The organism is Veillonella seminalis (assembly GCF_003992065.1).
Classification (GTDB): Bacteria; Bacillota; Negativicutes; order Veillonellales; family Veillonellaceae; genus Veillonella_A; species Veillonella_A seminalis.
Window position 1 is genome coordinate 1 of sequence record NZ_RQUZ01000010.1, and the last position, 57,671, is coordinate 57,671.

Here is a 57,671-nt window from a genome sequence, read left to right on the forward strand (position 1 = left end):
TGGTGTAATGCACTGCCACGCAAAATTCTAAATTACCGGACACCACAAGAAGTATTCATTGAAGAAGTTAATAAGGTACTGGGTTCTTAAAAGTGTTCAATTTCATATTGCAATTTACTATATATAATTTATTTAAATAAATTATTTTCTATAACAGCATCATGATTTCAGATATTTTAAAACATAGACTCAATTTTATTAAACATAAAGTGTAATTATATATATCGGCTTGTTGATTTTCATGAAAAATAAGGCTATAGCAAACATCGGTTAATTCCCGAAAATCTGCTATAGCCTTAAATCGTATTGCGGTGCCTCGTACTATTTATAACACTAAGCACCCTATATTAAATTTTAAAGAATCTGCCTAGTAAAAACACAGTGACTTCTATTTGTTAACCAACGCATTTACAAGCTTCGTCAACTCTTCGATACGATCTTTTTGTTCAGCCACTACAGATTTCAAATCAGTTAATTCGCCTTTTTGATCGGCTACTACGGATTCCAAATCATTAATCTTCTGTGCCATTTCACGTTTAGAACTGTATTTCAGAGTTTCGCCAGGACCAATACGTAAGGTTACACCGGCGTTAACCATGTTTTCACCGCCACCGTAAGAACTACCAACACTGAACATGGTATCGCTGTTCGGACAATAGAATGCACCTAACGCTAAAGCATTAGCACTCTTATAATTACCTACACCGGCGGAAATTTCCCATTTAGATTCAGGGTCATATTCCAACGGATGCAAAGCTGCCAACGCTGCCGCACCGGCACCTACACGATTAACTCGATTATCCAACTTGTTAATGCTATTACCGAGTTGGTTCATACCGTTACCAATAGCACTTACAGCACTGTCAAACTGGCCTTTATTAATAGCATCTGTTGCTTCTACACCAGCAGCAATATTTTGTACTCTATTACTGCCCATGCTGATTGCGTCATTGGTAAGAGTAATGTCTGATTTTGAAGAATCAGTAACTTTAATCGTTACGCCACTGTCATTAACAGTTGTGTTACCTGTTGTTACCGAACCGGTCGTAATAGATTCGTTGGAAAGAACCGTCTGACTGTCACCGGTACCGATGGTTACATTATCGTTACTGATGGAAACATTACCAATATTGGCTTTTTCAGATACGGTTAATTCGTTGGTAGTCACCGTATTCGACGTTATCGAATTGAGATCTTTCAGGTCTTTTGCCAATTTTACATCAAAACCGGTAGCATCTGTATTATTAACAACGCCGATATTGCCTTCAGACAAGTCGCCCTTAGCACCGCCCTTAATATCCAAAACGTCGTCCTTACCTCGTTCTACTTTAACACCTGTATCACTGTTAAAACCACGTTTAGCATTGTTGATAACATCAAATTGGCCAACAATATCTTTTAACTGACCTTCTGTTGCAGCACGATCAGGAACGTAGCCTTTTTCAGCAGGATTCCATGTTGTGTTGTCGAGGCCGGTAATATACTTACCGGAATCTTTTACAGCATTGCCGTTTTCATCAACCTTGTCCGTGCCGTCAGCATTTTTAACCGCCACATCTTGGTTACCAATTACAAGGCCTTTACCGGTTTCACCAATAGTTACTTGGCCTTTGGTGCCATCAACTGCTACTTGGTTAGCCCCTTCACCGGCTGTTATAGCTGCCTTTGTTCCATCAACCGTTACTTGGTTGGCGCCGGTACCGGCCGTTACCGTCGAATTAGCTCCATCAACAACAACTTTATTGGAGCCACCATCACCGGCACTGATTATAGCGTCATTACCACTAATCGCTATATTCTTACCGTTTTTATCGCCAAAAGCTAAATTATCACTTAAGGAAACTTTTGTACCTGAACCATCTTTGAGTCGTGTTACGGTAATATTATCACCGGCTACAACCTTATTGGCTGTAATAGTAGTTGAAAGCCCGTCATAAGCAGCTTTCAACTGATCTTCGGTTGCGGCACGACCGCTTACGATACCGTCAGTAGTTGGATTCCATGCGGTATTCGCTAAACCGGTAATGTATAAACCGTTTTCAGTCTTTTTGGCACTGCCATTATATGTTACCGATTGGTTAGCAATGTAAATACCACCGGTAGCTACACCATCTGCTACAGTACCACCGATACGAGCAGAGTCAATACCGGCCAAATCTTTAGCAAGCTTAATCTGTAAACCGTCGTCAGTTTTTACAACACCAACATTGTTGACATCAGATAACAAGCTATTGCCGTCAGCATCTGTTGCCGCTACACCACCATAGATAGTCAAAGTTTCGCCGTTCTTCTTAGTGATTGCTGCATCTTCCGATTTATCATCGCCGGTGAACTTCAAGTTAGCATTGCTTACGGCTGAATCCATATCAGTCTTAGACGCAATATCACCCACTTTGAAAGATGTATCGTCGTTACGCGTGATGGTCAATGTATTGTCTTTGAAAGTAGCACCGGTAACATATTTATCTTGCAAGCCGTTGATCTTAACCGCTTTACCATCCTGCATTGTCAAAGTTATAGTGCCTGCACCGGCATCGGTGTATTCTACTTTACTGGAACCAATAGTACTACCTTTTAATTGACCCAAGTTAACGATATCCGTATCTTCTGTACCGGCGGCTACGTTAGTAATCTTATTACCGCCATTATCGAGGCCTGTATTAGACAATTTAACTTCCGATACAGTCGGATTTTCTACCGCACTTACGGTATTTCCATCAGCTTTCGTGTAGACATTATTGGTTGCATCATAAGTAGCATCCGTTAAATCTGAATACCACTTACCGTCCTGACCTTGAACCAAGGTGTTGCCGATAGCGTCTTTAGCGTTTGCAAAGGTAACACTGCCGTTACCCATATTGATATCTTTCGCCAATTTCACTCTAAGAGCGTCACCATCTTTAACAACACCAATGTTGTTAGCTGTTGTAAATTCAGTAGTTCCGCCAAGAATGTTTAAAGTAGCACCATTTATCTTCGTGATTGTACCATCTTCAGTAGTATCATCACCGGTGAATTTCAAATTAACCTTGCTGTTTTCACCTACGATATCAGCAGTAGTCGCAATATTATCTACTTCAAATTTTTGATCATCGTTGCGAGTAATGGTCAACTTATTACCATCAAGACTAGCACCGGTAACATATTTATCTTGCAAGCCGTTGATCTTAACATCTTTACCATCCTGCATTGTCAAAGTTATAGTGCCTGCACCGGCATCGGTGTATTCTACTTTACTGGAACCAATGGTACTACCTTTTAATTGACCCAAGTTAACGATATCCGTGTCTACCGTACCGGCGGCTACATTAGTAATCTTATTACCACCATTGTCGAGCCCTGTATTAGACAATTTAACTTCCGATACAGTCGGATTTTCTACCGCACTTACGGTATTTCCATCAGCTTTCGTGTAGACATTATTGGTTGCATCATAAGTAGCATCCGTTAAATCTGAATACCACTTACCGTCCTGACCTTGAACCAAGGTGTTGCCGGTAGCGTCTTTAGCGTTTATGAAGGTAATGCTACCGTCACCCATAGTTAAATTTTTAGCCAATTTAACGTTAAGTGTACCTGTCGTAGTATCAGCTACTACACCGATATTATTATCCGTTAAAGAAGTGGCATCAGTATTACCGCCGACAACATTCAGCGTTGCACCTAAATCGCGATGAACAACGGTATCGCTATCACCCTTGAAATCAAGACCTGCTGAGCCCATATCTTTCAACTGAGCAACGTTAACAGCATCCATATCGGCACTGCCGGCAGCCACACCGGTAATTTGGCGATAAATACCTTTTTCTGTATTACCAACTGAAACAGCATCTGCAGTTGACATATATGCAGCAAACATATTTCTCAACTCTGTACGAGCCGCCTTTAATTTCACATAATCAGGGTTCTTTGTCGAAACGATACTGCTTAAAGAGTTTTCACCATCATTATTTTCCTTAATCTTCTGCTGATACTCTCTAATTTTAGCTAAACTTGTATTATAGGCAGCGCTACCTGCAGGGTTCTTATACAGATTTTCTATTTCAGCACTTAATAAATCTTGGTTATTCTGTCGTTCACTAATATAAGTGCGATATTGACGTTCCTGAGCCGCTAAGTCGGAATAGCCGTTAATCGTATCCACCAACTGATTATACTCGGCAGTTTTACCCAATTTTTCTGCTATAGCCGCTTGATCTGTCGAACCTAATGTAGTGAAGTAACCGATGGAACCGTAACTCCTATCTGCCAAACTATCATAACCTAATGCTAAACCACCGGTATTGGCTACTGCGCCTTGGCCGATAGCAATCGAACCGACTTGTTTAGCTTGAGTGTAACCGCCCACTGCAATAGCGTCAGTTTTAGGTGCTTTAGCACTAAATCCGACAGCAATAGAATCCACACCATTGGTCAAAGTATAATTGCCGAGGTTCACACTGCGTCCACCATAATTTTTATTGCTAAAACCAATAGCAATGTTACTGGATGAACTACTACCGGTAAGAATGTTACTGCTGCCGATAACAACCCCTTCACGTGCAATATTTTCATTACCATATACATAAGTATTATCAATCCTTTTCTCGGTTACACTATCAGTATTGGCATCGGTAAGTAATATCTTTTATCGTATTACCAAAGCCGGTAGCAACGAGATTCCAATTTCCCAGACTGGTAGAAATCGTATTCGAACCAATTACAGCCGAATCTTTACTGAAGGTTTTGTCGGCTACACCTGCTTGGTCATTATCTTTATTAGCATCTCTTTTGGTATTGATAGATACATAAGAAATTTTATTGGCGTCTACCTTATCATTCAAGGCCGTCAATTGTGCTACGTTAACCGCATCAGTAGCCTGTGTCCCTGCCCCCACGGCCACACCACTACCACTACCAGCCGTATTATCAGCCGCACCAACCACACCGGTAGCTCCGATAGAAAGCGCCATGACAGCGAGTGCCACACCGATTTTTTGTCCCACTTTACTACGTGTGGAACCACCCTTGCTATGTTGTTTTGCCAATTCAGACACCACCACATAACTGTTTTTCACTTTACTCCAAATGACTTTGTACTGCTTATTCATGAGTAAACCTCCCTCAAAATTCTTTTGAAAAACTCTTTTAAACAAACACACTCCGTATAGATTAAAATAAATTATTACTAATCTGTATCTATTACAAAAGAATCTTCATTCTTTCTTTAAATTTATTATATATATACCCCTATTTATTGTCAATTATCTTTCATTATATTTACTTAAAAATGTAAAACACATATGATATTGTCATAGTATAAACGTAAATGATTTTGTCACACATATTGTATACTCTATATTGGAGGTACAATATGAGAAAGGTAATTTTAACATTGAACGAACAAGACACATATGAAGTAATTAAGAATCTAGTAGACCACGCCGGTAATAAGAAACGAGCTGCTCTAAGACTGGGATGTAGTATGAGAACAATCTACCGTCACATCAAAGGATACAAAGAGCATGGTAAGGCTTATTTCAGACATGGCAACCATCAACATAAACCAAGTACTACGGTTTCACGCGCTATTAGACGGCAAATTGTTGATATTTACAACACTTTGTACTACGATGCCAATTTTGTCCATTTCCACGAATTATTAACACACTACCATCCGGAGGTCCCTACACCATCTATAGCCACATTGCGTAATATATTCAAAGAGTATGACATACTCTCTCCTAAGGCTCATGCTGCAACTAGACGCGCTCTCAGAAAAAAGGATGCCTTGGCCAACAAGCCTGTTAATACGTCGGAACCATTAATTAGGCCAGAAGAGGCTGTTGAGAGTAAACGACCACATCCTAGACGATACGCCGGCGAAAAAATCTATATAGACGCATCACCTCATCTTTGGTTCGGTACTACAAAAACATCACTACACGCAGCCATCGATGACAGTACGGGCATAGTTACGGGCCTGTATTTTGCTGAACAAGAGACGCTAAAAGGGTATTATGAACTAACGGCCCAAATGTTAAGAAATTACGGTATTCCGGCTAATATTCAAACGGATGGGCGCACTGTTTTTGAATACAAAAAAGCCGGTGTACGCGCTCCTGAAAGCGATACACCGACGCAATATGCATACGCCTGTCAACAACTTGGCATACACTTACACCCTGGCTTTTCTGCTGAAGCGCAAGGAAAGATTGAACGACTCTTCCAAACACTTCAATCTCGTCTTCCTGTTGAGTTTAGACGATTAGGGATAGATTCTATTGAGGCTGCCAATGAATATGTCACCACAACGTATTTAGCGCAGCTAAACCAAAAGAAACTACCTTACCTCAACAATACCATGTCTGTCTTCGAAAGGCAACTCTCTGAGGAAGATATTAACCTTACATTAGCAGTATTAAGCTCTAGAATTGTGGATAAAGGGCATTGCATTTCATACCATAACCAATATTACCAATTTATTAAACCGGATGGTACGCAGGCATATTTAAAGAAAGGTAACAAAGTCCTTGTTATTAAGGCTTTAGATGGAACGCTATTCGCCTCTTGCAAGGAATCCTTGTTTAAACTACAGCCTGTGCCGGCTAGAAAAGCATATTCCCTAGAATTTGATCAGCCTACACATGCTAAACCGGTTCACAAACCAAGGAAGGTTTATATTCCTTCTATGCGTCATCCTTGGAAGTCTAATAAATTTGATGACTTTGAGGACTACCGGGCAAAATTTGTGTACAACTTTGCTGATGTTTGCTACACACAACATGCTTACAAAAATGAAATTTAACGGCGTAAAAATTACGCTTATATTTTAAGTTTTGAGTGACAAATTCATTTGTGCTTGACATTATCTTTCATTCTATTTACTTAAAAAAATCAGCTATTTCATGCCTAATTTATAAGTGTTTATCAGCATAAATTATTTTTCTAAAAATTTTTAATCATCATATTTTCACACATCGCAAATTAAGCTCATTATTCCCTCATATTAAAAAAATAATTAGTAAACAAAAGATTCGATAAATCAGGTATTTTTGCACGCCAAAAAGCGGCAACAATGTTACTTGCTACCGCTTTCATCCCCATATTCACTTTTTAAACAATATATCGTTACACTACCGAGAAGTAAATGATAACTTTATATAGACCCTTATCTTACAATGCCTTCAATGCAAATCCATGTCAGACATCCGGACATAACGCCCTCACAACACTCGTAACCAAACGTTACACTACATTCCATAATACATTCCCATGCTACACAGCCCCGCACTATATCCCCTTACGATATATCACACGACAATTAAGTCTCCCTGCGCAATATGATGTATTATTTGCTGGCAACCATTTGGTTTACGAGCTGAGTCAACTGTTCAATACGTTCTTGCTGTTCGGATACAACAGATTTCAAACCGGATAATTCATTGATTTCGTTCTTCTGTTTTTCTACAGTCGATTTCAAATCAGTGATTTCACGAGCCATTTCCGCACGGTCAGACAAGTTAGTTGTCTGACCGGCACCAATACGCATCGTTACACCGGCGTTAACCATGTTTTCACCGCCGCCGTAAGAGCTGCCGATGCTGAACATAGTGTCACCGTTTGGACGTTAGAACGCACCAACCGCTACGGCGTTAGCACCTTTGTAGTTACCTACGCCGGCTGCTACTTCCCAATGGGAAGTCGGATCGAAGTCCAATGGATGCAAGGCTGCCAAAGCGGCTGCACCGGCACCTACATGGTCCACACGATTATCCAAATCGTTGATTCGGCCATTCAACACGTTCATGTTACCGCCAATGTTAGTCACAGCGCTGTTCAACTGGCTAACGTTTACCGCATCAGTATCGGCTGTACCAGCAGCCACGTTATGAACCTGGTTACCGCCCATGCTGATGGAATCGTTGGTAATTGTAATATTAGATTTAGAAGAATCAGTAGCTGCAATTGGTAAGCCACTGTTGTTTACAGTTGTGTTACCGGCTACCAAGGAAGAAGTAGTCACAGTATCACCGGTGACGGAAGTTACGGAAGAACCGGAACCTACGGTGATTTTTTCACTAGCTGTCAAAGTCTTAGTATCTACACTGTCAAGACCGGACAATTTGGAATACAATTTAATGTCAAAACCGTTACCGGCATCGTTATTTACAACGCCGATGTTGCCCTCAGTCAAGCTAGACGTATCGGCACCGCCTTTAAGGTTCAACACATCATCTTTGCCGAGTTCGATTTTTTCACCGGAGTCACTTACAAAACCGCGTTTTGCATTGTTGATAGTATCGATGCTTGTGTTGATATCGCTGATGTTACCGGCGATTTGAGCCAACTGACCTTCAGTTGCGGCACGATCGGCCACATAGTTAGTAGGATCCCAAGTTGTGTTCTCGAGACCGGTAATGAATTTACCGCTTTCAGTGGAACCGTTAGTTGTAGTCACGTCCTGGTTACCCATTACGATACCGTTAGCTGCATCACCAATGACTACCTGGCCTTTAGAACCGTCGATAGTTACTTGGTTTTCACCGGTACCGACTGTAATAGACGCATTACCACCGTTAATGGTTACTGCGTTGGCATCGGTACCTGCAGTAATTGTAGATGTAGTACCGTCAACAGTTACCTGATTGATTGCATCATTTTCATTATTCAAAGTAATTTTGTCGTTTAAGTTAATGTTATTACCGGAGTCGATATTAATATTTTTACCGGCATCCAAAGTAATCGCTTCAATGCTCTGTGCCACTTGCGTAGACAAAGCTTTAAGCTGTGCCACGTTAACGGCATCGGTATCCAAAGTACCGGCTGCCACATTAGTAATCTGACGAGTTAAACCGGTTTCGCTGTTACCTACGGATACAGCGGCACCTGTGGACTGCCATGTGGAAATAAGCACATTGGACTGAGCCTGAAGGCTTGCCAAGTTAGCACGAGCTGTAGAAAGTTCAGCTTCTTTAGCCGTAATTTGGCTGTTGATAGAAGTCAAATCATCGCCTGTAGCTGTGTTTTTAGCAGCCTGCAATGCCACTACTTCGCCGGACAAGCTGTCTACAGTGGACTGAGCTGTCGCAATATCGGACTGCAATTGAGTGTAAGTAGCCTGGTTGCTGCCTAAAATATCAGCTTGAGACGTAATCGTGCCGCTTGGATCGTAGCCGATTACACCGGATGCTACATTAGTTTTGGATTTGCTGCCAAGAGCAACACCGCCGGCAATGTTAGCCGTAGTCTGATCACCCAAAGCGCTGGCAGATTCGGCGGATGCATTAGACAAGAAACCTAAAGCCGTTGCATATTTACCGCTGGTAGAAGCCTGGCTACCGATAGCACTGGAGAAATAACCTTTTGCTTTAGCCGTAAAGCCTACAGCCAAGGTGTTAGTATCGTAAGCTTCAGCACCGCCACCAATCGCTGTATCTTGGTAACCGTATGCTTTCGCATCGGTACCCATAGCCATGGAGAAGCTGTATTTATCGGATTCTAACGGATTAATCATACGTTCTTCACTTACCGTATTTTTACGAGTATTAGGAACGGACACATCAGCACTGGTGCCATCGCCGGAAGATTCGGCACCTACATAGGCACGGTCACCAAAAGCTAAGGAGTAAATACCGTTTGTTTCGGCACGATTACCGATAGCCGTGGAGCTGACATTATTCGCTTTTGCCAAATAACCCATAGCAATTGCATTTCTAGCCGAAGCAGAAGCAAAATTACCAAGAGCCATAGAAAGATACTCAGTAGCAGACGAGTTCTGACCTAATGCCATGGAAGAAGAAGCGGTTGCTTTAGAAGAAATACCAAGTGCTACACCGTCGTTAGCTGCTGTAGACGTATAACCGATAGCAATAGAAGTGGCACCGGAAGAAGCAGAACGGTTACCGATTGCAATGGCAGAAGTACCGGAAGCAGACGCCTGGTTACCGATAGCTACCGCACGTTCAGCGCTGGCAGTTGTACTGTTACCGAGAGCCGTTGCAAAAAGGCCGGCCGCATTAGAGCTATTACCTAACGCAGTAGACTGATTGCCGGAAGCCGTAGAGGAACGACCAATTGCTACGGCAGACGTACCGGAGCCGGTCGCACCGTCATTGTCTTTGTTAGTGCTTGCCGCAGAATTTATAGAAACATAAGAAGTTTTATTAGCTTCAATTTGAGAAGTCAAAGAGCTGTTTAACTCAGTAATGCTGGTGTTTACATTTGTTTCCAACTTTTTGAGCTGGGCTACGTTTACAGCATCGTAATCGTCAGCACCGGCTGCTACGTTGGTGATACGACGACGATTTTCAGCTACTGTCTTACCGCTGGCATCAGTATAAGAAGCATTACCTACGGATACAACACCGTTACTTGCTGAAAAAGCTTCATTTGTCAAATAACCGGTAGTTGCCACACCGGTAGTATCCGCCAAGGAGTTCTGACCTAAAGCAACGGAATTACCGGAGGTTGCAGACGCACTTTTACCGATAGCGACGGAGTTAGCAGCCGTAGAAGCAACGTTAGCGGCATTACCGATAGCAACAGCGCTATTACCGGCCGCAGCAGAGTTATAGCCTAACGCCAAAGCGTAATAGTTGGAAGCGTTAGCACCGTTACCAAAAGCGGACGCACTGGATTTGGTTGCTTTGGAAAGGTAACCAACAGCTGTGATGTAGTAAGCCGTTGCCTGTGCTTGATAACCGCTGGCAAGGCCGTAACTACCGGATGCATTTGCCTGATAGCCGGAAGCATAGCTATAATCACCGGTTGCGGATGCAGAAGCACCAAGAGCTGTGCTGTAACGCACAGATGCTGCAGCACTCGGGCCAATAGCTACGCTACTGCTTCCGGATGCATTCGATCTGTTACCAATGGCGATGGCCGAAGTATTGGATGCCTCCGCCCTACTGCCGAGAGCTACTGTATTATTACCAGACGCTTTAGTGTTATAGCCAATTGCTGTCGAAGCCGAACCGGTTGCTTTAGCCGAATTGCCAATGGCTGCTGCCATATACGTAGTGCCTTCGGAAGATGTACCCACAGCCACGCCGGCGCCCGTACCTTACGTATTAGCAGCCGCATTTGCTACACCGGTCATACCTAAAGATAAAGCCATTACTGTCAAAGCAATCCCTAAATTACGACCTGTTTCACTCTTCGCGGAAGCAGATTTACTATTACTTTTAGCGAATTCAGACACAACTACATAACTGTCTTTTACTTTGCTCCCAATAACTTTATATTGTTTGTTCATATAATAATCTCCTCAAGTTAACAAAAATACACACATTTTTACATCAATTTTATTTCTAAGTTGTTAATTTTTACTTTATTGAAACTCTCATCCTCTAAATAATTCATGAAACAGTTATTAAAAATAACCGCCCCCAATTTCCTCTTTTCGTTTCTTTAATAGTTAGTTTATATAAACTTTTTCACGGTTTAATGTTCTTCCCGTGAGAACATTAACACTAATCACATTTTCATTATATATTGAATTGTTTCGATTTCAAACGGATTTTTCATCAACAATTCAGTTGGATTAAATCGAATGATTTGAATTTAATATTATTTATCAAGTTTTAAATATGTTCTAAAAAGCCCTTTAATCCAGTATTTACACCACTACATCGAAGTTTTTAGTTATTTCTTCATCTTTTAATTTCACCATACAATCATTGCACTATTCGCATAGCAATATTTCTTGGATTCATATAAATATATCGATATATTCCGTGAACTAAATATGAAATTCATTTTGTACACTTCACGAAGACATAAAATGAAATCTTCATGTTAAATATGCTTATAAATATTTTGTCATTTTTTATCAAGTAAAAATTTTAATCAAAAAATTAATTAACTGTACATTTAAAGACCTATATCAATCTGTTCCCCCTCCCCTTCCCCCGACCTGAGCAATTTTAAAAATAACAACAAACAATCAAAATGAGTTTAAAACTGAAAAATTTCAAATATAAATACAAAAAGAGTCGCAACGACTTTGTCGTCACGACTCTTCTATAATTTTATTCAGTTTTAGCTACTAACTCTCGACTTACTTAAACATCGATTTATAATCGATTATTTGTTGATCAAAGAATTTACAAGTTTTGTCAATTCTTCAATTTTGTTGTTCTGGTCAGCTACTACAGATTCCAAATCAGTAATCTTCTGAGCCATTACCTTCTTGGAAGGATAGTTCTGAGTTTCGCCGTCACCAATACGTAAGGTTACACCGGCGTTAACCATGTTTTCACCACCGCCGAAAGACGTACCTACGCTGAACATGGTGTCACCGTTTGGACGGTAGAACGCACCAAAGGCTACAGCATTCGCATCTTTGTAGTTACCTAAACCGGCGGATACTTCCCATTTAGCTTCAGGGCTGAATTCCAACGGATGTAACGCTGCGAGTGCGGCTGCACCGGCACCTACACGGTTTACACGGTTGTCCAATTTGTTAATACGGTTATTCATCTGACCCATACCGCTGTCAATGTTGCTGATAGCACGGTCGAACTGACCTTTGTTAATCGCATCACTTGCATTTACACCTTCGCCAACGTTCTGAATTACATTACCGCCCATGCTTACATTATTGTTTTGAATAGTAATTCCATTAGAACCATCATCGTTTTTAATGGTTAAACCGCTATTGTTGATAGTAGTGTTACCGGTAGTTACGGAACCTGTGTTTACAGAGCTGTCATTGATGATAGTCTGGTTGTCACCGGAACCGATGGTAATGTTGTTAGCCACTTCGATGCTGTTAAGACCTTTGATGTCTTTGGACAATTTGATGTTAAAACCGCTGCCGTCGCTGTTATTTACAACGCCGATGTTGTTATCGGACAAGTTGTTGGCATCAGCGCCGCCTTTAAGTTTCATGGCATCCGTATTCTTACGAGTTACTTGGTTATCTGCCCCACTATCGCTTTCGAATACACGGCTGGAAGATTTAACGGCTGTGTCGATGTCGCTGATTTGTTTGGAAATGCTATCAGCCACGTCTTTCAACTGACCTTCGGTAGCTGCACGGTTTTCAACGATCCCCTGGTTAGCAGGATCCCATTTCGTGTTGTCGAGACCGGTAATGTAGTTACCTTCTTCAGCCACACCATTAGAATTCTTAACAGACTGTTTAGCAATGTAGATGCCTTCGCCTTCAGCAGAACCACCAATACGAACACTGTTAAGAGCGTTTAAATCTTTAGACAATTTAACCTGTAAAGTGTCATCAGCAGATTTTACAACGCCGATGTTGTTGTCAGTTAAGTTGTCGCTTGCTGCACCACCGGTAATGTTAAGTTGCTGACCATTACCTCGGGTAATTGTTGCATTATTATCATCGCCGGCAAACTGCAAGGTGGTTTTACTTGCTTCTTCAGCTGCGCTGGCCACTTGTTTGAGCTGTGCTACGTTAACGGCATCAGTGTCATTCGTACCGGCTGCTACATTGGTAATCTGACGAGTTAAACCTGTAGAGCTGTCACCTACGGATACAGCGGCACCGGTTGCCTGCCAAGTAGAAACCAACTTATTCATTTCAGTTTGGTCAGCAGCTAAGGAATTTTGAGCCGCCGTCAATTCAGTTTGTTTTGCATCAATCTGATTTTGAAGGTCAGAATACTCATCAGACCATCTGCTATACTGGCTCTGTTGCTGTTTTAAATCAGCAATGTCAGAAGTTAAAGTGCTAACTGTACTGTTGCTCGACTCAATCGAAGATTTAAGTGCATCATACTGAGTCTTGTTAAGTGCACCAATACTGTCAGTATCTGTGATTTGCCCCAATGGATCATAACCGATAGCACCTTTATCTACAGTAGCAAGGGAGTTCGCACCAAGAGCTACACCGCCATCATAGGAAACATTTGTATTTCGACCGATAGCTACTGCATTATTAACAGTTGTCGTAGTTCCTGTATCAGCAGAGCCGATGATGACATTGTTATTAACACCTGTCAACGTACGGTTATCACCGATTACAACTGCTGTCTTAGTATCCGATACCGTATTGTTGATACCTGTAATAGTTACATTATCTACGTTAGTAGCCGTATTTTTGTAACCGGTAACCGAGTTATACTGAGCAATATCAGCACTTGTACCGGTAACTGTATTGTTTACACCGATAATGGCTGTGTTCTGGGTATAATCAGCTGTATTACCGCCACCAATAGCTAAGGTAGAACCGCCGCCACCGGAGCTTTGAATACCTTTACGTAACGCATCAGCCATTTCATCAACAGTCGATGTGCTGGTTAAAGTATTGATACCGCTGATACTTTGTACGGAGTTGGTAATTTTGTTACCTGCACCATAAATCAATGCACCGTTAGCATTTTCAGCAATATTGCCTACACCCACAATGCTGTTAGCAATACCGCTGGCACCGCTATAACCGGCAGAACGAATGCTGTTCAAGGAACCGACTACATTAGCGCCGAAGTTTTGAGAACCATAACGAAGGCTGTTAAAACCGCCGGCACCGGTGAAGTTACCGGTCATTACGGAATACGCACCGAGCATACTGCCTAAAGCACCTTTATTGTAAGAGTTGGAACCGATAGTCGTCATACCTACAAGGTTTGCCTGGGACTGGTCATTAATTTTAGAACCGCCCATAGTGTATCCCTTCATGGTGTGAGAACCGATCTGTACACTACCGGTACGAGCATACGCATTCGCACCGATAGCGATACCGCCAGGGGATTTATCCGGATCAATCGGAAGGGTGCTAGCAGATGTGTAGTTATCAGGGGTGAAGCTTAACGCTCTATCCTGTTTACCACTACCATTCAATACAGTGGCGCCTTTACCCATAGCAATACTTGTTAAGTTAAGACCATTAGTAGTAACGACTGCATCTTCACCGATAGCAATGGCGCCTGTCCCGGTGTCTCTATTACCGCCATTACCAAGCACACGAGCATTCGTACCGATAGCCACGGAATTCGTGGTCTGAGCACTAGTAGCTACACCGGCAGCCAATGCATTAGAGCCGGTTGCACCGTTATTGTTGTAGTTGCCTGCTGTTGTGTCAGTAGAATTAACACTGTAGAAATGTGTTTTATTAGAATTAATTGTATTTGTTAAATTGGTAATATCTGCCGAAGACGCAATACTCCCTTTCTGCATCACATAGTCATTAACATGCGCACCATCACCAATAACAATAGCTCCATTTTGGCCATTATTATTTTCAAATTTAGTTCCATTACCCATTTGAATATTTTTGTTCGCCGGATCAACAAAAGTAGTAACCCCATCTTGAGCCGCCACAACACCAGGTATAGACAATACTGCTACAGCTGCCAATACGGCTGCCGCAGAAACATACTGACGGGAGCTACCCGATTCAGACTTGCCATTACGCTTAGCCAACTCAGATACTACCACATAAGTGTTTTTAACTTTACTCCAAATAACTTTATACTGCTTATTCATTACAGAACCTCCCCGCGATAAAAAAACTCACAGCAAATTCATTTTAAAACCTTATTTATACCTAAAAAAAGCAAAAAATATCACTTTTATTTATTTTAATTATATAATTTGTATTTATAACTGTCAATTCAATTCGTATATTTTTAACGCTAATTTTTCATTTTAAACTCATTAATATCATTCTTATTTCAAGTTTGATATAAAGGGATTTATTATGTCCACCAACACGCAATATAAAATAATTTATTTCTAATCACACACTAATTAATAATAATCCAGCAACTCTAAAATCCACTAAACTTCAATCATTTACTGATTTAATCAATAAATACACATGAAAATTTCATGTTTTAAATATGGCTTTTTTTCAGAAAATATATTAATAAATGATTACAATATATATAAATATAAAGTTTTACTATAATTTCACTTTTTCATGTTTTATTCATATTATTCATACCTATTTTCTATGATTTTTTTCACAACAACAAAAAAGAGGTACCAACTAAAGGACATTTGCATGTCGCTTTCATTAGTACCTCTCATATATTCAGTGCTTTTTCAACTGCTAGTATTTAATTAGTAACTATGAGCAATGGCCTCCAAAATAATCCACTCACCATTACATTTTTCCATTTCAAAATTAAGTTCCAAATTCCACACATGACGCATACCATGAATGCGAGCATCCACTTTGTTGCACGACTGTAACGTTGCCTTATCACCAGTCACATGAACGATAACTCGTTCTTCCACATCGCTGAAGTAGCGCATTTGTCCGTCCGCTACCTGACTTAACCATTCAGCGCGTGGCTGGCTGTAACCGGTCATGTGAACCAAGCGGAAGTTCGGATCCAAAATCGAATCTAAACCTTGAATATTTTGATCAATCTTATAGGTGTAAAACTTACGGTATACATCATATACGGCACGCTCTTCGGCGGTATAATTCGCCGGATTTTGCATTGCATTTGTCATATCTATGTCCCCTCTCGTACTCGTTTCTGAATTAGTTGTTGCCTTATCACTGATGCTCGCCACCGTCCCCGGCGCAACCGTTCTCACAGTTACAACCTGTGCTTCATTCTTTGGTGATTGGCAAAAAGCCAACGCCCAAGTACCGGCAAACAACAATAATGCTATTATAAATAAAGTGTATTTTTTCATGGTCACCTCGTGTTCCTCTTAATTTCTAAAAACTACATCTTTATGATACAAGAAAAGACGTGTAGAAACAATTTGTCTTACGCGTCTTTTCAATAAGTTTTACTAATTCATATTTATTTTTAAAACAGCCTTACCGATTTAAACGGAATACCTCTTCCATTACATGCACAAAATCTTTAACCATAGCCGTCACACGGGCCTGAGGGGCGAACGCACAATATTGCCGCGTCAAGCGTTCACCGCCGAGATAAATCGGCAGGCGGGCAATGTGCGGCAAGAAGGTTGGCTCATATTCCTTGCCTTCCACAATCATATAACCGCGATTACTCAGCACCAAGAGACGTGCTTCCGTCATATTATCCACGAAGATAAAATCGCCCTGTACACCAAAATAAGTGCGATAATAATCCATTTCAATAGCTTGCTGTGCTTTAGGGGCAAAAAGGATGCATGGCATTTGTTTTAACGCACTCATGTCGAGTTGCTCCAATTCACTGAGTGGATTGGACGATGCCAATTCCACAAAACAGTGATTCCGTTGCAACGGCACGTTTAAGTATTCTGGTAAAAACGCTCAGCGTTGATCGTTAAACGCCACTTGAATCGTATTATCCCGCAGCATCTCGTATATTTCTTCATGCGTACCGGCGCTAACGTGAATCTCTATATCCCGATGCGTTTCATAGAACATGGCTACCGCCCGCTGTAATTCGTTCCCCGTATAATCTTGTAAATAACCGATATGGAGTGCATTTTCCGATTCGGTGCCGAGGCGTTTTACATCAAAACAAAGGCGTTCATAATCGGCAATGAGTTGCAACCCTCGTTGGTAAAACATTTCCCCGGCCGCGGTCATTTCAAAACTGCGCCCTTGCCGGCTCAACAGCTGTACGCCTAAGTCTTGCTCCAACGCTTTAATTTGTTGCGAAATGGCAGATTGCGAAATATGACAGACCTCTGCCGCCTCGGTGAAGTTATGATATTTGACAACCGCCAAGAAATAGCGTAGTTTGTTCAGCATAAATTTTTCCCCTCTTTAATTTCTGCTTGTAAAGGTTTTACGATAAGTTACTATTATTAATTGCAGTGTAACATCTTTTATAATAATTGACAATTGCATTCGCACTTCAATAAAAAAAGCCCAACATATCATTTACACAAAATGAATATATTGAGCCTATAAAGCTTTATTTTATTCTGACTACTTCTTATAATCCGAAAATCCAGAATACGCCCAAGCGCACGAAGCTGATTGTGAGCACCCAGAATGCCAAGAAATGAAGGGTCCCTTCAAGACCCTGGCCCAAACGGTTCGCACCGGATTTAAAAACGATATCGCACCAACACATAATAAACCTCCTATCAAATAACTGTCATTCCGACAGATCATCACTCTTTCAATATTTCCTAATCTCCACCTGTGTTTTTAATGGTTTTATTTTACTAAATTCGTCCTTTTTGTACAATCGAAAAATGACCATTTTGCAATCTTAATATAACTGTATGGCTATCCTTTAGTGATTTGCATCTATGTTATAATAATATAAAAATAAATAGTAACCCGTTCATGTTTGAACGTTTTTTTGAAAGGACTTTTCATGACTATCGACATACTTTTACTCGAGATGATAAAACGCATCAGCTATGCCGTCATCCTGGGGCTCGTCATTTCACGGCTTAAACTCTTTGACCGACTCATGATCAACAAGCTCTCCCGGTTTGACCGCATCATCTTTACGTTTATTTTTTCCAGCATCGCCATCCTCGGCACCTACGGCGGCATTCCGATTCAGGACGCACTTGCCAACTCCCGCATGATCGGCATCATGGCGGCCGGTCTCATCGGCGGCCCGTACCTCGGCACGTCCGTCGGCATCGTATCGGGTCTGCACCGCTATTCCTTAGGCGGCTTTACGGCTCTCGCCTGTGCTATCTCGTCCATTACGGAAGGGATTGTGGTCGGTCTTTTTCAAAAATACTATAAAGGTAAGCTCATACCGTGGCCCATAGCTCTCAGTATCGGGTTCTTCGGAGAAATTTTGCAAATGCTCATCATTCTGCTCGTAGCCGAACCGTATGAGCATGCCTACGCCCTCATTAGCAGCATCGCCGTACCGATGACGATTGCCAACTCCTTGGGACTCGCTCTCTTCATGTATATCATTAAAGCGGGTCTTCATCAGCGGACCCAACAAAGGGCCAATCAAAGTCAAAACATCTTGGCCATTGCCCTCGAAACGGTTCGTTATTTCCGTAAAGGGCTCACGCCGGAATCGGCCAACGCCGTTGTGTAAATTATAAAAAAACACAGTCCCTACAACGCCGTTTCCATTACGGATACCAAACAGGTACTCGCCTATATCGGGGCGGAGAGCAATCACCACGCACCGGGTATGACAGACCATCTTACGAATGTGACATATGATTCACATCGCCTACTCGCCGGCTGAAATCGGCTGTACGCACCCGAATTGTATTCTCAGCAGTGCCATCGTCGTGCCGCTCATGATTAAAACGCGTATTATCGGCACATTAAAAATGTATTACACCACGCCGACCTATCATCCGGACACTTCGGACATTGCATTCGCTCAAGGTCTGGCCAACTTATTTTCAACCCAGCTGGAACTGACGGAAATTGACGAACAACGTCATCTTACGGAGGCGGCCAAGATGCAGGCTTTGCATACGCAAATTAATCCGCATTTCTTATTTAATACGCTGAACACGATTTCCTCCTTGATTCGTACGAATCCGGAATTGGCACGCCGTTTGCTCATTAAATTCTCGCAAATGTTCCGCTTCACCCTGCAGTACACGGGCCGTGTCATTACCATTGAAAAAGAATGGGCCCAGGTCAGCGGCTTCCTCGAAATCTCTATCGCCCGCCATGGCGATAAGTTATTTGTCACCCATAATATCGATCCTACTATTTTCAGCTACGGCATTCCGTCTTTGACGCTCCAGCCGATTATTGAAAATTCCATCAAGCACGGTTTGCAACCGCGCGAGGTGGGCGGTTCCATCGCTATCGAAGGGACCATGACCGATACGGACATCATCATTACCGTCACCGATGACGGCGTCGGTTTCCAAGGCGATCCCGATTACTATCTGGAACATCCTCCGCAAGGTCATATCGGGCTCAGCAATGTACATCAACGCTTGCGCGGTCTTTACGGAGCCCCGTACGGCTTAGCTATTACTTCGGTTCCTGAAGAAGGCACAACAGTCGTTATCCGCATTCCTAAAGTTCAGCCGGAATCCGATTCGACACCGGAACGAACAGAATAAACAGTTAATACTCTGACATAAAGCATAATGTTATTTGGAAATGCACTAACATAAAGCATAATGCTATTTGAAAAAGCACTAATACAATTAATCAAATCCGTCTATATTTTATACATCCCCTAGAAAGGAGATTCTATGATTCGCACCCTCCTCATTGATGACGAGGCGCCGGCCCGCGACGAGCTGCGCTATTTGCTCACCACCAATCACAGCGATGTTATCGACATTATTGGCGAGGCCGACAACGCTACGGCCGCCATTTCCCTGATTACTCGTGAAAAACCGGCGTTAATCTTCCTGGATATTCACATGCGCGGCCTGTCCGGTTTGGAACTGGCACAAGTCATCCACGATATTTCACCGGACAGTAAAATCATTTTTGCCACCGCCTACGACGAATACGCCCTCAAAGCCTTTGAGCTACAAGCTTTGGACTATGTGGTGAAACCGATTGAAGATGATCGTCTGGCTAAAGCCGTTCAACATGTACAGAAATTAGTGGGAGATACCGGCCATACTCAAGCCCTCGGTACCGGTACAGGTGTAGCCGCTAGCACTGTCACGAGTAATAATACAACCGCTAACAATGCAACCTTTAATAATACATCTTCTAATAATGCTGCTTCAGTCGCGGCTGCCGAAGTAAAAAACACGCCCGAAACCATTAGCGTAACCGGTGCAAAAGCGACCGACTCAAACGATCAAAGCATTAAACCGGTTATCCGTACCAATAAACTGGCCGTTGATGACGGTGCTCACATCATGCTCATCGACAGCATTAATTACATTACCGGTGAATCGGGTCGTCTCGACGTCCACACAGACGCCGGCAAATACGGCTCCAATAAAACGCTCACCGAATTGCAGGAACGCTTAAAAGGTACATCCCTCTTCCGCGTTCACCGCAGTTATATCGTCAACCTGAACAAAGTACAAGAAGTCATCCCATGGTTCAAAGGCACTTATTGGTTCCGTTTGCCCCAGCAGACGGCCAAGGGACAAGAGCTTGTGGCTATTCCTGTAAGCAAAGCTCAAGTAAAACTTATCAAGGAGTTATTAGGTATAATACAACAAATGCCATAGGCATCGTTACTGCGGTTTTCACCGAGCAACGTGTCTATGGCATTTTTTATCTGCTTAACAGCATAATTTAAGGGCGTACATTTATCAATTAAACGTTTTCAGGTTCCATATCTTCGAGAGTTTCTTCTTCGATATCGGATTTGGTACGGAAGTCCTGTGGCTGTTTTGCCAAACGAATCCAGCTGCGAACCGCTTCAATCATAACAACCGCTACCAAGATGAACATTACTACGCTCACGCCTACAAGCATCCACTGACCTTCCGGAACATAGTTGCCGAATACGTTTTGATAGTCAGCCATAACAGTGATGATGGCAATGAAGAAACATGGAATCATAGTTACCCATGCATAGCGTTTGTGGCCAAGCCATCCCTAATAATTCCTGCACCATGTAACGGCTTACGCGAGTACCGGTATCGATCAAAGTTAAAATGAACAAGGCTTCGAACATGATACAGAAGTGGTACCAGTAGCTCATTAAATGATCCATGTTAGGAATTTTGGAGAAAATGTGAGCCATACCTACTGCCAAGGATACAGCGCCGCCCGGACGGTGCATCAAGTCTTCCCCAACCATCTGAGAAAGAACCGGCATAACAAGAATAATACCTAAAGCTAAGGCGCCGATTGTGCCGACTTTCATGTAAGTGGACAAGTAACCGCGTGGAGCTAATAATAACCAAACAGGTAAAGCTGCTGCGAAGAAGCTGTAAACAGCCAACATGATTTGAATGGATTTACGATCCCAAGTGAAGTAAGGAGCCAAAGAAGAATGAGCGATGTTAGGACCGTATACAACAGCGGCCATGATTAAAGCTACACCGATAACAGTGGCTTCACGAATTTTGCCCGGGCGAATCCAACGAAGGTAAACACCGATGAATACGGCGATAGGAATCGTAGCACTTACTGTGAAAAAGCCCCATGGGGAGTTTTCAAGAGAGTTGGCAACAACGGCTGCCATACCGGCCATCGTAATGATGAGCAAGAACAAGGTTGCAAGCAAGGTACCCATGCCGGCTACACTGGAAATTTCAGATTTTGCAATATCCGCAATGGATTTACCGTTGTAACGAACGGATGCGAAAAGCAACACGAAGTCGTGAACGGCACCGGCTAAAACGGAACCGATTAAGATCCAAAGCACGCCCGGTAAGTAACCGAATTGCGTTGCAATTACAGGACCAACTAAAGGACCGGCACCGGCAATGGCTGCAAAGTGCTGACCGAAAGTAACCCATTTGTTGGTTGGAACATAGTCAACCCCATCATTAATCGCTACCGCCGGGGTTGTGCGATATTGATTGACCGTTAATACTTTAGCCGCTACGAATGACCCGTACAAGCGATAGGCAATTACGAGTATGAGGGCTGAAGCGATGACTAGATAAAGCCCGTTCATTTCCATAAACATAAACCTCCTAAAATAAATGCAATAAACTATGCTGTAAGATATTTTATCCTATCTTTATACTTAATATGTGGATTTGTCCGCATGGTTGTCGCATTCTCAGTGTTGTAGGTTGTGCAGTAGGTGAGTAACGAATAGCAATATAAGAGCTACACAATATGCAATTAGCGTATTATGTGGCTCGTTTTTTTATGCTTTTTTTATTTTAGGCAAGCAAAAAAGCCCCTCACCATAGGCAAGGGGCAAGGCTAATAAATTAAATTAAGCAATACTCATGACGGAGCGTATCAAACCGAGATAATTGGATCACCTCAATTCTACCATTCGGCGAGAGTGTAGAGCATTGTCGCACCTTTGACTTTCGCACCGTCAAGATGCACAACGCCCTCAAATCGCCCGGCTTGATAACCAACAGTAGCATATGTTTTATCATCAATTACAGTCACACCTGCTTTGATTTTATGTGCTTTATTTAGATCGATTTTATATATATCTACAGTCTGATTATCTTCATTTTTAGTAATTACGGTTCTATCTGTTTTTTCTAAAGCCACTTTAGGTAGTTTGTCATCCGCTTTCTTAATTAAACTTTGTGCTTCTTTAGTAGCTTTATCTAAATTAGTTGCTACAACTGTAAACTGTCCATCAGGACTTCTAGTTTCCGTTTTAATTATTTCCGACCTAATCGCCTTAGCTTGTTCTGGATTTACATCTATACCTTTTGCCAATTTATCTATTTGTGCCTGTCTGACAATATAGTTAGTAATTACTTTTGGCTCTTCTTTATTTTTTTGAACATATGCAAAAATTGCAAAAGTTGCAATTAAAGTAGTAATCACAATCACAATATTTTTCCAATTCTTTTTTAGCCAACTAAGACATATATTGTACCACATAATCTGTCACTCCCCTTGCTAATGCCTTAGCTGCTTCATTTTGATTAATTGGATTTCGTAACCATTCCTCTTCAACTGGATTACTAATAAAGGGTAATTCAAATAAAGCTGCTGGCATCACCGTATTGTTAAGTACATATAATCCGGCTTCCTTGTCTACATCTCCATCAGACCAATCTGCACGTACATCAAGGCTTGGGAATGTATTAGCCATCTGATTCATCAGGCATGTAGCAAAATTATCTGAATCAGACCAACCATGACTTGTATATACTTCAATGCCCCTCGATTTATCATTAAAAGAATTACAATGAATCGAAAGAAATAAGTCATAGTTTCCCTCATTTGCAGTTTCACAAATAAACTCTAAAGAATCATCTTGAATGTAATCTGCTTGCACCCCTGCAGCAATTAAATATTTTTGTACAAGTCCACCTACAAATGCTACTACATCACATTCTCTCAATCCTGTTGGCCCAATTGCACCAGGATCCGGAATACCATTCGGGGCATGACCTGCATTAATTAAGATTTTCATTTTTTATCATCCTTATTAAAAAAAGCACTCCGAAGAGTGCTTTAAAGCCTATAATTTTGTTTTAAATACATACATTTCAGTGGCTACCGCATATACTAACTTGAGTATCATATCCCCCCATTGCTGATGTTCAAGCCGAGTTCTGCGATTTGCAATTAATTCATCAAGTAACACCTCTACCGCGCCAATTTTCTTTTTAAAACGATTGACACTCTCTATAGTTTTTTCATTTCGAATAGATACTATATCCCCTTTTTCCAAAGATAAAACTTCTTGTTTATTTAGCGTTACTAATGCATTGCTAGATTCAAAATACCTATTAAAATTTTCTTGTAATTCTTTAGTCCATAAATCGAGTTGTTTCGCTAATTTAATCGCTGAATAGTGAGGTATTAACGTCATAGACGAAGCTAGATTATGATTCAAGTCATTAATGACTTTATATGTTTTTAAATCTTTCCCTTTCAACCCCCAATATTTAAGATTAAATTTTTTTAAAAACCAATTAATATTGCCTTGCGAAACACCTGTTAATTGCCAAAAATCACGTGTTGTCATTACTTTTTCCTGTCTCCATTTTGTACAATGCAATTTATTATCAGACGATATGTCATGTAATTGCTTTTCCATTTCATGAAAGCGATTGATATATGTTGCTGTAAATACAGATCCTTTCTTTCCCGTCATTTTATGGGCAAGAAATTCACAGCCTTTTTTAGTAATTTGATAGCACTTTAGTCTACGACCTATCCTATCTTTATAAGTACTCTCTTGCCAAAATTCATTCAACGCAAAATTGCGTTGAATGGAATTATTAAGATAATTACTATAGATTTCCACATCTCTTAATAAATCAGAATGTCTCTTTGATAGCATTTTTGAAACTTCTAAACTCGATAAAAATAATTCGTTGTTCACTAAATTGTTCATTTCTATTCTCCTTTTCTTTGAAAGGAACATAGAACCATGATATAATATTTCATGAGAACTATGTTCTCGTGTGTAGAGTATTGCTGACCTTCCACAGTGGGCAATACTCTATTTTTTTTCCTCAATCAATGAAATTCCCGCCATTATCGTATCTGTACGGCTTAACTTTAATAGTTCTGCACACGAACTAATTCTCTTTAGCTCTGTATCCGTCAATCTAATGTTAAGGCTCTTACTTCTTGATTGATTTTGTTTAGGGGGGCGCCCTATCCTCTTAGTCATTTAATCACCTCACTTTTGCCCTCGCATTTATGATATATTATGCGCTCGCAAAAGTCAAGAGGTATAATTAAAAATACCTCTAAAGGTGCTTTACAAAATATAACTTAGAGTCAATCGGCGTGAATTAAATTTACTTTGATAAATGGGGCCCTGTAATTATTTTTTGTCCTCATTTTCCAACTTATCAGGGATTCCGTTATTATTGCGGTCAACCCACAATGCTAAAAACCCTACAATAGCGGTCAACACCGTTGGTATAAATATGTGGTCGATAACTTTGATGCCTACATCAATAATACGGTTACTATCGTCCGTTACCCTACCTGTCGCAAACGCCATGACGTAAGCTGATATGACTACTAAAATAGGCACTAATAGGATTCCCACTAGTGCCCTTGTAGCCAATACGCCTGTAGGCTTAATATTGGCAATTCTGATGTTACTATAAATATTCTTAGCCTTGTTTATTAGCTTTTGTTTATCCATAGCCACCTCATTTGTTTTTGAAAAATACGTCCTCAATGCGTGTTACCCTATGCTCAACGCCGTCTATTCGATGATGAGCACTTTTTGCTTGTTGGTTGATGGATTCGATTGCTATCTTAATCGAATTAACTTCAACCCTCACCTCCGACACTTTACCATCAATCTTGTCAAGCTGCTCCTTTGTTGATTCTGCCTGTGTTTGCAAGGGGTTGACTATAAAATATTTAATGCCAACGCCAATTATGGCACTCACGGCGAGAATGATACCAAAAATTGACTCATACCAATCGGGATTACTCCAAAGGCTTGGCGGTGCTTGTACTACTACACCCATTGAGCACCTCCTATCTTAAGTCATTTGATTGTAATTTAATTAATTCTTCTACTGTTTCCTTGTATTCCTGAATTAGTGTTTCCTTGTCTGTCCCCATAAGCTCCGCCCCGGCATATCCGCTTTTGATTACTTCTAGCCGATGCATGAGTTCTATTTCACGCTGCTTTCGTGCATCTTCAGGATTTTGTACAACCTCAACTACTTCATAGTAGTCTTCCCGCTCTACAATAGTAGCACTATTAGCATTACACCATTGTGCTACCTCGGTGTAGTTGTCTAGTTTGTCTTTATAAATCTTTTGTCCTATCATGCTTTGTAACCTTCTGCTTTCCAATAAAATCCAGCTATTGCTTTTGAATCATAAATACCAATCTGTGCATTTGTGCGTGTGACTGCTTTAATTGTGGTATTACATTGTGAACCTGTTAAGTACTCATTGTTTGTTCTTGGTGATACTGTAAGGATAGGTACATTCTTAAAGGCTTTATGGAATGTAATTGTAGTATCTCTATTGGTACTACTGATGTTTCCACCTTCTTCACACCAGCCGTCACTCCAATCTCTCCAATAGTCACCGTTATATGGATTGTGCCAACTGTTGACAACTGTTCGTCTTGCTGTTACTTCATCAATAAATGCTAATCGTCTAAATGCGTTATCTTTTACTGCTATTGCGGCATTCCCCCCTCGTGTCCATACAGAAGCACCAGCTTGCTCTATCCATAATTGAGCACACTCTGGGCTACTTGTTGAATTTTCTGAAGGTGGTAAATTAATAAGCTGTCCGTATTGAGTAGGTTGATTTTCAAACTTTCCATTCTGAGCAATAAAGCAACTAAACACCCCTTTTTGATTCCACTGTACGTTAGACAAGCCAGTAAATGAAGTGTTGTCTGAGAATTTGTGCATTAAACCATGTAAATTTCTCATGTCATTCTCTAATGCAAGTACACCTGTTTTATTTGGAATACGTACAAAATTCAGTGTTGCTGCATTATCACTATTACGTTTAATAAATGAACCCATGTATTGAGTATTACTCTGTGGTACACCTTCAAATGCTGTATATTCACCTTCATCATTGTACAAACGAATATTACTATATGAGCCAGCCCTGATAGCAATTAGTTTATTGAAGTCAGTATTAGAAATATCACGCTTAGATGACAAGTCAGCACTATCCGCCTTCTTGTCAACACTATCAGCTATTGTCTTAATATCCTTGCCAATAGCCTTTAGCACGCTTACCAATGAGTCAATTAGCATCTATTACGCCCCCTTTGCGGTGTTGTAGATGGCGACTAAATCAATAGACGGGTCGCCAATGCCGATATTAGTGCAAGCCTGTAACTTTTGAGCCGTGGTCAAAGTTTGTGCGTTAGCATAATCGACTTTATTGCCTACGGTTTTAGCCAGTGCACTTGCTACGGTTTGGTCAGAACGAATCATGTCTTGCACTTCTTTAAATGTATCAAGAGTTGCATCCGCGCCATCAATTAACTTGCTGACAGCGACCTTGATTTTATCATCAACGCTTTCAATTGTTGCCAATGCACTTAAATCAACACTTGCGCTGATTGTATTGCCCGTTAAAGTAATACCACTGCCGGGCGTGAGTTTGTCTTGTTTGGCAGACAGCTTTACATCCACTGCTTCCTCCGTAATCGCCTTGCCTTGCACATCTACAATAGATTCTTTGAGTTCATTCATCGCCGTTACGATGTCACCCTTATTAGTCGTCTCAAGACCTGCCAGATTGCCGATTTTGTTATCAGTTGCGCTAATCGAACTCTTCAGGGCTTTATAATCGTTGCCAAGTGCTGCCGCAAAACTTTTCAAATTTTCATTTAAAGTCGCCATATTAATTTTCTCCTTTGCTTAATATATAGAGTGCTTTCAAGTCGGTTGTGTCATCATATGGTAATTTCTCAAGCACATTACCGTGTGTGATGCCTAACTTACCATCGGCTACATATAGTTCTTGTATAACGCCATCGCTAACGTTTAATACAATGGGTTCGGGCTCCACGATGTTAACTTTGATATCGTCGTCCATATGCCCCCACCTCCTAATCTTTTACTTTGTAGGCATGTCCCGGATAGATATAGGCATCGCCTTGCAATATCCGTTTTTCTTCGCCGTTTTCAATCTTTTGCACATCGTAATAGGCTCTTTTTGGCGTCCGCGGGTCTGTGCCGGCTTGTAATTCTGCTGTTACCTCATTGGGAATATACAGACGGATTGTGTACTCATTAATAGGCTCAACACTGCCAATAAACGCAAGAGTTTTATCGGTTATGTTGTATCGCCCCGCAAATTTAAAAGTGGCATTACTGATGTTTAACGGCTTACCCCCTTTTTCAAGGCTGATAATACGACTATAATCATCGCCTTGATTGATATTAATATCAAACTCCGGTACTCCGTTTTTCATGGCTTACCTCCTTTCAAGTAAAAACCGCCCGAAGGCGGTCATTATTCGGCGTGTTCGTCTAACCATTCAAGCACATAAGGGATATAAGCGTCCGGCACCGGTTTCTTGCCTTCTTCGCCTGTTACGGTACGTCTACCGATTAATACTAATTTTCCATATACTGCAATCATGTTTTTGTTGATGATAATAGCCATAGTTCTAACCTCTTTCTTTTAATAATTCAATTTCTTCAAATAAATCTGCAATGAGTTCCAACAATGCACCATTATCAATGGCGATTGTGTCGGGTTCTTCCTCGATAATTACATCTTCTTCCGGGGGCGTTTCTTCTTTGGGTTTGATTTCACCATTTTTCAAAAAAATTGCGCTAATGTCATACGTAACATCAGTTTCTATGACCGTGTGTGTATCATCATATGCTATTTGTTGCATGGTTGAACACACGCATTTACCATTATTGTCAAATATATAATACATACGCACCTACCATAAATTAACCATAGTTATTTCAAGTTCGAACGTATAAATAATAACGTTATTCCAAACTACACTATACGCAAATACTCGCCCTTCTTCTCGGCTTATATAAATCTGATACGGCCTATTAGGCTGGGATTCTCCGCTCGGCGGTAGCCCCGCTTTTGAATGGTCTGAATTGTAAATAAAACCAACTCCGCCATTTAATCGTAAGGAGCTATTAATCGGTAAATATCCGTTTCTATAGCGTATTTGATTGATATTACTTGGCTTTCCGCCCGGCCAACTATCTCCGCGAATGCTCAAATCAGTATATCGTTCTAATGCCTCTCTTGTAGGGGGTATTGTTTCGGCGCCGGCGTACCTTCCGACGCCAAACCGATATACTTCTTGTCTAGTGTTCGGCACTATCTCGATTTTAAATATGGTTCGATTAATATCATAGCCAACCGGCAAATGAATATAATCGCCACTTCTAACTCGTTGTACTGTTATGTTAGCCGGTTTCAACTGCCTACCTTCTGAATACACAGAGTTACCGTCAATTCGTGAACCTTTGATATTTACCCCTCTGATATTGCCATTTGCGTCAACTTGAAAACTACCGCTAGAGTTTTTTATGGTAGTACCGATAATCGTACCACCTCGAACGGTGCCGATGTTGGCACTTATTGCACCGAGGTTGTCCACGCTTATTTTATCAGCGGTAACTGCCTTAGCTTGAATCATCTTGCGAGTGATGACGTTGTCATCAAATACGGTTTGTCCTGTTACATGGAGCATCTTTCCGTTAATTTGTACGCCCTCTTTCGAGAGGTTGATACTTGAAATAATGTTGTCCTTGCTGACTTTTAACTGCAAGCCGTTATACAACTGAGTTATGGCACTATATCCGCTGTCTTTGGGGTTGCCTTTGAGTGCTGTAACAATCGAGGTAATGCGGTTATTAGCCTCGTCAATCTTGAGGCTTGCCCCTTGGGCGTCTTGTAATACCTCATCAAGTGATGAATCAAGCATATCACGAGTTATGCCGATTGATTTGATAGTTTCGGCATCTATGACTGCCTTAACTGATACAACTTCTTCGGCTGTCTGTTCGCCCTCCCCGAAGATGTCAACATAAGCACATTTTACAGTGTATACATCAGCCTCTAACGGTATAAATACTGCATTATTGGGATAAAAAACGGCGTTGCCATTGATATACACATTGACGCCCTTACAACTGCTAGGGATTGCCGGCACGCTGACCGATAAACCGCCAATAACGCTTTTAGCTTGTATGTATTCGGGCTTTTTAGGTGTCGGCACAGAATAATCAACCATAGCCGGCGCACTGTAGCCCTTGATAGGATTATGAGCATATAAGTAAATCGTGCCTTGTCGATTGGTGAGCGTGTCAGTGCTATAGGTTATATTATTACTGCGTCCTATTAGACCGTCATCGGCTCCGGCGTTCAAATCTGAACGCAACTCGTAAAAGTCTACATCAGCGTTTCTGACTTCTAACCAATTGAAATAAACCCTATCGCTAAATGATACGCTAAACCCTTGAGGCGTGTTTGGTTTTTCCGATTTCATAACTACCTGAATCGACTTAATGACACCCTGTGAATAGTTACCGTGTATGTCTTTGACTTGTACTCTTACATCATAGGTTTTACCGAGTTCACAACCGCTGATAATGACTTGACCGTTACCGTTACCGCCGTACTGCCATTGTCCGCCTTCACGATACCACGCTTCGGCGGTGTCAAAACTTGTGATATTCGGCGGTGTATAGGTGGCCACAACGTCATAACTCTTTACCCCTTGCCCTAAATCATAGTATTTAGTGTATAGCGTGAGATTGCTAACTTCGGGAATATAGTACGGCTTAATAGTATATTCAAACGCCTCAACATCGGCTAAATCTTGCTCTTGACCGCCAAAAATATTCATTGAGGTACATTTGATGTAAATCGTCTTGCCGATGTCCTCGGTTCGATAAGGGGCACGGAATAACGCCTCATCAAGTCTTACAATTTCTTCGCCTACATTATGAGATACGGCGGTAGTACCATATTGACCTCTAATAAGCCCCGACAATACATAATTGCCGTTGGCCTGTAGGGTTGCTGTTTCGTATGACAAACACTCACCATTGAGCCAACATACAGTATTACCCCGTTCGGCGTCGATATGAGTGCCACTCTTTAATTCGCCGTATGACATCTTCACCGTGCAACTCGTTGCCGTGTCTGACAATCCACTTACTAATGAGCCAATGCGCGCCCTGTGATTTAACGTGCCTATTTGCTTGTAGGCGGTGCCCGAATCGGATACCCATATATTACAACCGCCCCAACTGTTCGGAGCCGTTACGGCCAATAATAACTCATCGCCGGCAATATCGCCCGGTGGTTGAATAACTGACAACTTGCTTATGCTTGGCGCCGGTTGATTGTAATCAACAAATGGCCGTTCATTCTCATGCACGTCGTATTTAGCCGGTGAATAGGTGCCCGGCGGTTTACCAACGGCGGTTATTTCGAGTTGCCCGTCGTTGGCTTCGTTCACCGCGGTAATAACAACAACTTGCTTGTTGAGTTGACATATCTCATCGGTTAACGTTACAAGGTCGCCCGGCTCTAATCGACAAAACGCCCAATCAAGCCTAAAAGTGTACTGATTCTTGGCATATAACTGCTTCATTGCGAGTTGTTCCGCTAAATACATCGCTCTCTTTTTGGTATACAAATAATGAGCCGTCTTAACGCTTGCCGGTCGTAGTCCGTTACGTTGTACATCGGCTACAACTTCAAACGATACGACTTCTTTCTCGTACGAGTTCGAGCGGTTAATAAACTCAACACTTGCTTGATTGTAGCACTCACTACTATCTTTGCGAGAATATAACACGAGTTGCCCGTCGGAGCCCGGTATTAAATCATCAATGCCAAGGTCATATTTAATCTCTTTATTAGGGCTCCACGAGCCCACTGCCTCATCGGCAAGCGGTACAATTTTGAGTTTATTGTTACTCCAAAAAAGATAGGCGTTTGTCATATCCGCTATATCGTTGATGATTTGTTGAGCCTTTTGGGCGTTCATACTCGGCGGGGATGAGATAAGCAAATCAGCCGCCGCACAATATCGGCGATAGTTGTCTAAGCCGTCAATTTGCACGTCGCCCATGCCGGCACTCTTAAGCACGTGAAGGATATAATCGGCGGGGTTGACGTCCACACCGTCGCCGGTGTTTAAAAGTTTACCTCGAACCTCGAAATTATAATTTGGTAAACTGCCTCGGTCACCTAAATCTACCACGCCGGCCATGTAGGCTAAGCCTGAATAAGGTAGTGCCTTTTCGGGGTGTTTCCCTACAACATACGGCCACGGAGATTGCCCACGCGATCCGCTGAATAGTGTTAGTTGGATGTTAGGATTCGGGTAATCAAAGACTTCCTTATCCACCCACACCTTGCCAACGCTTTGAATTGGACCCTCACATAAGGCAATAGCAGCCGCCACCGTATAAGTGTATGTTATGTTGGTATGCTTAGCCCCGCCGCCCTTGCCGGCTCGCTGCGTTTGCTTGTGTTCGTGTGCTGTAAAATCATCCCAATAAATGACGTTGCCACTCACTCGGGTAGTCCCTAAAATATCGGGTACTACCTCACCATAAGAGGCACTATTAATTTGAAAATCGCCCAACTTATCGGCTCTTGTGGTGGTGCCTTTCCCACCGAATAAAAAGCCCATTAGGTTTCCCCCTTTCCGAATCTGTAAATATGTCTTAACCGGTGCCGGCCTTTTGCATCGTAAAATAGCACATCATCGAGTTTCGATAAAATCACGCCTTGGTCTACAAATGCATGAGCAACTACATCAGGAGCAACTAATATAGCCCCATGACTGACACAACGCCCGTATTGATATAACAGAAAATCGCCTATCTGCGGACTATCCACCTCATAAGCGATTTTTTTGATGTGTTTTATAAATTTTTCCTCTGACCTGTGCAAGTGCCACTCATTTGAGTATTGTTCAATTCTGATGTCGCCCTCATGCAAAAGCCCGGATTCGAGCAATACCCCTAAAATCAAGTGGGCACAATCAACACCACGCCCTTTTACCATTGCATAGTTCAAATAGGGCGTGCCTACCCATGAAAGGGCGGTTTTTGCTATTAATTCGCCCTGTTTCATCGTATGGATTCCTTTAGTGGCACATATGGCGTTGCCCTGTTGCGATTAAAGTTGTTGAATTTGCTTCGGCACGTTTGAGGGGTTTTGTCGCAACCCGGATAGATATAGCACTCACTGCCTACCTGCGGGTGAGCGTCGGATGCACACATAAACATGATGCGATTGTTGTTGCTACGCATGATTTGTGTTACTTGCCCAACGAGTGCACCGTCGAGCCATTCAATGCCGCCGGCGTCATAGTAGCCATTACTAAATGACGTATTAAATATGACTGTGTGAGCATCGATAACGCTTGTTACCCTTACTCTTTTGCGGTATTTGTTAATATCAACGCCACAATCGGTGTCATAAATGCAATACGGGCACTGCGGATAGTAACGCCGAATAGGGTATTCAACATTTAACTTTTGTACTGTCGATTTAACATCAAGTTGCAACGTCAAGCCGCCGCCCTTCTTGACCTCGACAATGCCCTCAAATAGGTCAACGGCGTCAATGACGCCTTTATCACTAAAAAACGCTCTGCGGAGCTTAAGAGTGGCCCCGTCAAAACCGCCATTATGAGCCACTGCCATAATAGGCACGCCGCCGATTTTATCGTCGAGAGTACAGTTAATTGTTACAGTTAACTTGTCCACTGACACCGTTGAGCTTGTCTTGATTTGATTGCGTGTAATAATCGGGCCGTTTGAGCGGTATGTTTTGCCGCCGAGCTTAACATCGAGGTCAGTAACCGCCCAATAATATGCCACGCCGCTCTTTAAAACAAGCTCATACAAGTCACAGCTTAAAAAGGACTTTTCATTATTTAGATGTGCTGATAGTGTTTCGCTTACTGATTTCATTGCACTGTCACCAACTTCATAGATTTTGATTTATAAATATTCTTATATACGAGTTCGGCGGTAAATTCGTCGCCGCTTAGCCTTACCTTCCAATAATAAGTATAATCGGCGGTAATAACTGCGGTAGGGCTTACCGTTGCACTTGTTGTAATCATACCCTTGTCAATATTGGCAATGCTTATCGGCTTGCCATCAGCGTATAAGGTAACGTTTTCTATATGCTCCACCGGCTCAAGATAACCGCCAAAGTTTCGCACAGCTTGCCATTTACCTTCTACCCCGGTGCCGAGAGTTATGCCCTTTTCTTCATAATCTTCGGGGTCGAGCCACAAGAACGGCTCATGACCGCCCTTGATTGACGCAAAAAAGCCCATAATCTCATGGTATTGTTCAGGTGTTAAATAAGCAAATGCCGTTGTAATCGTATATTGAGGGCGTTGCCAAGTGGTGAGGGTGCGGATTTTGCCGGAGCCCGAAGTCTTGACTATCGTATTCCACTTTTGGGATTTAGTCGATTTCCATTCAAGCGACTTAATCGCCGGGAATTTCTTAATCATCACCACACCCCCGTCTCCGCTGTAAATTCTCTGTTACCGTCATATAAATATTGCTTAATCACTTGGCCACCTTTGGCGCCTAACCAAGAAGAGAATGAATCGGCGTCCATGGCACTAACATTAAGAATAATATTACCGCCACCTCTATCACTTCTAGCGATACCTTCGCCGATTTCGCCGTAAACCTTTTCATTGAGAGGTAAAACCGCTTCGGGATATTGCCCCTCGCCAATCATGGCGACTGTTGGACCGTACGCATAGCCACCCGATGCCATTAAGTGCATATTGCCAAAACCGCTAAGCGAGCGAGTATCAACTTTGCCAAATGAGCCACCGGTTGCGTTAGATGTAACTGAGCCCATGCCTTTGGCTGCCATATAAGCTGCCATACCGACGGTAGCACTTGCCCCGAATGTAGCCATTGCCATTTCTTGGGCTAATTGTTGCCATGTCGGAATAGCAGCCGCCGCCATAGCGGACTGTTGACTCATCATCAACTTGCCGAATAAGGCTTGTTTTAACTGCGCCGCGATCATTTGAGCCACCATATCGGCTGCACTCTTAATAATTGCCTTGCCAAGGTTTTGAAACGCCGTTACAAGCGAAGTAGTGCCTTGCAAAATGCCACTAATGCTATCTTGCAAGGAATCAATCGCCGCAAGGCTTGTATTTCTCATCACATCTTGAGCGTCCATATGCGACGCCTTGGTTGCTTCGAGATATTCGTTCATGTATTCTTTTTGACGCTCGTAAGACTGCACTCGCTCAAACTCTTCACTTTCTAACATCGCTCTAAACGCTTCAATGTGCTGTGCATTCATCACCACGTCGAGGTCAGCCATGAAGTCCTTGCCTTGTGCCCGAATTTCATTGATTTGACGTTGCATATCTTGATTTACTGCAACAATCTGCGCCGCTCTCTGTTCGGCGAGTGAAATGCTATTGCCATCATCGGAGAGCGTGTAACTCATGCCTTTGGCGTTCATGCTGTCGATAAACGCTTGCTTTTGGCGTGTATTCCAACCGGCAAACTTGTCCTCTAATTCGTCAAAATGGTCGTTGATTGCATTTATCGCCTTTTCCGATTCGTTTGCCAAATCACCGAATAACTTAGCCGAGCCTTCAAGCCCTTTCAGCGTTATCATTTCGTTCATATCAACAGCCAAGTCTCTGACAAGGTTCTGCACTTCACGAATAGCATTCGCTTCTTCTCTGAGAGCGTCAAGGCGTTTTTTGGCGTACATTTCATTCAGGCGTGTCAAATCCTCGGTATAATGCTCATTGTTCCCTTTGGATTCGTTGAGTTTTTCGAGTTCCTCTTGATACCACTTATCGACTAACTTATCGCGTGTGGCAAACATGTCGAGCCATTCTTTCTCAATGGCGTCATGTACTCTCTTAGCGTCCTCGACAGCCTTTTGAGCTCTACCTGCTCCGCCTCGGCCACCTTTAGCCCCTTCGGCTTTGCCTGCCGGCACGCCACCGCCTCCGCCATATTCCGGAGCAACAGCGATACTCGGGTTAAGCACTGTATCAGCAATGCCTTTCAGTGCTTTTTCAGTATTATTGGCAAAGTCCTCAGCTGCTTGCGGATCGATTTTAGCTATTTCACTCATTTGCTTGTAATCAAAACCGAATAACTTACCGACTTTATCCCCGACTACATTAAGCCCTTTAATTAAACCATTTAAAAGGTCAATCGCTTGATTTACACCCCAAGCTACTGTATGTACAATTGTATTAAATACTTTAGATATTGTCGCTTTGAACCCGTTAGCAGAGATTTCAGAGGCTGCAAAAGCTGTACCTAACGTCACTAACGCCCCAATAAATAAAGCAATAGGGTTAGCCGCAATAATCGCATTTAATACCGCCATAGTACCGCTCATAACGGCTGTAGCCGCACTACTCGCTAACGATGCCACGCGAGCCGCCGCCAATCGTGCAGTATTAATCAATAACGCCGCGTTATAAGCACCCATGAGGGCAAGTCCTATCACTTGCACGCCATTCCATGCTAATTGTGCTACTCTAAGCGTGCCCATAACAACCGCCACGGCACCTTTGCGAGCCATATTAACAGCCCATGCCGCCGTTTCGGCGACTACCGCCGCAATTGTCTTATAAGTTGACGCACTCAATAGTAACTGTGCCGCCATTAATGTACCATAAACAGTGCCTACAATCACCATAGCACCATAATGCACTATAGCCGCCGCCGTAGTCTTTACAATGCCTGCTGTTGTTGTCGCCCAACTTACGACTGCCTTGCTCGCCATAATCGTAAAATTATTACCGGCTAAAAGGGCATACGTTGCCACGCCTAAGAGTGCCGACGTTATCATAGGGAATGCACCGGCAACACCTGTAATAATCGACAATAAGCTTTCGGTTTGCTCAATACTAAATGTTGTCATTGCGGCAAAATTAGAAAACGCTACCGAAATAATATCAATCGCAACAGTAGCGACACCTGCCATAACGGTAAAACTTTGCGATATACCCTCAATAAGAGAGGTAAACCCGTCGCTTGATGCCAAACTACTGATACGGGCCAACACAGTATCAAACGACGCTAAAAAGTCGCCTTTTAGCCGTTGCCCGATATCGGCAAAGGTCATAGGCAAACTGGCAAACTTTTGATTTGTCTCCTCTGCCGATTTTGCAACAGCATTCTTGATAACATCGGCGGTAATAAGCCCTTCGGCTGACATATCGCGCAATGTGCCAACGGTTACGCCCATTTCTTTGGCTATTGATTGAGCCAATAACGGCGCATTTTCCATGATTGACCTAAATTCGTCGCCTTGCAAGCGTCCGGCCGCCATGGCTTGGGTTAACTGATACATGCCGGCTGTCTGCTCTTGAATCGACGCTCCGCCGAGCTTAAACTGCTTATTTAACTGTTCGGCGAAAAAGATAGTTTCATCCGTACTACTGAATGCGTCTTTTGCCAATATGCCAAGTTTTGCGACTGTATTCGCCATATCCGAATAACTGCCACGAGACGCATTCGCCGCCGTGTGGATTTTGCCCAATAATTCGGCTTGCGTTTGTTGCCCGTCATTAATTAAATCTAACCGAGACCGAACGAGTGCCATGGCATCGGCGGTATCTCGCACTTTCTTGCCAAATTCTACAATTTTAGAAACGGCAAAGCCGGCAGCAACTGCCGCGCCAAGGGGACCCGTTGCCGCAACAACATTAGAAATGCCACTCCCAACGCCTTTGAAACTATTCTTTAAATTGTTGAGCGCTGTTGTCGCTCGATTCGCCGCCCCTTGCATGCCGTTGCCAAGGGTTGCACTAATCTTACTTACTGCCGAGCCCGTTGCCTGTGGTAACGCGCTTAAGCTTTGTTTTAACCGATTAACCGCCGCCGTTGCACTTGATCCGTCAGCCGTAATCGTTACCGCAATTCGAGTATCAGCCATGTGCCTCACCTCCTTCGGCTATCCATTCTCTAAGAAATTCTTCTTCTTCTTGTTTCCGCTCTTTAGTTGTTTTCGGATGCAACTGCTTCATGATGTCGCTTATTTTAATTCGACCGCTAGCCTTTAAATGTACATTCGTTGCCATAGTGAAGAAATAGGCAAGGCGTGCGTCAATTTCTTTTGACCGTGCCTCATATCCTTCGCACATCAAATCAAACTCACGAGGCGTTAATTCTTCAAATTCCCACGGCTTCAAATTCAACACGCCATAAGCGATAGTTTCAGCCTTTCGCACCCACTGTCTAAATGATAGGGGCTTTTCGCCCCGTTTCAGTTTTTTACTTCTTCGTTGTCGCTTTCAACTGCTTCATCCGGGAACGCCATAGCATAGGCTTTCTTACCTAATAACCCGCTACCGATTAAGGCTTTCAAAACCACGGTAGAAAGTTCATCAAATGTTACGCCTTCTTCTAAGAGTTCGTCAATGCGATTAGCGTACCAATTCGGCGTCTGTCGTTGCTCGTGAGCCAACCCGATAGAAAAGGCGTGCAAGAGTTCAGTTAAGCCCGGCACGGTTGTGATTAATTCCATAGCCTTGACGCCGATTGCCTGCTCTAATTGTGCTAATCTTGAGATGTTGAAATAGATATATTGACCTTGCCCGAAGTAATTACATTCGATTTTTTTCATACTTAAAACCTCCTAAAAAAGAGGCTGACCGACATTATAGCCGGTCAGCATTATATACATTTACGGTTTTTTAAGTTCAGACAAAGGACCCACGCCGTTAAGCGTGCCCTTGTAGGTTGCCACGTCGTCATGTGGTGCACTGATAGATAATTCAGTACAGGACGCCCACCCCGTATAATAAGACTTATCAGGATATTCAAATTTGATATTTACAAGTTGGTCGTCAAGCCACGCCCGATTAAGAACTTCTAAACCATCATCATTTACCATGAGCAAGGTTTCTAAATCCATAGACCATTCTTTCAAACCCGGCAATGTGGTTTTCCAGCCACCACTACCTTTATGAGATGCATCAATAGAGTCAGACTTACGGCTTAAGTCTCCGCTACGCTGACCGCCTAATAATGTCCACTCGGCGCCGGTTGTTTCATCGGTGCCGGTATTGATATAAATAAGATAATTCTTGCCAACTGTAGCAAGTGCTACATCTTTACTTGGTGCTAATGCTTTCTTTGTAGCTGCCATAGTTCTCGTTACTCCTTTCGGTTCTGTTTCCGTGGTAGTAGTTGGTTTCGTTTCAGCCATTACTTACCTCCCTATGTTTATAAATCCGCAAGTTGAGCTTAGTTTCTGACCCGAATAACGGCCATAAACTTTCCGTTGCCCCCGCGGTACTGCCTACTTCAATTGTTAAAAGTTGCACATTATCAGCGATAAATAAGCCCTCGCCTTCGAGTGCCCATAATTCCTCGTTGATAGCCTGAATGGCGTCAAAAAAACGACGCTCTAACTCGGCGAGTTTCGCATAACCGCTATCAAGGTCAGGGTTATCATCCCTCACCCAAAGGGCAACCGACATCTTGATATAGTCCTCATCCTCGCTATCGCGATACAAATCAAAGACTTGGCTAGATTCTGATAAATTCAAGGTTGTAGGATGTCTAAAACCATACACGATATTAACATCATCGCAACGATTCGCGAGTTCGTCGCCGATGTAATGTAGCCCTTCGTAAAATAACATTACCCTACCCCCTGTATAATTCCACTGACCTATAGCCGTTCTTGCCCGCCTTATTGCCTGTTAGGTCAGCCGGCGTAATACGGTTCTCTAATTCCTTGATTCTAGCCTCGTAAAACTTCAATTTCTGCCCGAAATAGTCAAGCGTGCCAGTTTTCTGCGTCGAGTTACCCCACACGGGAGCATTAGCCCCGTATGACTTTTTGACACACACCTCACGCATAGCGTACGCCGTGATGAGTTCCGTGATTATAAAACTCGGTACAATTTCTTCAAATTTAACATCAAGAGAGGCGGCGAAATATGCGAGCCACTTTTCGGCCTTTTCCATGATGTCGTCAGTGATATTCTGACCGAGTAAATCATCACTTAAACGTATAAGTTCTACCTCGTATAGTGCTTGCAATGTCGCTCACCGCCCTTTCTGTATGCTTAGCGAATATCTCATCAATGCGAGTTTTGTTGTTTTTCAAGGCATCATATAGAAATGGGTCGCCCTTGTAGCCCGGATGCCGTACCGATTTGGCAAATATAGCGTCATTGCCTTCAAACCATCGGAGCGAACGCTTATTCACGGAAAATATATCGTGTTCCGGCGTGCCTTCATGTACAAATGAAGCATATGAGGCAATGTTTGTATCAAGGTACGCCTCACCTGTTAGCCCGTTGTCAATAAATCGAGTTTCAACCGACTTTTCAAGCTCGCCCGAATGCGAGGTGTAATCGTGATTGTCTTGGGCCTTGCCTCGTACTAAAACTGTAGCCTCTCTTACCGCCAATCTAAGCCGCTTATTAAATGCATCCCGAGTATTACTCATCCGCCTCAACTGCTTTCTTCGCTGTTCTGCGTTTAGGTTTTGGTTCTTCAACCTCTTCTGGTTTTGATTCTTCAACCTCTTCTGATTTTGATTCTTCAATAGGTTTAGACGGTTTAGGTGGTTCTAATTCAGCAATAATAAAGCCTTGTTCAATGTACTGTGCCACCTTTTCAGATGGCACATACTGAACCTCGTTTAATCTAACTAATCTGACCATAATTAAGCTCCTGTATTAACCCATACGCCGGCTAATTTATTAGTCGGAATCCATAAGTCATGGAATTTACGATAGTCAAGCTTCCATGCGTCTGCCTTTTGGTTGATATCCGGGGAGAAAATACGCACTTTATCAGTTTTGGAGATAGCCAAAGGTGCATTTTTTGCCATGATAATCCAATTGATACCTTTTGCGGCTGCGTCCGCTTTAAATCCACCTTGTTCCTGTCCGCTAGTTTTGCCGTCAGCGAATACATACGCCGTTTTCATGCGTGCAGAAGGAACGCCTAAGATAGGGATATCATTATAAGCACGTACTTTAGTATTGATTTCACCGGCCTTGAAGTCAGTTACAGACATATAGCGCTCAATCTTATCGGCGCTATTTAAAATGTTGCGGATAGGGGTAGACATAGAAATAACAAGCGGTACATCTTCACCTACAATATCCTGAATGTTGGTAATTTCTTCATCAAGTTTTGCCAAAATGTTGGCGGCGGTCGGTGTAAATCCTGCGGTTTCTTGACTAGCCCCTTTTGCAAGTGCCGCAATACGAGAATAACGATAAGCGTCTACTTCAGGAATTACCTGCAAACGCTGAAATTCGCCCATAACGTTGCCGGCGGATGCTACAAAGTTGGATTCATCGATATCCATAGCGTCAAGGTGGAACGTGCGGCCACGGTCTTGAGTGAGTTTGTAGTCATTGTAGGATAAGGTTACAGAGCCTTGATTGAACCCTTCATCACGGCTATACGTTGCAAGTCCGGATGTAGTGATTTTTGGCATACGCACCGTGTCGCCGCCGTTGTACTTAACTTGAGATGCGTTCGCTTCCATCCAACCGGATGTAGCCCCGACTAACATTTGTTTGTCGAGAGACTGTTGAAACAATTTAGCCATTTCCAATGTGTTAATTGCCATAATTTTTTACCTCTTTTCTTTAAATTCCTAATGCCTTTTCAAATTCTTGTTGTACGTCGTTACCACTCGCACCGCTTGCCCGGCTTGATTCGCCGCTACCTGCGTTCTGTGTACTCTTAACCGCCCAAGGTTTGCCCTTGAGAAATTCGGCCGCGTAGTCTTGAATAGTGCCAGTTGTTCCGTCAGCTTTTACATAACTGTATGAGCCATCTTCACCTACTGTAACCTTATCGGCTACCATTTGTGCAAATAGCTGCGGATCCATTGCGTTGCTCTTAGTAAATGCGTCAACAAACTGTGATTGGATATCAGCCTTAATACGTTGACTTTCGGCCTCTTTGCGTGCGTTTTCCGCCTCTTCGGAGCGTTTCGTTAACGCCTCTACCTGTTTCTTGAGTTGTGCCAGTTCCTTATCTGCTCCGGCCCCTGCCGTTTCAAACTCGGATAATTTCGCAGTTAGACCGTCTCGCTCTTTTGTCATGTCCGCAAGGGCAGCCGTAGCTTTTTCTTTCTCCTCGCGGTGGGCTTTGGCCTCACTGTTTAATTTGGCAACTTCTGCTTTAATCGCCGATACATATTCGCTACCGTTTTCCAATCCTTCGAGTTTTGTGTATAACTCTGCTAATGTCATTTCTCAACCTCCGTATTTAAATGACTGTAATACATAAAACGGTCTCCTCCGTTTTTGCCAATAAAAAATGCCCGTGTGCTACACTGCACAGGGCATGAAAAAACCGCCTACATATGTAAGCGGTTATTTACTATTAACTACAAGGCTACTTCCTCAATAGACAATATTTCACTTGCATAAAACTCAATTATATGTCGCTCGCCTTCACATCTAACCCAAACAGAATACTCACCATTTTCATTATCTGCTGAGCTAGTTACTTCCTGAACCGTACCAATCCAAATATCTTTATTAGTAGATATAATTTTTACTCGTTTCTCTTCAAAACTATATGCCTCTTTTTCGGTCATCTCTTATCGCCCCTTTCTAGGTATCACATGAATACCTTTATTCGAAAAATGAACAGTGCTAAAAGTTGTTTCAATTTCTCTTCCATCTTTAACAAGGACACCTTTTTGCTCTGAATGCTTAATCAAAACTTTTTTATTCCAATCTTTTTTTCCCGTACTTCCGAGTTCTCCTAAATATATAAATGTGAAAATTTTGTCTATATCTAATGGCTCTATATAATAACTTTTTCCTTCGACATATTTATCAGAAAATTTATAATGTAAATCTTGTCTTGATGTAAAATGCTTAATACAAAAAGATGACTTAATATACTCCCAAATTCTCTTCTCAAACGCTCCATCACTCTCGTCAGGTAATCGTTTAGCAACATCTTCTATATTGATTTTACCATTTACCACATAGTTTCTCAATGATTCAGGAATATTTATCCGGCCTTCTAATTTTGTTCCATTATAGGCCCTCGCTTTTTGAGTCCATGATAACCCAGCCTCGACTTCTCTACTACCATACACACCTAGCAATTGCTCTTTCTGCCGTTGAGTAAGTGTATTAATATATTCACGTCCACCTTCTTCAATGCGTTCGCTAGGCTCATCCGGCACTTGCCCTTTAAATATAGGCTTGAGCCTACACATACAATGAGGATGAACAGGGATAGTTGGCACTTTGTCCTTGGGATATATGCCTTTCCCTAAGCCGTATAAATCAGCATTAGCATACAGGTCGCATATATCATAATCAGGGTGTGCGGTCGATAGTTTCCATTGATACGCCACGCAATCCTCATTGTCTTGCCACTTAGCAATAAAACCGTCAATATATGCCCTCGCCCTCTCAGTTCGTGCGATACGATCAGCAAAATAGCGAGTTCGCTCTTGCGTTGCCACTCGCAACGCCTTAAACAAGGCCTCGTTATTCCGTGATTCGATAGCTTGTAACACCTTGTTATATGCGTATTTCATGCCTTGCGTGTTAAGCTGTCGGATATATCGTTCAACTTGACGCATGGCGTTTCTGTATTTTTGCTTATCATAATTCGGGCCATTGCTTAATTTAATGAGTTTTCGCATGAAGTCCGGTATATCTTGCTCTGGAATAATACCGCCGTAGCCATAACCGTCAAACAAAGCGAGTGCATTAGCCTTGTAATTGGCGTTCTTTAGCATTTGTTGATTAAGCACATTGGCCACCATATCACGCACGGCCTTACTGCCTCTTGTAGTACGGTCTGACAATGTTAAACCATCGGGCGCCCACTTCATCCTAAACGCCGATTCAGCGACGGCTGCCGATAGTAGTCCGCCATACCCTTGCTCTGCTAATCGATGTAAGCTATCATTTACTTCATCTTTCAGCGCTTGCATAATTGGATATTCAGCGTATGCAATTGATACGGCTTCGGTTGGTTTGTAGCCCTTGTCCAATAATTCTTTTACCCTGTTCTCAAAGGCGTCAATCGTCTGTTTCGTCGTCATCTAATTCACCGCCAAACGCTTGAGACTTTTCCAAATCATCGGCCGCCGATTCCAATTCCTCAATAATAGCGTCATAAGTTTCGGGCTTAATATTTGGCATATACGCTTCGAGCACCTTCTTGGCGACTTCCAAACTAAACGTCTTACTTGTAATGCCTAAGTCAAAGGCTTGTTGTGCCTGTGCCAAGCAGTCCGCTACATCATCAATATTAAAGTCTCGCGGATATTCGCACTTATAATCGACTGTTTCACCTGCCCATAGTTCATAGAGGGCAACAATGGCCTTCTCTGCTTTTTCGCATTGCACGGCAAAGTTTACAAGGTTCTTATTGGTGCGCTCAAAATCCCATTTCTTAGCAAGCCCTGACTTTGACGATTCCACTCCAATAACGCTATTAAGTCCGCTCATTCGGTACATTTCACTAACCAAGTTTTTGATTTGCTCCATGAGCACCTCAGCGGGTCCCGAATCCGGCGCAATAAATTGAGGTGCATTTGTGTCAGAAGGATATAATAGCAAGTTATTGGTGCCGATTGTTACATCGGTCATGTTAGTGCCGGCACTCTGCATCGTTAAGATGTTAAATGCTTGATTATCACTGATTTGACTGAGCAAACTGCACAAATGATAGATATGATAGTTAGTCTTAGCGATTGAAATAAACTCCGGTGCCGGTAATACTCGTTGAGGGTCGGTATTGCGTCCAAACCATTGCACAATCGGCACTCGTTTGAGATTGTGTTCGCCACTTCTTAATAATTGGTCGTGTTCGTCCCGCACTTCCCACCTGTCAATCGTCCATTTGTATTTACGCACGTGATACCCGTCATCATCGTAATACGCACCTTTATAACTGAAATCAATCAGCCTGCCACGTTCGTTGAAGTGCCACCCCGTTACATTCTTCGGCTCGATGGCTGTGAGAAATGGCAACGCCCTCATGTTTAAATCGTCAGCCTCTGATTCGCCGAGTGTTGCCTCGTTATTTACGAGAATATATACAACGCCATATAGTTTGGCGGCGACTGCTTGCCGGCTCATGAAGTCCTGTAAGTTAGTGCCTACTCGGTCAACGTCATCAAGAAACATTTTAAATTTCGCTGTGTCGCGATAATCTCGCTTAATCTCATCATTAAATACCGGCAATACAGTGCTGTCGATAATCGGCCCGACATAGTTAAGATAATACGCCAATTTCTTACGCCGTGCGTAATTCTTATTCGATTCCCTCGCATGCTTAATCAATGCCGAGCCGTCGTAAAACATCCCGTCGCCATAGTAGACGTCATGTAACAGCTTGTACATCTCATTCTTTCGATTTGTCGCCATTATGGCCCTCCTTAGTAAGTATTAATATGACCACCCTGTATACCACCCATACAACAGTATTCCGCTACGCCTGTGAGTGCATCCGGTGCGTCATCGTGTTTATTCTTCCCCTCACGCTGGTACCTTGTAACAGCGTCATAAAACTCCGGCCATTTATCACGCCAATTAACAGGGAAGTAAATATGTTCCATAACCCAAGTTGAATTTGATAATATTCGAGCCTTCTTATTCCGGCTTTGATGGAACGGATGAATTGAGCATCTATTATTTTGGTATTGAGTGGCTAATATCGTAGTGATAGCACGAGCAAACCCACGCCCGCCATTATTGCTTTCAATGTCAGCCACATTCACTTTGTTCTTAACAAGCATTTGAGCCGTTGCCGGTTCTGTTATTTCCATGCCTTTTTTGGTATACAAGACGTCCAATATATAGGCTTCTTTGTTATACACACCGTAGCAAATGCTACACAAATAGTCTTCACCTTCGTCGGCGGTATCGGTATAATTCTTGATTTCAGTAAATAGCGATTGTCCGTAATTATCAGCAGGCGGTGCGTCGTATGTTTTCAGTGTCGTATACAAGCAGCCTTTCAAATCAATCGGCTCTTGCTGATAGTTAGCACTTGCTATATCCTCACCCATGGCTCTTTTCTTCGCTTGATAGCTATCATACGATAACACTTCATCACATAGCATGCTACCGTCATCTTGCAGGGCTTTCATTGTGATCACTTTAGGCTTAAATTTAGTATCATGCTTAAAATGCTCTATAGCACGTCCCGCTAAGTCATCACTCGCCCAACGAGTCATAATCAATATAATCTTGCCATCCTCCTCTAATCGAGAAAGCATGGTATTAGTAAACCATTCCCAATGTTGCTCTTTGACGTTCGCATTATACGCCTCTTCGGCGTTTTTAATAATATCATCGACAATCATAAGCGAGCAGCCGAAACCGGTAGCCGTCCCGCCGGGCGACGTCGCTAGATATGAGTTAAACTGTCCAACCAATGACCATAGGCTCATGGTACTATCACCGCGTTTGATTGCCCTCCCCGGGAATATATCGCGATATACAATAATATCTGTATCAGCCTTTTGCTCTTGGATGGCGTTTCGCACGTTCTTAGCGAACATCGTCGATAGGGTTTCATTGTACGAGCCCGTCATAATCTTTTGTGTTGGGTCATTGCCGAGTATCCACTGCACGAATAATTGAGCTGTCCTACTCTTACCGTGCCGCGGCGGCATATTCATGATTAGCACATTGTGCTCTTTACTTTCAAAAAACGCTTGCATCTCATTGCACAGTGTTACTAAATACTCTCTATCAAGTCGATAAAAGTCATCAGCCATTAAGTGGCAATAATAAAAAAACTCGCGTCTAGCGAGCTCTAATTTTGCCTGTTTAATAACAACTTCCCTATTCATTTTGAATCAACTTCTTTATATCTTCGGTGCTAACACCGTCAAACGGGTTATTGAGATGTCCGCTCATTTCGATATCGCGTTTATCCCGCCATAAATCAGGGCGTCTATTCTTAAGCCAAAAAATTTGAGCCGTTGTATCCGGCACTACCTGCTTAGTTGTTTTCTTTATTTTAATACCGTCATCGCTATGCTCCTCGGAATATTCTATATACTCATAACCAAGTGCCCGTTTCAAAAGTGCGTTCTCGACTTCTATATCTATTACAGCCTTACCCCTTTTTAGGGCGTCGGATATGTCGGTATACTTCTTCTTCCAGTTATACAGCGTATCTCGATTAATCCCGATATTTGTAGCAATTTGCTCATCTGTTAAACCATCACGAGCCCAAGCCTGTAATAGCAATAGATTATCGGGTTCAAGCCATTCATGATATTTACCTTTAGCCATTACAGGCCCTCCTTTCAAGTAGTTTTAAGCAATTTCAAGTAAAACAAAAAAGCACCCTTGCGGATGCCTTTTTGCCTTGTGGTATTTATTTGCTTAGGAGCTGTAAAGTCCATGGCGGTTTTTCCCGTGTCCGCCTGAGGGCTTTTGTACACTTATATTATATTACATTCTCCGTGCCAATTACTGCCAACTCATGCCAACTCTTTTTATAAATTTTTTCAAATTCATGAATTGCCTCTCGGTACATGCGTTTCCTAATCCATTCCCGAGTAACGCCTACCACCTCGGCGACTTGCTCCCAACTGCCACAATTAATATACCGCTCATGCAATAGGGCCCTATACTCACATGAGCCGATTTGATTAATCATCTCATCCACCGTATCACTATACGATATGAGCCGTTGCCATTTAGCTTGTGCCTCGTTTAGTTTGTCGTTAAACTCTGCCACCTCGTCGCCTAAGTCTTTGCTGTGCCCGCCACTGATACGATCCTTTGAGTAATCTATCGCCTTTAGTGAGTAAAGCTTTGACCGGAGCTCTTTAATATCACGCTCTAACCGTCTGAGCTCTATCTGCATGTCTCGCAGCCTCTCAAGGCATTGTATTGCCGTCATAATCAATAGTACCTCCTATTACTTGTATCGTCTTGCAAAATGAGCCGATTGATTATCTTAAACCCTCCAAGCTTACACACTAGCTTTATTATCTTGATAACAATATCTAGCCTATTCTCTTCGTTACATATCCGCTTAACTGCCTCATCGCCTGTAGGGTCATTATACGCTCGTGTCATCCATGTCCTCCGCCTTTATCAATTTACCTTTAAATGTTCATTTGCATTTAACCTTAATTGTTCGGATATTTTAAGCGCTGCTTCGTGCCTTGATATGCCCATTAAGAGGGCGTATCTGGCAACTGCAACCATTAACAGTACCGCCTGTTCTGTGCTTCTTTCATTTGGCGAATTTTCAATTTTTACATCAATGTGTGGCACTTCATTTTTTCTTACGATTTCTGTTATATCCTGATTTTCAAAATCTATAATCATTCCTCAACCTCCACCGGTTCTAATGTAATCAAATCATAATCCAACACAGCAAACGCCGAAGTGTTCAATCCGTATTCATCTAACCACTCTTTGAACGCCTTAGTCAACCGCTGTTCTAAGTCCTCAAGTTCCTCTATGCTCGCGTCGCTCAAATATCCGTCAGCATTTTCGCCGACTTGGTCCTCGCACTCGTATTGTAGTCGCTCAATAATACTATCAACATCAATAACAGGCTCAAACTCGTAAACTTTGCCAATATAAAAACTTCTAACACCCCAATCGGACATTAAGTCCTCTTGGTCAAATATACGGCCTTTGTCGACTTCTTCAATGGCTCCCTCTCTCGAACTGCTGTCACATCTATAAAAGTTCTCACCGTTACGACTTACTGCCCAGTCATTTGTTTCAACTAGCATTGTTCGCCCTCCTCGATTTCTTCTCGTTCAATGTCTACAAACGATTCGGCGAAATGGTGCAATAATTCTAATTCTTCATAGTCCATTCGCCCCGGTTTCCATTCTTCCTCCGCTAACTTGCAAAATTCCCAATTATCATATTTAACAATACTCTGAATGCTCTTGACCGTATAACTTGTCTTTCCGTCGATATAGCAAATAAATGGATAATCCGATTCGGTGCTATATTTATAAAAATGCCGATATTCCCATGGTTCCGATTCGTTATGTCGCACTAGCACCGGCGTATTTTCCGGAACCGTCGACCAATCAATCGCCCCAATTTCACAAGCGATATTCAACGGCTCGGAGCAAGTAACATCTTCAAATAGTTCACAAAACCCCAAATATTTAACCCGCTTACTGCCTTTAATATAATTACTATACTCGCTTTCTACGGCGTCCACCGCATAGACTTCGCCGAATCCATCATTGATGATGTACTCATACCCTTTTTCGTATAAATATTCCAAAATATACCCTCTAAGCGTTGTCCCGTCCATTTTCATCGCTCCTATAATTGCTATTCAATAATTCGCTTTCTCGGTAGAGGTTAAACCAGTCCTCTGCCGCCATTACCACAACCCACTCATGATTATTCTTGCGGTGGAATACTGCCGGCACGCCCTTTGACTTTTGAGCGTCCCTTTTAGCCTGCTCAAGGGCGTCGTATAGGTTTAGCCGTTCCACTCGCTTGACTTCGGCGTGAATGCCGGGGAGGCCTACCACATCTGCAGCCTCGCCCGACTTACCGCAATATTGAACCGTTCGCCTTACGTTCGGGAACCCTTGACCGTGACAATATTTACTAAATTCACGCTCGCCGTTTGCTCCTTTGCGCCTGCTATTTGTCATGGTTTCACCCTAAATAATTCAGTGTCCGAGATTTTCAATGCCTTGACAATCTTTTGGCATGTTTGCAAATCGGGCACGTACTTACCTTGCACCAAATTCCACGCTGTAAAACGTTTAATACCAGCTTCCAACGCCAAATCGGTAATACTGATGTCATGTTCTAGCATTTTCTGCCAAATAATCGGATAATCAATTATGATTTTCATACGTAGCTCCTTTACGGTTTTCAAAAAACATTTTATGAGTTTTCTATCACTTAAAACGGTATATTTTCCTCTTGTTTTTCAAAACTGTCAAAGTTAGAGGCTTGTTTTGCCGGCTCATCAAGCGGAGCCCCTACAAAGTTAGCCACTACCTCGGTGATATATCGCTTTTGTCCGTCCTTGCCGTCATATGAGCGAGTAGTCAAACGCCCCTCAACAAAGCACTGAGAGCCTTTTTTGAGTTCGCCCACGCCCTCGCCGAGCTTGCCCCAAGCTACGCAATTAATAAATGAGGTTTGCTCTTGAGTGTTGCCCTCTGCGTCGATGTAGGTATTGCTAGCTGCCACCGTGAACGATGCCACTGCTCTGCCCGATTTTGTATATCGCACTTCCGGATCACGTGATAAATTCCCTAATAACTGCACTGTGTTCATATTTCTCTCCATTCTGCCCGGCGTAAGCTTTCGCCGCCAAGCGTAACAAGTTGATTTGTACTGCGGAGCCGGTCTATCATTCGTTCATCGTACTCCGCTTTTAACTGTTCGATAGTTAGATTTGTCGTGATGATAGTCGATAGTTGTCGCTCATAGCGTTCGCCGATAATCGACATCAATTTACTGCCGGTAAAATCATTCTTACTGCGATACTCGCCGCCTAAATCATCAAGCACGAGTAATTTTGTTGTCCTCAAACGTTGCTCAAACTCGTAGGCTTCCTCTTTGTCACGGAGCGTCATGAGTTTATCGAGTAGGCTCATCATCGAGATGAAAAACGCGCTATATTTGTTATCAATCGCCACTCGCATGATAGCAATCGCCGCGCAAGTCTTACCTGTGCCAACGGGACCCTTCAAGATGAGCCCTAAGCCATTCTCAAGACGCTGTTTGATGTTTTCCGCAAAGGCAACCACCGGTGCATATTCGGCACCTTCAAACTCCAACGCCCCAAGAGTTACGCCTTGATAGCGTTTGCCAATGCCGTAATATTCAAAGTTTAGCGATTTAGGCTGCTCACCATTCACCGGTTTCATTTGCCCACTTGTCCGGGCTTCCTCCGCCAGCCGTTTGAATTGTTCTATTGCTGCTCGTAGGTTTGACATGGTTCTCCCTCCCTTCCCAAGTTCTCACGGCTGCCTTCCAATCCTTCATAGCGTTCTTACCTACACGCCAACCGTTGGCCTCGTAGTAATTGACAAAGCGTTCAGCATCAACTGAGTTGCCACGTTCTTTGCAATATTCAATGACTTCATCAAGAGAGGGCTTTTGAAATCGGCTCGCCGGTTTCTTTGGTTTACTTTCTTTCTCTAGTCTAGTCTTGTCTTGTCTATGTCTAGGTATGGTCTCGCTTTGTGTTCCGCTTTGTGTTCCGCTTTGTGTTCCGCTTTGTGTTCCGCTTTGTGTTCCGCTTTGTGTTCCGCTTTGTGTGTCTATTTGGGACGCAAACGGAATTATTGAGTACGCACTCGATTGTTTACTTCCTCTGCTTGAGAAGTCTATCCTACCCGCTTGTTTTAGTACATTTCTCGCTCGATAGATAGCACTTCTCGAGAGGCCTGTCTTTAACTCAAGTACTGAAATGGCTACATTAAACTCTTGTTTCCAACCTGTTTTATTACATACGTTCATCAATCCGTGCCATAGTGTAATAGACGGTGAAGAAATAGGGTTAGTTTCTAGCCATGAATAGAACGAGTTAATCTCATCGATGTACTTCATAAGCTATTCCGTTGCGGCAGGTTCTTTACCTTTTAGCCGTTTAATTAACTGTAATACTTTTAAATAGGCTGCATTTTTGCCGATGGCTTGCTGTTTTTCGCCGTCGCTTTTCCATGTAAAGCCTTCGCTTGCCATGAGCTTAAGCTCACTAACTAAAAGTTCTAAGATTTCTAAGTCAGTCATTTGTGTTCGTCCTTTCTTTTATGATTTCCAAGAGTTTTGCTCTGATTTCTTTAGCGTTCACGCCATGAGCTGCGTTGTGGCAACTCCGGCACAGCGTTGCAAGGTTGCATAATTCACTTTTGCCGCCCTGCGCCCGACTAACGATATGATGCACATCGGTCGGGCTATTTGAGCCACATAACACGCATTCGGGGTAACCGTTGGGGCTGTCCCTCTCGATAGCTTGAGGGCGTGTGATTTTGTACAGTTTGTTATCCTCTCGTTTCAGCTTGTTCAACTTGCTTACTCCAATCTTCTAAGAGTGATTTGATGTAGTCTGACGGATCAAGTGGGACGCCTAACTGTTGGCACTCATCAACCAAACACTCAATCAATCTCGACATCTCCGACACATTATACGATGATGAGCCGGCGTATAAATAAACTCGCTTAACGCCCTCTAGCCGCTCACAGTCATCGACTATAGCAAGCCAACCGATGCCGTTATGACGCCATTTGCGTATGACGCTATCAACTATATTTATTGGTATTCCGACTGCCTCGCCTTTTTGGCTATCGAGTATCGCTTTGCGATATACATCTTCTTTTGAGATATAGCCATTTTTAGATAGTTCAACCGCTATCTTTTGACATAACACCCAACAATAGGCGTTTGCGTTCAATGAGCGTCTTTTGCTTTTCCGCTTAATCTCGATAGTGTATTCTGTTTCACTGTCGATTTTGGCTATATCGTTGTCTTTCGGCGCCGGAATTACCAACTGCCAAGCGATTGATTTGAGTAGATTTACGCCTTTGGTTGTCCATTTCATGATTTATACCGAATGCTATTAATGAACGTCCGAGCCTTTTGCCAATGCTCTTTTGTCATTTCATTGGAATTAGATAAGCCGAGTTCGTTTTTCATAAATTCTTTTAACTCTTGTTCAGTAACGCCGCTCTGTTTAGCGTATGTTTTAGTTTGCTCCCACAAGCTCGGCTCTGTAGGCATTACTTGTTGCGTTTTTTTCTTTGGCTGCTCTTGCATCGGGTAATCAGCGTCTTTTACATCATCGATTAAGAACAGGCCATTAAGAGCATATTTACGGGCGTACGATGATGTAGCCCCTGTTAATTGGCTAGCGTCCATACCTTTTTTATCAGCTTGTTCCCGAGCGTATGCTGTAACTGATAGTGATGCTTTACCGTCTGAAACTGTGGCGGTGGCTGCGATATAATACCGTTCGCCGACTTGTTTAACATCATCTTCAATCGTCAACAAAAGCCCTTCGCGTTTTAATAGAGGTTTAACCCCTTCGAGGATATCCTCGGCACTGCGATAATAGAAGTTATTGAAGCCGTTGTATTGGTTTTTAGGAGCTTTCAATTCACTTTGTACTGCCCCTAATTTTTTAATTAATTCTTCCATATTAGCCTCCTATTTAAGCGATATACCAAAGTTTCGATGTTCTTCTAAGTGAGCTCCGTCAATAACCGCTCCGGCCTTGATAGCGTTCTTAATTGCTGTCTTATCGGGTGTAATAGCTATCTTCTTAAACTCATCCGGTACAGCGTTTAAATCGTCAATCTCAGTTACAACGCTTTTGCGATAGCCGGTTTTGAATAAGCCTGTTGCATATGGCTTATCGGTTACTTTTTCGATGTTTTCCTGTAGGTATGTTTTAAGGCGTTCCACGCGATCCGTTAACACCTTACGGCGTTTAGTTAATCGGTCCGCCTCTTTCTTAAACATTTCCGCTTCATTTTTCCAATTGAAGTACAGCCGGCAAATGTTATCAACTTTGCCCTCTAAGCTATCCTCAATCATTAATAGCGTATCTTCTAAAGCCGGCAAATCTTCTTGTGCCTCTTCGTCAAGTTCTGCATCTTCAATCATCTGCATGAGTGTTTTATAATTCTCTGACAAATCATATAGACTGTTCATTTTTCTGCTCCTATGCTATAATTTAAATATATACATTTTCTTTTGCCCTTTAACCGTGCCACCGGTTGAGGGCTTTTATTTTGCCTTAAACGCACCATGTCGGGTATCTTTTGCCCAATCATAGGCGTGTGCCTTTGGCGTTGCGTACGGCTCAAAATTCGGTGTTTCGTCGTATTGCTCGGGCTCCGGTCTTAAGCACACATACCAATATGCCACTAATACCGCCGCCATGAACGCCATACCAAGGGCAAAACTTTTGATTAGCAATCCTGTCATCATTTTTCTCGCCTCCTTTCTAAATTTCTTGAACAGTCCAATCGCCGTTTACAAATTTCAACAACGGGGCTCTAAATATTACATATTTGAACCGCTTGCCCTTGCCGGTCATATCAATGGCTCGTCCGAAAATATCAAACTTGCCACGTTGCAAGCCAATCCTTAAGGCTTGTTCGGTAATTCCTAAGATGTGAGCCCCTTCCTTGATTGTTACTTGTGTGTTCATGGTTTCACCTCCTACCACTCAACTATAAATAGCAACTCGCCGTCATTAGTGATTGCACGGCGGGCTCTAAATCCTGAACTAACAAGTACGCCGATTGCTTCATAAGCATCGTCAATCGTTATGCCTGCCCCTCGAATATGTAAAGTTGCCTCGGTTTCGTCGGTAGTTGCCGCTTCATGAATAACCTTAGACCAATAATCATATAAGTTATTGCCTTTAAATTTCAAAATTGCATTAGCTTTAGCTAAGTAATATTCACCCAGCCCGCCTGCTTCTATTCGCATTTTCTACCTCCTACTTTTAACTTGGCATAAACTACATACCGTAATCACACCGCACTGCCTATCAAATATCTGATAGCGTTTGCGATTCGTGATAAACGTTCAAACAATTAGTGTCGATACAACTTGGAGTCCTGTATCAGCAAAAGTTAGAGCCGCAAAAAATTTAGCTTTATCAAGCCTAGAGCTTTCTTCACTACCTGAAGATTAATTATTAGGCTCTACAGATTTTGATAACTTATAGAGGTCTGGAATTGTTGGAGCATCTTTTCTAACTAAAATCCATTCCTCTATATCTTTTTCATATATGGTTCTGTTATTTTTACGGAGCAAATATCTAGCCCATTTAGCTCGCTTATCTGTAAATTTATAACCATACACTTCTTTCAACGCAATTAATACTTTATCTAATCTATCCATCCTTTCACCTCCTTTTCGTTGATATTCCTAAAATCTTAGCAACATCCTCAACGCTATATGTTCTGCATTCCATGTCATCACCTCTTTTTGTTTTTACACATCCTAATTCATGTTATAATCACCTTGAAGGGAGGTGATTATAATGACAACTGGTGAGATTATTGCAAATCTCATATCTGTATTAAGTTTATTCATTGCATACTTAAGCTATCGAAACACAAGAAAAGCCATTACAGTTGATTTTGCTCCTAATTGCTATCTACTGAACCCAAAGAAGGATATCATCTCTTCTGAAGAACTAATTCATGATGTTAAGGCAACACGAGCACTATACACCACCATAAATATCGTTAATTCTAGTTGTGTTAATATGGCTTATATGGACTTAAGAGCGTTCGACCCCGTAAGTAATGCCAATCACTTTATTGCGACATATAGGACCCTTCCTTTTTTAAAAAATAAAAATATACTACTGTCTCCATTTGGTCCTAATGCATTAGACAATTTTGTAATTACACTCCCTGACAGAATATTTGCACCACTTCCAGCCGGTTCTTGTACTTCCATTGATGTTCTCATTTATATAAACGACAATGTTGATATTAGTAATGGTGTTATGGTCAGTATAAAAACAACGGAAACTACTTTATTGAAAAGAAGTCCTTGGTCAAATACTAATCGTAAAAAGTTTAGAGCATATAGCTATCTATATGATTTAAGTAAATCAGATACAGGTTCATTAGAACCGCCAATACAGCCAACAATAAAGCAATCTCAGGACTGATTAATATTTCTATAAATCGTTCCCATTTATTATTTTCCATTGATTTCACCTCCTCGCCTTTACTTGACACAATGCACAAACCTCGATAACTCCGTATTGCCTATCAAATATTTTGTAGGTTTTGCGGTTTGTTACCTCTGCCCCACATTGGTGGCAAACTATTCGCCCGCCTATCAACGCCTTAACCGGATTTAATTCCAGTTCGGGCTTTTTTTGTTTTTTCTTTTTCATTTCATCACCAAATTACATTTAAACTGCTTAAGATTATTTAGAACTTCCAAAAGAGTAAGTTCTAAATAAATTACTCTTTCCTCTAATAATCTAATACGTTTAAGAGTTGAAAGTTGCTCCAGTAACTCTAGCTCTTTTTTATTTGGTGGCATTTACCTCACCCCCTCTTCTCTTTAATCTTCCATGGATAATGAATCAATTTTTAATGCTTTACATATTTTTATTACATTACTTATTTTTGCATCGGCCCCATTCTCAATATCCAATATTGTTTTTCTACTTACACCAGCATTAATCGCCAATTGATACATTGATAATTTTTTCTTTTTTCTATTTTCTTTTACTACCTCAGCAAATTTAATAATAATTCCTCCTAACATAGCGTTTATTTGACTAAACGATATTACAAACGTTAAAATATACATGAGCCCTTGATTAGGCGTATGAAGGAGGTGGTTTCATGTTTTTGGGCCAGTTTTTGAATACGCCTTGTTCCTATCAATAAAAACATTAATAGTTTTACTGACTATCAATGTTTTTATTGGCTAATGCGGAAAGGCGTCTCGTAAGTTTTGGCTGTCCAAACAGCCCTAAGTGATGCGACTCATGAAGAAATAGTTGCTGATAACATCTATGCGTTTAAATTTAGTCGACGGAGGTCAAAAGTTTTGTCGAGAAGCTATACTTCGAAGCTCGGCACAAACTTGCTAAGTTTAAACGATGCAATGAGTTATAGGTAAAAAAGTTGGATAAAAAACTCTCGTATTATCAGTGCGAGAGTTTTTTATTTTATACCCCCCCTTAACTTCACCATTTTTCGACATCATATTCTCCTACATTTATTTGGTGGCATATAATCACCTCTTTAGTTTAGTATGCTTAACTTTCATTCTAAAAAATAAGCTGGTTCACATTCTAATGCTTGCCCTAATAATGACAATGTTTTGTTAGTTGTTACTCTTTGTGAGCCAGTTTCTAATTTAATAATTGTAATTCTTGATACTCCTGCTTTATTTGCTAACTCTTCTTGTGTATAGCCGCGCTTTATCCTCATTGCCTTTATCTTCTCACCAGTATTCATTTCTATCACCCCCTTACCAGTTTTGTTTAGTATGCTTAACTTTAATTGAAGTATATCATCTACCCCCTCAACATGTCAAGCATGCTTTACATTTTTGTTTTTAAAATGTATAATATACTTAACATAAGAAAGAGAGGTGCAATAATGCATATAGGAGAATTAATAAAAAAATATAGAATTGATAATAAATTGACTATGGAAGAAATGGGGAAACTTCTAGACGTAAGCAAAGCATATATATCAATGTTAGAAAAAAATAAAAATTCTCGCTCTGGAAAACCTATTGCGCCTTCAACCGCTATATTCAAATCTGTAGCAAATTTATATAATATCTCATTAGATGACCTTTTAAAACAACTAGATGATGAGCAACCAATCACTTTAGATGTTAATGTTATAGATAATGGCATTAATTTTTCAAAACGTGTAGGCGTTCAAATTCCTATTTTAGGCTCTGTTATCGCTGGTACCCCTATCAGTGCTATCGAAGATATACTAGGCTATGAAGAAATTACCCCTGAACTTGCTTCTACAGGTACATTTTTTTGCTTAAAAGTAAAAGGGAATAGTATGGAGCCTAGATTATTTGAAGATGATATTATCGTTGTTAAACAACAACCTGATATTGAAAGCGGTGACGTCGCTGTAGTACTCGTCAATGGTGATGAAGCAACAGTTAAACAAATAAAAAAAGCCGATAATGGCATTACCCTTATCGGTTATAATGTAGCGGTTTATCCCCCTACCTGTTACAGCAATGAAGACATTATTAATTTACCTGTTACTATTATTGGTAAAGTTATAGAGTTAAGGCGACCTTTTTAAAGGATATGTCTAGAGATTATATTGATTTTGTCG

The 57,671-nt window shown here is 42.1% G+C and carries 67 protein-coding genes and 2 pseudogenes; 6 read left to right on the top strand and 63 right to left on the bottom strand.

From position 1 onward, the window contains the following. Positions 1-388: 388 nt before the first annotated feature. Together EO126_RS07495 and EO126_RS07500 are read right to left on the bottom strand one after the other, a co-directional pair. Positions 389-4,438: a YadA-like family protein gene (locus EO126_RS07495; RefSeq protein WP_127008241.1), complete on the bottom strand. Its 4,050-nt coding sequence runs from the start codon at positions 4,436-4,438 to the stop codon at positions 389-391. Between the two features lie 160 nt (positions 4,439-4,598). Next, positions 4,599-5,090: an ESPR-type extended signal peptide-containing protein gene (locus EO126_RS07500; RefSeq protein WP_127008243.1), complete on the bottom strand. Its 492-nt coding sequence runs from the start codon at positions 5,088-5,090 to the stop codon at positions 4,599-4,601. A gap of 263 nt (positions 5,091-5,353) precedes the next feature. Here EO126_RS07500 and EO126_RS07505 point away from each other — a divergent pair, with 263 nt between their 5' ends. Further along, on the top strand, positions 5,354-6,787 hold the full coding sequence (locus EO126_RS07505) for an ISNCY family transposase (RefSeq protein WP_164726718.1): 1,434 nt from the start codon (positions 5,354-5,356) through the stop codon (positions 6,785-6,787). A gap of 543 nt (positions 6,788-7,330) precedes the next feature. Here the strand turns inward: EO126_RS07505 and EO126_RS07510 are convergent. The 8 genes and pseudogenes from EO126_RS07510 to EO126_RS10735 form a co-directional block, all read right to left on the bottom strand. Next, entirely contained in the window at positions 7,331-7,591 is a 261-nt protein-coding gene (locus EO126_RS07510; RefSeq protein ID WP_127008247.1) for a hypothetical protein, read from the bottom strand. Between the two features lie 18 nt (positions 7,592-7,609). Beyond that, the gene (locus EO126_RS07515) at positions 7,610-11,029 is read right to left on the bottom strand and encodes a hypothetical protein (protein ID WP_127008249.1); all 3,420 of its coding nucleotides are present in this window, start codon (positions 11,027-11,029) and stop codon (positions 7,610-7,612) included. 15 nt (positions 11,030-11,044) lie between these two features. Next, a complete protein-coding gene (locus EO126_RS07520; protein ID WP_127008251.1) occupies positions 11,045-11,236 on the bottom strand; it encodes an ESPR-type extended signal peptide-containing protein in 192 nt (63 codons plus the stop codon). 830 nt (positions 11,237-12,066) lie between these two features. Further along, positions 12,067-15,435 (bottom strand): ESPR-type extended signal peptide-containing protein, encoded by a 3,369-nt coding sequence (locus EO126_RS07525; protein ID WP_127008253.1) that lies wholly within the window; start codon positions 15,433-15,435, stop codon positions 12,067-12,069. 579 nt (positions 15,436-16,014) lie between these two features. After that, positions 16,015-16,602, bottom strand: a complete 588-nt coding sequence (locus EO126_RS07530; RefSeq protein ID WP_127008255.1) for a nuclear transport factor 2 family protein — start codon at positions 16,600-16,602, stop codon at positions 16,015-16,017. 130 nt (positions 16,603-16,732) lie between these two features. Next, positions 16,733-17,152: a hypothetical protein gene (locus EO126_RS07535; RefSeq protein ID WP_151384941.1), complete on the bottom strand. Its 420-nt coding sequence runs from the start codon at positions 17,150-17,152 to the stop codon at positions 16,733-16,735. A gap of 300 nt (positions 17,153-17,452) precedes the next feature. Further along, a pseudogene (locus tag EO126_RS11215) lies at positions 17,453-17,623 on the bottom strand (LysR family transcriptional regulator); the annotation flags it as partial. A 187-nt stretch (positions 17,624-17,810) separates the two neighbouring features. Next, positions 17,811-17,951 (bottom strand): hypothetical protein, encoded by a 141-nt coding sequence (locus tag EO126_RS10735; protein WP_006556331.1) that lies wholly within the window; start codon positions 17,949-17,951, stop codon positions 17,811-17,813. Between the two features lie 249 nt (positions 17,952-18,200). Between EO126_RS10735 and EO126_RS10830 the strand changes: the two genes are divergently transcribed. From EO126_RS10830 to EO126_RS07550, 3 genes are all read left to right on the top strand, one after another. Continuing rightward, positions 18,201-18,896, top strand: coding sequence for a LytS/YhcK type 5TM receptor domain-containing protein (locus EO126_RS10830; protein ID WP_206168760.1), 696 nt, complete (start codon positions 18,201-18,203; stop codon positions 18,894-18,896). Between the two features lie 127 nt (positions 18,897-19,023). Further along, entirely contained in the window at positions 19,024-19,896 is an 873-nt protein-coding gene (locus EO126_RS10835; RefSeq protein WP_206168761.1) for a histidine kinase, read from the top strand. A gap of 135 nt (positions 19,897-20,031) precedes the next feature. Further along, the gene (locus tag EO126_RS07550) at positions 20,032-20,979 is read left to right on the top strand and encodes a LytR/AlgR family response regulator transcription factor (protein WP_127008261.1); all 948 of its coding nucleotides are present in this window, start codon (positions 20,032-20,034) and stop codon (positions 20,977-20,979) included. 88 nt (positions 20,980-21,067) lie between these two features. Here the strand turns inward: EO126_RS07550 and EO126_RS07555 are convergent. From EO126_RS07555 to EO126_RS07795, 50 genes and pseudogenes are all read right to left on the bottom strand, one after another. After that, positions 21,068-22,382 (bottom strand): annotated as a pseudogene (locus EO126_RS07555) (carbon starvation CstA family protein). Between the two features lie 326 nt (positions 22,383-22,708). Further along, positions 22,709-23,287 carry a hypothetical protein gene (locus EO126_RS07560; protein WP_127008263.1) on the bottom strand — a complete coding sequence of 193 codons (579 nt, stop codon included), beginning with the start codon at positions 23,285-23,287 and terminating at the stop codon, positions 22,709-22,711. Beyond that, on the bottom strand, positions 23,265-23,825 hold the full coding sequence (locus EO126_RS07565; protein ID WP_127008265.1) for an N-acetylmuramoyl-L-alanine amidase family protein: 561 nt from the start codon (positions 23,823-23,825) through the stop codon (positions 23,265-23,267). Before EO126_RS07565 ends, EO126_RS07560 begins: the two co-directional genes overlap by 23 nt. A 48-nt stretch (positions 23,826-23,873) precedes the next feature. Further along, entirely contained in the window at positions 23,874-24,755 is an 882-nt protein-coding gene (locus EO126_RS07570) for a Rha family transcriptional regulator (RefSeq protein ID WP_164726719.1), read from the bottom strand. A gap of 438 nt (positions 24,756-25,193) precedes the next feature. Then, on the bottom strand, positions 25,194-25,523 hold the full coding sequence (locus tag EO126_RS07575) for a hypothetical protein (RefSeq protein WP_127008269.1): 330 nt from the start codon (positions 25,521-25,523) through the stop codon (positions 25,194-25,196). 7 nt (positions 25,524-25,530) lie between these two features. Next, positions 25,531-25,857 (bottom strand): hypothetical protein, encoded by a 327-nt coding sequence (locus EO126_RS07580; protein ID WP_127008271.1) that lies wholly within the window; start codon positions 25,855-25,857, stop codon positions 25,531-25,533. Positions 25,858-25,867: 10 nt separating this feature from the next. After that, positions 25,868-26,167, bottom strand: coding sequence for a hypothetical protein (locus EO126_RS07585; protein WP_127008273.1), 300 nt, complete (start codon positions 26,165-26,167; stop codon positions 25,868-25,870). Continuing rightward, positions 26,164-27,123, bottom strand: a complete 960-nt coding sequence (locus EO126_RS07590; protein ID WP_127008275.1) for a hypothetical protein — start codon at positions 27,121-27,123, stop codon at positions 26,164-26,166. The genes EO126_RS07585 and EO126_RS07590 overlap by 4 nt, the downstream gene beginning before the upstream one ends. Positions 27,124-27,126: 3 nt before the next feature. After that, positions 27,127-27,717, bottom strand: a complete 591-nt coding sequence (locus EO126_RS07595) for a hypothetical protein (protein WP_127008277.1) — start codon at positions 27,715-27,717, stop codon at positions 27,127-27,129. Between the two features lies 1 nt (position 27,718). Next, positions 27,719-27,913 (bottom strand): hypothetical protein, encoded by a 195-nt coding sequence (locus EO126_RS07600; RefSeq protein WP_127008279.1) that lies wholly within the window; start codon positions 27,911-27,913, stop codon positions 27,719-27,721. A 13-nt stretch (positions 27,914-27,926) separates the two neighbouring features. After that, complete coding sequence (locus EO126_RS07605; protein WP_127008281.1) at positions 27,927-28,292, bottom strand: hypothetical protein; 366 nt, start codon at positions 28,290-28,292, stop codon at positions 27,927-27,929. A 41-nt stretch (positions 28,293-28,333) separates the two neighbouring features. Continuing rightward, a complete protein-coding gene (locus EO126_RS10740) occupies positions 28,334-28,486 on the bottom strand; it encodes a CD1375 family protein (protein ID WP_164726720.1) in 153 nt (50 codons plus the stop codon). 4 nt (positions 28,487-28,490) lie between these two features. Then, positions 28,491-28,724 (bottom strand): hypothetical protein, encoded by a 234-nt coding sequence (locus tag EO126_RS07610; protein ID WP_127008283.1) that lies wholly within the window; start codon positions 28,722-28,724, stop codon positions 28,491-28,493. A gap of 51 nt (positions 28,725-28,775) precedes the next feature. Further along, positions 28,776-32,513 (bottom strand): phage tail protein, encoded by a 3,738-nt coding sequence (locus tag EO126_RS07615; protein ID WP_127008285.1) that lies wholly within the window; start codon positions 32,511-32,513, stop codon positions 28,776-28,778. Continuing rightward, complete coding sequence (locus EO126_RS07620) at positions 32,513-32,959, bottom strand: C40 family peptidase (protein ID WP_127008287.1); 447 nt, start codon at positions 32,957-32,959, stop codon at positions 32,513-32,515. Before EO126_RS07620 ends, EO126_RS07615 begins: the two co-directional genes overlap by 1 nt. Next, a complete protein-coding gene (locus EO126_RS07625; protein ID WP_127008289.1) occupies positions 32,956-33,804 on the bottom strand; it encodes a DUF2163 domain-containing protein in 849 nt (282 codons plus the stop codon). Before EO126_RS07625 ends, EO126_RS07620 begins: the two co-directional genes overlap by 4 nt. Further along, positions 33,801-34,361, bottom strand: a complete 561-nt coding sequence (locus tag EO126_RS07630; RefSeq protein ID WP_225723686.1) for a DUF2460 domain-containing protein — start codon at positions 34,359-34,361, stop codon at positions 33,801-33,803. The genes EO126_RS07625 and EO126_RS07630 overlap by 4 nt, the downstream gene beginning before the upstream one ends. After that, complete coding sequence (locus EO126_RS07635) at positions 34,361-37,795, bottom strand: tape measure protein (protein WP_127008294.1); 3,435 nt, start codon at positions 37,793-37,795, stop codon at positions 34,361-34,363. The genes EO126_RS07630 and EO126_RS07635 overlap by 1 nt, the downstream gene beginning before the upstream one ends. Further along, positions 37,788-38,051, bottom strand: a complete 264-nt coding sequence (locus EO126_RS07640; protein ID WP_420883048.1) for a hypothetical protein — start codon at positions 38,049-38,051, stop codon at positions 37,788-37,790. Before EO126_RS07640 ends, EO126_RS07635 begins: the two co-directional genes overlap by 8 nt. 74 nt (positions 38,052-38,125) lie before the next feature. After that, complete coding sequence (locus EO126_RS07645; RefSeq protein ID WP_127008296.1) at positions 38,126-38,485, bottom strand: hypothetical protein; 360 nt, start codon at positions 38,483-38,485, stop codon at positions 38,126-38,128. 60 nt (positions 38,486-38,545) lie between these two features. Then, complete coding sequence (locus tag EO126_RS07650) at positions 38,546-39,070, bottom strand: phage tail tube protein (RefSeq protein ID WP_225723684.1); 525 nt, start codon at positions 39,068-39,070, stop codon at positions 38,546-38,548. After that, on the bottom strand, positions 39,063-39,509 hold the full coding sequence (locus EO126_RS07655) for a hypothetical protein (protein ID WP_127008298.1): 447 nt from the start codon (positions 39,507-39,509) through the stop codon (positions 39,063-39,065). The genes EO126_RS07650 and EO126_RS07655 overlap by 8 nt, the downstream gene beginning before the upstream one ends. Positions 39,510-39,513: 4 nt before the next feature. Further along, the gene (locus tag EO126_RS07660) at positions 39,514-39,837 is read right to left on the bottom strand and encodes a hypothetical protein (RefSeq protein ID WP_151384940.1); all 324 of its coding nucleotides are present in this window, start codon (positions 39,835-39,837) and stop codon (positions 39,514-39,516) included. A 34-nt stretch (positions 39,838-39,871) separates the two neighbouring features. Further along, positions 39,872-40,324, bottom strand: a complete 453-nt coding sequence (locus tag EO126_RS07665; RefSeq protein ID WP_127008302.1) for a hypothetical protein — start codon at positions 40,322-40,324, stop codon at positions 39,872-39,874. Further along, positions 40,317-40,541, bottom strand: coding sequence for a hypothetical protein (locus EO126_RS07670; RefSeq protein WP_127008304.1), 225 nt, complete (start codon positions 40,539-40,541; stop codon positions 40,317-40,319). Before EO126_RS07670 ends, EO126_RS07665 begins: the two co-directional genes overlap by 8 nt. Before the next feature lie 2 nt (positions 40,542-40,543). Next, positions 40,544-41,464 carry a hypothetical protein gene (locus EO126_RS07675; protein WP_127008306.1) on the bottom strand — a complete coding sequence of 307 codons (921 nt, stop codon included), beginning with the start codon at positions 41,462-41,464 and terminating at the stop codon, positions 40,544-40,546. Positions 41,465-41,483: 19 nt separating this feature from the next. After that, positions 41,484-42,095 (bottom strand): hypothetical protein, encoded by a 612-nt coding sequence (locus EO126_RS07680; protein ID WP_127008308.1) that lies wholly within the window; start codon positions 42,093-42,095, stop codon positions 41,484-41,486. A 137-nt stretch (positions 42,096-42,232) separates the two neighbouring features. Next, positions 42,233-42,445 carry a hypothetical protein gene (locus EO126_RS07685; protein ID WP_127008310.1) on the bottom strand — a complete coding sequence of 71 codons (213 nt, stop codon included), beginning with the start codon at positions 42,443-42,445 and terminating at the stop codon, positions 42,233-42,235. A 3-nt stretch (positions 42,446-42,448) separates the two neighbouring features. Further along, the gene (locus EO126_RS07690; protein ID WP_127008312.1) at positions 42,449-43,921 is read right to left on the bottom strand and encodes a polymorphic toxin type 50 domain-containing protein; all 1,473 of its coding nucleotides are present in this window, start codon (positions 43,919-43,921) and stop codon (positions 42,449-42,451) included. After that, positions 43,899-45,251 carry a hypothetical protein gene (locus EO126_RS07695; protein WP_127008314.1) on the bottom strand — a complete coding sequence of 451 codons (1,353 nt, stop codon included), beginning with the start codon at positions 45,249-45,251 and terminating at the stop codon, positions 43,899-43,901. The genes EO126_RS07690 and EO126_RS07695 overlap by 23 nt, the downstream gene beginning before the upstream one ends. 11 nt (positions 45,252-45,262) lie before the next feature. After that, positions 45,263-46,684: a phage terminase large subunit gene (gene terL / locus EO126_RS07700; RefSeq protein WP_127008316.1), complete on the bottom strand. Its 1,422-nt coding sequence runs from the start codon at positions 46,682-46,684 to the stop codon at positions 45,263-45,265. Continuing rightward, positions 46,677-47,132 carry a helix-turn-helix domain-containing protein gene (locus EO126_RS07705; RefSeq protein ID WP_127008318.1) on the bottom strand — a complete coding sequence of 152 codons (456 nt, stop codon included), beginning with the start codon at positions 47,130-47,132 and terminating at the stop codon, positions 46,677-46,679. The genes terL and EO126_RS07705 overlap by 8 nt, the downstream gene beginning before the upstream one ends. Before the next feature lie 157 nt (positions 47,133-47,289). Further along, the gene (locus tag EO126_RS07710) at positions 47,290-47,748 is read right to left on the bottom strand and encodes an RNA polymerase sigma factor sigma-70 region 4 domain-containing protein (RefSeq protein WP_127008320.1); all 459 of its coding nucleotides are present in this window, start codon (positions 47,746-47,748) and stop codon (positions 47,290-47,292) included. Between the two features lie 197 nt (positions 47,749-47,945). Continuing rightward, positions 47,946-48,182 (bottom strand): hypothetical protein, encoded by a 237-nt coding sequence (locus tag EO126_RS07715; RefSeq protein ID WP_127008322.1) that lies wholly within the window; start codon positions 48,180-48,182, stop codon positions 47,946-47,948. Then, on the bottom strand, positions 48,179-48,598 hold the full coding sequence (locus EO126_RS07720) for a hypothetical protein (protein WP_127008324.1): 420 nt from the start codon (positions 48,596-48,598) through the stop codon (positions 48,179-48,181). Before EO126_RS07720 ends, EO126_RS07715 begins: the two co-directional genes overlap by 4 nt. Continuing rightward, positions 48,592-49,140 (bottom strand): hypothetical protein, encoded by a 549-nt coding sequence (locus EO126_RS07725; RefSeq protein ID WP_127008326.1) that lies wholly within the window; start codon positions 49,138-49,140, stop codon positions 48,592-48,594. Before EO126_RS07725 ends, EO126_RS07720 begins: the two co-directional genes overlap by 7 nt. After that, on the bottom strand, positions 49,121-49,492 hold the full coding sequence (locus tag EO126_RS07730; RefSeq protein ID WP_127008328.1) for a hypothetical protein: 372 nt from the start codon (positions 49,490-49,492) through the stop codon (positions 49,121-49,123). The genes EO126_RS07725 and EO126_RS07730 overlap by 20 nt, the downstream gene beginning before the upstream one ends. Then, positions 49,489-49,698 carry a helix-turn-helix transcriptional regulator gene (locus tag EO126_RS07735; RefSeq protein WP_127008330.1) on the bottom strand — a complete coding sequence of 70 codons (210 nt, stop codon included), beginning with the start codon at positions 49,696-49,698 and terminating at the stop codon, positions 49,489-49,491. Before EO126_RS07735 ends, EO126_RS07730 begins: the two co-directional genes overlap by 4 nt. A gap of 50 nt (positions 49,699-49,748) precedes the next feature. After that, positions 49,749-50,129 carry a single-stranded DNA-binding protein gene (locus EO126_RS07740; protein WP_127008332.1) on the bottom strand — a complete coding sequence of 127 codons (381 nt, stop codon included), beginning with the start codon at positions 50,127-50,129 and terminating at the stop codon, positions 49,749-49,751. Next, positions 50,126-50,716: an ATP-binding protein gene (locus EO126_RS07745; protein ID WP_206168762.1), complete on the bottom strand. Its 591-nt coding sequence runs from the start codon at positions 50,714-50,716 to the stop codon at positions 50,126-50,128. Before EO126_RS07745 ends, EO126_RS07740 begins: the two co-directional genes overlap by 4 nt. Further along, positions 50,706-51,410, bottom strand: coding sequence for a hypothetical protein (locus EO126_RS10745; RefSeq protein ID WP_164726722.1), 705 nt, complete (start codon positions 51,408-51,410; stop codon positions 50,706-50,708). Before EO126_RS10745 ends, EO126_RS07745 begins: the two co-directional genes overlap by 11 nt. A 3-nt stretch (positions 51,411-51,413) precedes the next feature. Next, positions 51,414-51,593, bottom strand: coding sequence for a hypothetical protein (locus tag EO126_RS07755; RefSeq protein ID WP_127008338.1), 180 nt, complete (start codon positions 51,591-51,593; stop codon positions 51,414-51,416). Further along, positions 51,586-51,777, bottom strand: a complete 192-nt coding sequence (locus tag EO126_RS11220) for an HNH endonuclease (protein WP_225723689.1) — start codon at positions 51,775-51,777, stop codon at positions 51,586-51,588. The genes EO126_RS07755 and EO126_RS11220 overlap by 8 nt, the downstream gene beginning before the upstream one ends. 67 nt (positions 51,778-51,844) lie before the next feature. Beyond that, on the bottom strand, positions 51,845-52,402 hold the full coding sequence (locus EO126_RS07765; protein ID WP_127008340.1) for a hypothetical protein: 558 nt from the start codon (positions 52,400-52,402) through the stop codon (positions 51,845-51,847). After that, complete coding sequence (locus EO126_RS07770; RefSeq protein WP_127008342.1) at positions 52,399-52,998, bottom strand: ERF family protein; 600 nt, start codon at positions 52,996-52,998, stop codon at positions 52,399-52,401. The genes EO126_RS07765 and EO126_RS07770 overlap by 4 nt, the downstream gene beginning before the upstream one ends. A gap of 9 nt (positions 52,999-53,007) precedes the next feature. Continuing rightward, positions 53,008-53,514, bottom strand: a complete 507-nt coding sequence (locus EO126_RS07775) for a siphovirus Gp157 family protein (RefSeq protein WP_127008344.1) — start codon at positions 53,512-53,514, stop codon at positions 53,008-53,010. Between the two features lie 75 nt (positions 53,515-53,589). Then, on the bottom strand, positions 53,590-53,790 hold the full coding sequence (locus EO126_RS07780; protein WP_192496431.1) for a hypothetical protein: 201 nt from the start codon (positions 53,788-53,790) through the stop codon (positions 53,590-53,592). Positions 53,791-53,809: 19 nt separating this feature from the next. Beyond that, positions 53,810-54,016 (bottom strand): hypothetical protein, encoded by a 207-nt coding sequence (locus EO126_RS07785; RefSeq protein WP_127008348.1) that lies wholly within the window; start codon positions 54,014-54,016, stop codon positions 53,810-53,812. Between the two features lie 11 nt (positions 54,017-54,027). After that, positions 54,028-54,300 (bottom strand): hypothetical protein, encoded by a 273-nt coding sequence (locus EO126_RS07790; RefSeq protein WP_127008350.1) that lies wholly within the window; start codon positions 54,298-54,300, stop codon positions 54,028-54,030. 204 nt (positions 54,301-54,504) lie between these two features. Beyond that, complete coding sequence (locus tag EO126_RS07795) at positions 54,505-54,717, bottom strand: hypothetical protein (RefSeq protein ID WP_127008352.1); 213 nt, start codon at positions 54,715-54,717, stop codon at positions 54,505-54,507. A 142-nt stretch (positions 54,718-54,859) separates the two neighbouring features. On the opposite strand from EO126_RS07795, the gene EO126_RS07800 reads away from it, so the two are divergent. Then, a complete protein-coding gene (locus EO126_RS07800; protein ID WP_127008354.1) occupies positions 54,860-55,501 on the top strand; it encodes a hypothetical protein in 642 nt (213 codons plus the stop codon). A 227-nt stretch (positions 55,502-55,728) separates the two neighbouring features. Here the strand turns inward: EO126_RS07800 and EO126_RS10750 are convergent, their stop codons facing one another. The 3 genes from EO126_RS10750 to EO126_RS07810 all read right to left on the bottom strand — a co-directional run bounded on the left by EO126_RS10750 (position 55,729) and on the right by EO126_RS07810 (position 56,813). Further along, on the bottom strand, positions 55,729-55,884 hold the full coding sequence (locus EO126_RS10750; RefSeq protein ID WP_164726723.1) for a hypothetical protein: 156 nt from the start codon (positions 55,882-55,884) through the stop codon (positions 55,729-55,731). A gap of 21 nt (positions 55,885-55,905) precedes the next feature. Continuing rightward, on the bottom strand, positions 55,906-56,157 hold the full coding sequence (locus EO126_RS07805; RefSeq protein WP_127008356.1) for a helix-turn-helix domain-containing protein: 252 nt from the start codon (positions 56,155-56,157) through the stop codon (positions 55,906-55,908). A gap of 461 nt (positions 56,158-56,618) precedes the next feature. After that, the gene (locus EO126_RS07810; protein WP_127008358.1) at positions 56,619-56,813 is read right to left on the bottom strand and encodes a helix-turn-helix domain-containing protein; all 195 of its coding nucleotides are present in this window, start codon (positions 56,811-56,813) and stop codon (positions 56,619-56,621) included. 144 nt (positions 56,814-56,957) lie between these two features. On the opposite strand from EO126_RS07810, the gene EO126_RS07815 reads away from it, so the two are divergent. After that, positions 56,958-57,638 (top strand): helix-turn-helix domain-containing protein, encoded by a 681-nt coding sequence (locus tag EO126_RS07815; RefSeq protein ID WP_127008360.1) that lies wholly within the window; start codon positions 56,958-56,960, stop codon positions 57,636-57,638. Positions 57,639-57,671 lie beyond the last annotated feature (33 nt).

Coding starts and splice junctions, on each gene's coding strand:
- EO126_RS07675 (WP_127008306.1), bottom strand. CDS start 41,464: ATGGCAATTAACACATTGGAAATGGCTAAATTGTTTCAACAGTCTCTC.
- EO126_RS07740 (WP_127008332.1), bottom strand. CDS start 50,129: ATGAACACAGTGCAGTTATTAGGGAATTTATCACGTGATCCGGAAGTG.
- EO126_RS10750 (WP_164726723.1), bottom strand. CDS start 55,884: ATGCCACCAAATAAAAAAGAGCTAGAGTTACTGGAGCAACTTTCAACT.
- EO126_RS07590 (WP_127008275.1), bottom strand. CDS start 27,123: ATGCTAATTGACTCATTGGTAAGCGTGCTAAAGGCTATTGGCAAGGAT.
- EO126_RS07735 (WP_127008330.1), bottom strand. CDS start 49,698: ATGAAAATCATAATTGATTATCCGATTATTTGGCAGAAAATGCTAGAA.
- EO126_RS10745 (WP_164726722.1), bottom strand. CDS start 51,410: ATGAAGTACATCGATGAGATTAACTCGTTCTATTCATGGCTAGAAACT.
- EO126_RS07625 (WP_127008289.1), bottom strand. CDS start 33,804: ATGAAATCAGTAAGCGAAACACTATCAGCACATCTAAATAATGAAAAG.
- EO126_RS07565 (WP_127008265.1), bottom strand. CDS start 23,825: ATGAAAATCTTAATTAATGCAGGTCATGCCCCGAATGGTATTCCGGAT.
- EO126_RS07695 (WP_127008314.1), bottom strand. CDS start 45,251: ATGGCGACAAATCGAAAGAATGAGATGTACAAGCTGTTACATGACGTC.
- EO126_RS07560 (WP_127008263.1), bottom strand. CDS start 23,287: ATGTGGTACAATATATGTCTTAGTTGGCTAAAAAAGAATTGGAAAAAT.
- EO126_RS07550 (WP_127008261.1), top strand. CDS start 20,032: ATGATTCGCACCCTCCTCATTGATGACGAGGCGCCGGCCCGCGACGAG.
- EO126_RS07710 (WP_127008320.1), bottom strand. CDS start 47,748: ATGACGGCAATACAATGCCTTGAGAGGCTGCGAGACATGCAGATAGAG.
- EO126_RS07600 (WP_127008279.1), bottom strand. CDS start 27,913: ATGGACGACGATATCAAAGTTAACATCGTGGAGCCCGAACCCATTGTA.
- EO126_RS07525 (WP_127008253.1), bottom strand. CDS start 15,435: ATGAATAAGCAGTATAAAGTTATTTGGAGTAAAGTTAAAAACACTTAT.
- EO126_RS07630 (WP_225723686.1), bottom strand. CDS start 34,361: ATGATTAAGAAATTCCCGGCGATTAAGTCGCTTGAATGGAAATCGACT.
- EO126_RS07665 (WP_127008302.1), bottom strand. CDS start 40,324: ATGAGTAATACTCGGGATGCATTTAATAAGCGGCTTAGATTGGCGGTA.
- EO126_RS07790 (WP_127008350.1), bottom strand. CDS start 54,300: ATGCGAATAGAAGCAGGCGGGCTGGGTGAATATTACTTAGCTAAAGCT.
- EO126_RS07615 (WP_127008285.1), bottom strand. CDS start 32,513: ATGGGCTTTTTATTCGGTGGGAAAGGCACCACCACAAGAGCCGATAAG.
- EO126_RS07585 (WP_127008273.1), bottom strand. CDS start 26,167: ATGATAGGACAAAAGATTTATAAAGACAAACTAGACAACTACACCGAG.
- terL (WP_127008316.1), bottom strand. CDS start 46,684: ATGAATAGGGAAGTTGTTATTAAACAGGCAAAATTAGAGCTCGCTAGA.
- EO126_RS07605 (WP_127008281.1), bottom strand. CDS start 28,292: ATGAAAAACGGAGTACCGGAGTTTGATATTAATATCAATCAAGGCGAT.
- EO126_RS07530 (WP_127008255.1), bottom strand. CDS start 16,602: ATGAAAAAATACACTTTATTTATAATAGCATTATTGTTGTTTGCCGGT.
- EO126_RS07795 (WP_127008352.1), bottom strand. CDS start 54,717: ATGGATAGATTAGATAAAGTATTAATTGCGTTGAAAGAAGTGTATGGT.
- EO126_RS10835 (WP_206168761.1), top strand. CDS start 19,024: ATGATTCACATCGCCTACTCGCCGGCTGAAATCGGCTGTACGCACCCG.
- EO126_RS07660 (WP_151384940.1), bottom strand. CDS start 39,837: ATGGAAAAGGCCGAAAAGTGGCTCGCATATTTCGCCGCCTCTCTTGAT.
- EO126_RS07725 (WP_127008326.1), bottom strand. CDS start 49,140: ATGGACGGGACAACGCTTAGAGGGTATATTTTGGAATATTTATACGAA.
- EO126_RS07610 (WP_127008283.1), bottom strand. CDS start 28,724: ATGCAACAAATAGCATATGATGATACACACACGGTCATAGAAACTGAT.
- EO126_RS07655 (WP_127008298.1), bottom strand. CDS start 39,509: ATGTTATTTTACGAAGGGCTACATTACATCGGCGACGAACTCGCGAAT.
- EO126_RS07685 (WP_127008310.1), bottom strand. CDS start 42,445: ATGACCGAAAAAGAGGCATATAGTTTTGAAGAGAAACGAGTAAAAATT.
- EO126_RS07650 (WP_225723684.1), bottom strand. CDS start 39,070: ATGGCTGAAACGAAACCAACTACTACCACGGAAACAGAACCGAAAGGA.
- EO126_RS07680 (WP_127008308.1), bottom strand. CDS start 42,095: ATGACATTAGCAGAGTTATACACAAAACTCGAAGGATTGGAAAACGGT.
- EO126_RS07780 (WP_192496431.1), bottom strand. CDS start 53,790: ATGACAGGATTGCTAATCAAAAGTTTTGCCCTTGGTATGGCGTTCATG.
- EO126_RS07570 (WP_164726719.1), bottom strand. CDS start 24,755: ATGAACAATTTAGTGAACAACGAATTATTTTTATCGAGTTTAGAAGTT.
- EO126_RS07800 (WP_127008354.1), top strand. CDS start 54,860: ATGACAACTGGTGAGATTATTGCAAATCTCATATCTGTATTAAGTTTA.
- EO126_RS07805 (WP_127008356.1), bottom strand. CDS start 56,157: ATGTATATTTTAACGTTTGTAATATCGTTTAGTCAAATAAACGCTATG.
- EO126_RS07730 (WP_127008328.1), bottom strand. CDS start 49,492: ATGACAAATAGCAGGCGCAAAGGAGCAAACGGCGAGCGTGAATTTAGT.
- EO126_RS07595 (WP_127008277.1), bottom strand. CDS start 27,717: ATGGCGACTTTAAATGAAAATTTGAAAAGTTTTGCGGCAGCACTTGGC.
- EO126_RS07690 (WP_127008312.1), bottom strand. CDS start 43,921: ATGACGACGAAACAGACGATTGACGCCTTTGAGAACAGGGTAAAAGAA.
- EO126_RS07770 (WP_127008342.1), bottom strand. CDS start 52,998: ATGGAAGAATTAATTAAAAAATTAGGGGCAGTACAAAGTGAATTGAAA.
- EO126_RS07720 (WP_127008324.1), bottom strand. CDS start 48,598: ATGCTAGTTGAAACAAATGACTGGGCAGTAAGTCGTAACGGTGAGAAC.
- EO126_RS07705 (WP_127008318.1), bottom strand. CDS start 47,132: ATGGCTAAAGGTAAATATCATGAATGGCTTGAACCCGATAATCTATTG.
- EO126_RS07575 (WP_127008269.1), bottom strand. CDS start 25,523: ATGGATAAACAAAAGCTAATAAACAAGGCTAAGAATATTTATAGTAAC.
- EO126_RS07505 (WP_164726718.1), top strand. CDS start 5,354: ATGAGAAAGGTAATTTTAACATTGAACGAACAAGACACATATGAAGTA.
- EO126_RS07620 (WP_127008287.1), bottom strand. CDS start 32,959: ATGAAACAGGGCGAATTAATAGCAAAAACCGCCCTTTCATGGGTAGGC.
- EO126_RS07815 (WP_127008360.1), top strand. CDS start 56,958: ATGCATATAGGAGAATTAATAAAAAAATATAGAATTGATAATAAATTG.
- EO126_RS10830 (WP_206168760.1), top strand. CDS start 18,201: ATGACTATCGACATACTTTTACTCGAGATGATAAAACGCATCAGCTAT.
- EO126_RS07500 (WP_127008243.1), bottom strand. CDS start 5,090: ATGAATAAGCAGTACAAAGTCATTTGGAGTAAAGTGAAAAACAGTTAT.
- EO126_RS07810 (WP_127008358.1), bottom strand. CDS start 56,813: ATGAATACTGGTGAGAAGATAAAGGCAATGAGGATAAAGCGCGGCTAT.
- EO126_RS07765 (WP_127008340.1), bottom strand. CDS start 52,402: ATGAAATGGACAACCAAAGGCGTAAATCTACTCAAATCAATCGCTTGG.
- EO126_RS07510 (WP_127008247.1), bottom strand. CDS start 7,591: ATGTTCAGCATCGGCAGCTCTTACGGCGGCGGTGAAAACATGGTTAAC.
- EO126_RS07645 (WP_127008296.1), bottom strand. CDS start 38,485: ATGAAAAAAATCGAATGTAATTACTTCGGGCAAGGTCAATATATCTAT.
- EO126_RS07775 (WP_127008344.1), bottom strand. CDS start 53,514: ATGAACAGTCTATATGATTTGTCAGAGAATTATAAAACACTCATGCAG.
- EO126_RS10735 (WP_006556331.1), bottom strand. CDS start 17,951: ATGTGTTGGTGCGATATCGTTTTTAAATCCGGTGCGAACCGTTTGGGC.
- EO126_RS07670 (WP_127008304.1), bottom strand. CDS start 40,541: ATGGTCAGATTAGTTAGATTAAACGAGGTTCAGTATGTGCCATCTGAA.
- EO126_RS07635 (WP_127008294.1), bottom strand. CDS start 37,795: ATGGCTGATACTCGAATTGCGGTAACGATTACGGCTGACGGATCAAGT.
- EO126_RS07755 (WP_127008338.1), bottom strand. CDS start 51,593: ATGACTGACTTAGAAATCTTAGAACTTTTAGTTAGTGAGCTTAAGCTC.
- EO126_RS07580 (WP_127008271.1), bottom strand. CDS start 25,857: ATGGGTGTAGTAGTACAAGCACCGCCAAGCCTTTGGAGTAATCCCGAT.
- EO126_RS07520 (WP_127008251.1), bottom strand. CDS start 11,236: ATGAACAAACAATATAAAGTTATTGGGAGCAAAGTAAAAGACAGTTAT.
- EO126_RS07785 (WP_127008348.1), bottom strand. CDS start 54,016: ATGAACACACAAGTAACAATCAAGGAAGGGGCTCACATCTTAGGAATT.
- EO126_RS10740 (WP_164726720.1), bottom strand. CDS start 28,486: ATGGCTATTATCATCAACAAAAACATGATTGCAGTATATGGAAAATTA.
- EO126_RS07715 (WP_127008322.1), bottom strand. CDS start 48,182: ATGATTATAGATTTTGAAAATCAGGATATAACAGAAATCGTAAGAAAA.